This is a genomic window from Succinivibrio dextrinosolvens (assembly GCF_900116345.1).
In the GTDB taxonomy this organism is placed as follows: Bacteria; Pseudomonadota; Gammaproteobacteria; order Enterobacterales; family Succinivibrionaceae; genus Succinivibrio; species Succinivibrio dextrinosolvens_B.
In genome coordinates this window covers 57,672-108,720 of the sequence record NZ_FPAH01000005.1, presented here as the reverse complement: position 1 = coordinate 108,720, position 51,049 = coordinate 57,672, and the positions used below count along the sequence as shown (strand labels likewise).

Annotated in this window: 43 protein-coding genes and 3 tRNA genes (1 of these 46 running past the window's edge); 8 read left to right on the top strand and 38 right to left on the bottom strand. The window is 39.5% G+C overall.

All coding sequences use genetic code 11. From position 1 onward, the window contains the following. Nucleotides 1-278: 278 nt before the first annotated feature. From BM308_RS02915 to BM308_RS02905, 3 genes are read right to left on the bottom strand one after another with little or no spacing between them, the layout of a single operon-like run. Complete coding sequence (locus BM308_RS02915; RefSeq protein WP_074942793.1) at nucleotides 279-560, bottom strand: hypothetical protein; 282 nt, start codon at nucleotides 558-560, stop codon at nucleotides 279-281. A gap of 3 nt (nucleotides 561-563) precedes the next feature. Continuing rightward, a complete protein-coding gene (locus tag BM308_RS02910; RefSeq protein ID WP_074942792.1) occupies nucleotides 564-863 on the bottom strand; it encodes a hypothetical protein in 300 nt (99 codons plus the stop codon). A gap of 3 nt (nucleotides 864-866) precedes the next feature. Further along, nucleotides 867-1,127, bottom strand: coding sequence for a hypothetical protein (locus BM308_RS02905; RefSeq protein WP_074942791.1), 261 nt, complete (start codon nucleotides 1,125-1,127; stop codon nucleotides 867-869). A 425-nt stretch (nucleotides 1,128-1,552) separates the two neighbouring features. On the opposite strand from BM308_RS02905, the gene BM308_RS02900 reads away from it, so the two are divergent. Further along, nucleotides 1,553-3,193: an AAA family ATPase gene (locus BM308_RS02900; RefSeq protein WP_074942790.1), complete on the top strand. Its 1,641-nt coding sequence runs from the start codon at nucleotides 1,553-1,555 to the stop codon at nucleotides 3,191-3,193. Nucleotides 3,194-3,328: 135 nt separating this feature from the next. On the opposite strand, the gene BM308_RS02895 is transcribed toward BM308_RS02900, so the two are convergent. After that, nucleotides 3,329-5,557 (bottom strand): motility associated factor glycosyltransferase family protein, encoded by a 2,229-nt coding sequence (locus BM308_RS02895; protein WP_074942789.1) that lies wholly within the window; start codon nucleotides 5,555-5,557, stop codon nucleotides 3,329-3,331. Between the two features lie 215 nt (nucleotides 5,558-5,772). On the opposite strand from BM308_RS02895, the gene BM308_RS02890 reads away from it, so the two are divergent. After that, nucleotides 5,773-8,037 carry a motility associated factor glycosyltransferase family protein gene (locus BM308_RS02890; protein ID WP_074942788.1) on the top strand — a complete coding sequence of 755 codons (2,265 nt, stop codon included), beginning with the start codon at nucleotides 5,773-5,775 and terminating at the stop codon, nucleotides 8,035-8,037. Nucleotides 8,038-8,087: 50 nt separating this feature from the next. On the opposite strand, the gene clpB is transcribed toward BM308_RS02890, so the two are convergent. The 4 genes from clpB to iscB form a co-directional block, all read right to left on the bottom strand. Next, the gene (clpB, locus tag BM308_RS02885; protein ID WP_074942787.1) at nucleotides 8,088-10,682 is read right to left on the bottom strand and encodes an ATP-dependent chaperone ClpB; all 2,595 of its coding nucleotides are present in this window, start codon (nucleotides 10,680-10,682) and stop codon (nucleotides 8,088-8,090) included. Between the two features lie 96 nt (nucleotides 10,683-10,778). After that, nucleotides 10,779-11,558 carry a peptidoglycan editing factor PgeF gene (pgeF, locus tag BM308_RS02880; protein WP_074942786.1) on the bottom strand — a complete coding sequence of 260 codons (780 nt, stop codon included), beginning with the start codon at nucleotides 11,556-11,558 and terminating at the stop codon, nucleotides 10,779-10,781. Then, complete coding sequence (gene rluD, locus BM308_RS02875; protein ID WP_074942785.1) at nucleotides 11,542-12,516, bottom strand: 23S rRNA pseudouridine(1911/1915/1917) synthase RluD; 975 nt, start codon at nucleotides 12,514-12,516, stop codon at nucleotides 11,542-11,544. Before rluD ends, pgeF begins: the two co-directional genes overlap by 17 nt. A gap of 33 nt (nucleotides 12,517-12,549) precedes the next feature. Continuing rightward, the gene (iscB, locus tag BM308_RS02870; protein WP_074942784.1) at nucleotides 12,550-13,773 is read right to left on the bottom strand and encodes an RNA-guided endonuclease IscB; all 1,224 of its coding nucleotides are present in this window, start codon (nucleotides 13,771-13,773) and stop codon (nucleotides 12,550-12,552) included. Between the two features lie 398 nt (nucleotides 13,774-14,171). Between iscB and BM308_RS02865 the strand changes: the two genes are divergently transcribed. The 3 genes from BM308_RS02865 (at nucleotide 14,172) to BM308_RS02855 (ending at nucleotide 16,452) form a co-directional block, all read left to right on the top strand. Further along, nucleotides 14,172-14,921, top strand: a complete 750-nt coding sequence (locus BM308_RS02865) for an outer membrane protein assembly factor BamD (protein ID WP_177214404.1) — start codon at nucleotides 14,172-14,174, stop codon at nucleotides 14,919-14,921. A 54-nt stretch (nucleotides 14,922-14,975) separates the two neighbouring features. Next, nucleotides 14,976-15,674: a pseudouridine synthase gene (locus BM308_RS02860; RefSeq protein WP_306704935.1), complete on the top strand. Its 699-nt coding sequence runs from the start codon at nucleotides 14,976-14,978 to the stop codon at nucleotides 15,672-15,674. Between the two features lie 247 nt (nucleotides 15,675-15,921). Beyond that, complete coding sequence (locus BM308_RS02855) at nucleotides 15,922-16,452, top strand: deaminase (RefSeq protein ID WP_074942782.1); 531 nt, start codon at nucleotides 15,922-15,924, stop codon at nucleotides 16,450-16,452. A gap of 3 nt (nucleotides 16,453-16,455) precedes the next feature. On the opposite strand, the gene djlA is transcribed toward BM308_RS02855, so the two are convergent. The 8 genes from djlA to prfB all read right to left on the bottom strand — a co-directional run bounded on the left by djlA (nucleotide 16,456) and on the right by prfB (nucleotide 24,391). Next, complete coding sequence (gene djlA, locus BM308_RS02850; RefSeq protein ID WP_074942781.1) at nucleotides 16,456-17,370, bottom strand: co-chaperone DjlA; 915 nt, start codon at nucleotides 17,368-17,370, stop codon at nucleotides 16,456-16,458. Nucleotides 17,371-17,399: 29 nt separating this feature from the next. Further along, the gene (locus tag BM308_RS02845) at nucleotides 17,400-18,452 is read right to left on the bottom strand and encodes a DnaJ domain-containing protein (RefSeq protein ID WP_074942780.1); all 1,053 of its coding nucleotides are present in this window, start codon (nucleotides 18,450-18,452) and stop codon (nucleotides 17,400-17,402) included. Between the two features lie 13 nt (nucleotides 18,453-18,465). Beyond that, nucleotides 18,466-19,146 (bottom strand): N-acetylmuramate alpha-1-phosphate uridylyltransferase MurU, encoded by a 681-nt coding sequence (gene murU, locus BM308_RS02840; RefSeq protein WP_074942779.1) that lies wholly within the window; start codon nucleotides 19,144-19,146, stop codon nucleotides 18,466-18,468. Next, a complete protein-coding gene (locus BM308_RS02835; protein ID WP_177214403.1) occupies nucleotides 19,146-20,054 on the bottom strand; it encodes an aminoglycoside phosphotransferase family protein in 909 nt (302 codons plus the stop codon). Before BM308_RS02835 ends, murU begins: the two co-directional genes overlap by 1 nt. A gap of 58 nt (nucleotides 20,055-20,112) precedes the next feature. After that, entirely contained in the window at nucleotides 20,113-20,844 is a 732-nt protein-coding gene (gene trmB, locus BM308_RS02830) for a tRNA (guanosine(46)-N7)-methyltransferase TrmB (RefSeq protein WP_074942777.1), read from the bottom strand. After that, the gene (gene dapA, locus BM308_RS02825; RefSeq protein ID WP_074942776.1) at nucleotides 20,844-21,722 is read right to left on the bottom strand and encodes a 4-hydroxy-tetrahydrodipicolinate synthase; all 879 of its coding nucleotides are present in this window, start codon (nucleotides 21,720-21,722) and stop codon (nucleotides 20,844-20,846) included. Before dapA ends, trmB begins: the two co-directional genes overlap by 1 nt. Before the next feature lie 25 nt (nucleotides 21,723-21,747). Next, the gene (gene lysS, locus BM308_RS02820; protein WP_074942775.1) at nucleotides 21,748-23,268 is read right to left on the bottom strand and encodes a lysine--tRNA ligase; all 1,521 of its coding nucleotides are present in this window, start codon (nucleotides 23,266-23,268) and stop codon (nucleotides 21,748-21,750) included. Nucleotides 23,269-23,292: 24 nt separating this feature from the next. Beyond that, a protein-coding gene (gene prfB, locus BM308_RS02815; protein ID WP_143098551.1) for a peptide chain release factor 2 occupies nucleotides 23,293-24,391 on the bottom strand; the annotation gives its coding sequence in 2 pieces (ribosomal slippage) (nucleotides 23,293-24,315 and nucleotides 24,317-24,391; 1,098 coding nt in all). A 189-nt stretch (nucleotides 24,392-24,580) separates the two neighbouring features. Between prfB and nadC the strand changes: the two genes are divergently transcribed. Together nadC and BM308_RS02805 are read left to right on the top strand one after the other, a co-directional pair. Continuing rightward, nucleotides 24,581-25,429 (top strand): carboxylating nicotinate-nucleotide diphosphorylase, encoded by an 849-nt coding sequence (gene nadC, locus BM308_RS02810; protein ID WP_074942774.1) that lies wholly within the window; start codon nucleotides 24,581-24,583, stop codon nucleotides 25,427-25,429. A 174-nt stretch (nucleotides 25,430-25,603) separates the two neighbouring features. Then, nucleotides 25,604-27,754 carry a motility associated factor glycosyltransferase family protein gene (locus tag BM308_RS02805; RefSeq protein ID WP_074942773.1) on the top strand — a complete coding sequence of 717 codons (2,151 nt, stop codon included), beginning with the start codon at nucleotides 25,604-25,606 and terminating at the stop codon, nucleotides 27,752-27,754. 60 nt (nucleotides 27,755-27,814) lie between these two features. Here BM308_RS02805 and alr read toward each other — a convergent pair whose 3' ends face one another. The 9 genes from alr to recA form a co-directional block, all read right to left on the bottom strand. Next, a complete protein-coding gene (alr, locus tag BM308_RS02800; RefSeq protein WP_074942772.1) occupies nucleotides 27,815-28,897 on the bottom strand; it encodes an alanine racemase in 1,083 nt (360 codons plus the stop codon). Between the two features lie 21 nt (nucleotides 28,898-28,918). After that, the gene (gene dnaB / locus BM308_RS02795) at nucleotides 28,919-30,370 is read right to left on the bottom strand and encodes a replicative DNA helicase (RefSeq protein WP_074942771.1); all 1,452 of its coding nucleotides are present in this window, start codon (nucleotides 30,368-30,370) and stop codon (nucleotides 28,919-28,921) included. Nucleotides 30,371-30,486: 116 nt separating this feature from the next. After that, a tRNA-Arg gene (locus BM308_RS02790) sits at nucleotides 30,487-30,563 on the bottom strand. A 30-nt stretch (nucleotides 30,564-30,593) separates the two neighbouring features. Further along, nucleotides 30,594-30,670, bottom strand: a tRNA-Arg gene (locus tag BM308_RS02785). A 90-nt stretch (nucleotides 30,671-30,760) separates the two neighbouring features. Next, a tRNA-Ser gene (locus BM308_RS02780) sits at nucleotides 30,761-30,855 on the bottom strand. A gap of 91 nt (nucleotides 30,856-30,946) precedes the next feature. Beyond that, nucleotides 30,947-31,120: a carbon storage regulator gene (locus tag BM308_RS02775; RefSeq protein ID WP_074942770.1), complete on the bottom strand. Its 174-nt coding sequence runs from the start codon at nucleotides 31,118-31,120 to the stop codon at nucleotides 30,947-30,949. A gap of 6 nt (nucleotides 31,121-31,126) precedes the next feature. Further along, on the bottom strand, nucleotides 31,127-33,760 hold the full coding sequence (gene alaS, locus BM308_RS02770; RefSeq protein WP_074942769.1) for an alanine--tRNA ligase: 2,634 nt from the start codon (nucleotides 33,758-33,760) through the stop codon (nucleotides 31,127-31,129). Between the two features lie 130 nt (nucleotides 33,761-33,890). Continuing rightward, complete coding sequence (locus BM308_RS02765) at nucleotides 33,891-34,382, bottom strand: regulatory protein RecX (protein WP_074942768.1); 492 nt, start codon at nucleotides 34,380-34,382, stop codon at nucleotides 33,891-33,893. A 13-nt stretch (nucleotides 34,383-34,395) separates the two neighbouring features. After that, nucleotides 34,396-35,469: a recombinase RecA gene (gene recA / locus BM308_RS02760; protein WP_373604438.1), complete on the bottom strand. Its 1,074-nt coding sequence runs from the start codon at nucleotides 35,467-35,469 to the stop codon at nucleotides 34,396-34,398. 446 nt (nucleotides 35,470-35,915) lie between these two features. Here recA and mutS point away from each other — a divergent pair, with 446 nt between their 5' ends. Further along, the gene (gene mutS, locus BM308_RS02755; RefSeq protein ID WP_074942766.1) at nucleotides 35,916-38,498 is read left to right on the top strand and encodes a DNA mismatch repair protein MutS; all 2,583 of its coding nucleotides are present in this window, start codon (nucleotides 35,916-35,918) and stop codon (nucleotides 38,496-38,498) included. A gap of 45 nt (nucleotides 38,499-38,543) precedes the next feature. Here mutS and BM308_RS02750 read toward each other — a convergent pair whose 3' ends face one another. The 13 genes from BM308_RS02750 to lepB all read right to left on the bottom strand — a co-directional run. Next, nucleotides 38,544-39,512, bottom strand: coding sequence for a sigma-70 family RNA polymerase sigma factor (locus BM308_RS02750; RefSeq protein ID WP_074942765.1), 969 nt, complete (start codon nucleotides 39,510-39,512; stop codon nucleotides 38,544-38,546). Between the two features lie 149 nt (nucleotides 39,513-39,661). After that, on the bottom strand, nucleotides 39,662-40,825 hold the full coding sequence (locus tag BM308_RS02745; RefSeq protein ID WP_074942764.1) for a peptidoglycan DD-metalloendopeptidase family protein: 1,164 nt from the start codon (nucleotides 40,823-40,825) through the stop codon (nucleotides 39,662-39,664). A gap of 69 nt (nucleotides 40,826-40,894) precedes the next feature. Beyond that, nucleotides 40,895-41,515 (bottom strand): YqaA family protein, encoded by a 621-nt coding sequence (locus BM308_RS02740; RefSeq protein WP_074942763.1) that lies wholly within the window; start codon nucleotides 41,513-41,515, stop codon nucleotides 40,895-40,897. A gap of 51 nt (nucleotides 41,516-41,566) precedes the next feature. Beyond that, nucleotides 41,567-42,049: a 2-C-methyl-D-erythritol 2,4-cyclodiphosphate synthase gene (ispF, locus tag BM308_RS02735; RefSeq protein WP_074942762.1), complete on the bottom strand. Its 483-nt coding sequence runs from the start codon at nucleotides 42,047-42,049 to the stop codon at nucleotides 41,567-41,569. Then, the gene (gene ispD / locus BM308_RS02730) at nucleotides 42,042-42,728 is read right to left on the bottom strand and encodes a 2-C-methyl-D-erythritol 4-phosphate cytidylyltransferase (protein WP_074942761.1); all 687 of its coding nucleotides are present in this window, start codon (nucleotides 42,726-42,728) and stop codon (nucleotides 42,042-42,044) included. The genes ispF and ispD overlap by 8 nt, the downstream gene beginning before the upstream one ends. Before the next feature lie 11 nt (nucleotides 42,729-42,739). Continuing rightward, nucleotides 42,740-43,036 carry a septum formation initiator family protein gene (locus BM308_RS02725; RefSeq protein WP_074942760.1) on the bottom strand — a complete coding sequence of 99 codons (297 nt, stop codon included), beginning with the start codon at nucleotides 43,034-43,036 and terminating at the stop codon, nucleotides 42,740-42,742. An 11-nt stretch (nucleotides 43,037-43,047) separates the two neighbouring features. Beyond that, nucleotides 43,048-44,685 (bottom strand): CTP synthase, encoded by a 1,638-nt coding sequence (locus BM308_RS02720; RefSeq protein WP_074942759.1) that lies wholly within the window; start codon nucleotides 44,683-44,685, stop codon nucleotides 43,048-43,050. A gap of 145 nt (nucleotides 44,686-44,830) precedes the next feature. Further along, complete coding sequence (gene relA, locus BM308_RS02715) at nucleotides 44,831-47,095, bottom strand: GTP diphosphokinase (protein WP_074942758.1); 2,265 nt, start codon at nucleotides 47,093-47,095, stop codon at nucleotides 44,831-44,833. A gap of 12 nt (nucleotides 47,096-47,107) precedes the next feature. After that, nucleotides 47,108-48,457: a 23S rRNA (uracil(1939)-C(5))-methyltransferase RlmD gene (rlmD, locus tag BM308_RS02710; protein WP_074942757.1), complete on the bottom strand. Its 1,350-nt coding sequence runs from the start codon at nucleotides 48,455-48,457 to the stop codon at nucleotides 47,108-47,110. Further along, on the bottom strand, nucleotides 48,457-49,167 hold the full coding sequence (gene recO, locus BM308_RS02705) for a DNA repair protein RecO (protein WP_074942756.1): 711 nt from the start codon (nucleotides 49,165-49,167) through the stop codon (nucleotides 48,457-48,459). The genes rlmD and recO overlap by 1 nt, the downstream gene beginning before the upstream one ends. A gap of 2 nt (nucleotides 49,168-49,169) precedes the next feature. Further along, on the bottom strand, nucleotides 49,170-50,066 hold the full coding sequence (gene era / locus BM308_RS02700) for a GTPase Era (RefSeq protein WP_074942755.1): 897 nt from the start codon (nucleotides 50,064-50,066) through the stop codon (nucleotides 49,170-49,172). A gap of 18 nt (nucleotides 50,067-50,084) precedes the next feature. Further along, nucleotides 50,085-50,786: a ribonuclease III gene (gene rnc, locus BM308_RS02695; RefSeq protein ID WP_143098550.1), complete on the bottom strand. Its 702-nt coding sequence runs from the start codon at nucleotides 50,784-50,786 to the stop codon at nucleotides 50,085-50,087. Between the two features lie 5 nt (nucleotides 50,787-50,791). Then, nucleotides 50,792-51,049 carry the 3' portion of a signal peptidase I gene (gene lepB, locus BM308_RS02690; RefSeq protein WP_306704912.1) on the bottom strand. Its footprint extends 642 nt past the window's final position, so 258 of the gene's 900 nt are visible here — the last part of the coding sequence; the start codon falls outside the window, past its right edge — the gene reads right to left on this strand; it ends in the stop codon at nucleotides 50,792-50,794.

Sequence of the window (51,049 nt, the reverse complement as noted above, 5' to 3'; positions counted from 1 at the left end):
TCATTTGTTGTAGGTAATAGACCGAAAGTAAATGGTTCAAAATACAGGATGCGTTACCTTAAGAAGGAAAATTTATAGCAGAAAGATTGATCCTGCCTATAGGCAATTGATCCTAACCGAAGATATAATTGGATTAGCTTCCAATATATTTTTATTGTCTGGAAATGAATAAAAATCAGACAAACAATGCCTGAATAAACAATAAGTTATGATTAAAGTTCGGCAAGGGACAGCGCTAGTCAAAAAGTTTTACAAAATGCTTGACATCCGAGCTGTCACTATATAGGAATAAACAGGGATCCGACAAAAGAAATCACGCTGGTGACGTTTAACCGCAAGAGGACAATCTGTAAGGTCTTGAAATACGAGATCTCGTATTTCAAGACCTTAGCAATAGATCTTTTCCCGTTAAAAGTAATGATAGTTATTTCTGATTCACCGTCCCAATTATCCTTCAAAGAATTAGAGGCAAGCTTTGCCATCAGGCGTGGCATACCAAAACGACCTGAGACAGGCTCTTTTATAAGGACGATTTTTCCGGTTGATGATAATATTGACATGGGTTACTCCTGCATCAAGCTCATAATCTTGTTAACAGTCTCCCAGATTTGTGGCGGTTTGGGATTAAATGACAGCTGAACGCCATTCAACTGGATTCGGGCGTAATCAGAATCTGAGCTGACATTGTTCCTGTATCTATTGTGTCTGTAAAAGTTGTTGCGCCTCATTGACTCTCCATTTTCTATAAGAGGGAAAAGTGAGGTCTGCTCAGAAATCTCCTGATTGGACTCTGGATGCTCGACTGAGATAACCTGAACCTGCTCCTTACGATCAGTTTCATACCTGTTAACGATCTTAAACATCGTTTATTTGGAGATACCTAGATGCTCATACATCTTAGTTACAGAGAATCCCTGATTCTTTAGCACTTTGATTTGTTCAATCAGAGCTTCAAAAGCTAGTTTCTCTTTTTGGTTGTAGATAACTTCACCCAGATGAGAGAGACCAAGGCGGTCAATAGTATTCTTTGACAAATGATATTTATAGGCGATTTGGTACGAAGACAGTTGTGAGGTTATAATATCTTTTACAATATTTTTAACTACATCGGGATCTATGCTACTCATAGTGACTCCTTAGCAAACTAATAATTTGCTAAGATCGTACTATTTATGCGGGGATGGAACTAGGTACTAAATATTTAACAATTACCAATAAAGCTAAAAGAACAGAAAAAAAATCTTACATGAAGCCTAATTTCACCTGCCAAGTTCACGTACTTTTAAGTACATAAAAGTAAATCTGTCCCCATTGAGAAAAATCTCACATAATGTATATTTCATAGTAACATCAACATTTAAAATGTTATAAAACAGCTTGTTATAGATCCTGTCTGATACTATTTTTATCAAAGAATATCCTATTGTCGACACTTATTCTGCCGAAGAATTCGACCGAAGAAGTACAGCGTTACTCCGCAAGTTCACCTATTTAAAAATAAACAAGAAAACAAATCCTGTATAATGGATTTATACAGATCAGAGGTTTGACAATGAAAAGAATATCAGTATCAGAGAATATAGAAAATTTTGGAGATAGATATATCTACGTAGATAAAACAGAATATATATATAATCTGATAAATAATCATGAGAGAGTATTCTTTTCACGCCCTCGCCGTTTTGGAAAATCGCTTACACTTAACACCATAGGGACTCTCTTTGAAAAAGGAGTTGAACCTTTTTTTAAAGGTACCTGGATTTACGATAAATGGGATCAGGATATATACCATGTTCTTCATTTAAGTTTTCTTGAATACTCTGCTACAGATTTAGATGCATTTAAAAAAAGTTTATGTCAGCCACTTCGTGATTTCGCAAGACTCAACAAAATTACAGACTATACTGACGACAACGAGCCGGGTAATCTGATAAGAAATATTTTTACAGTCATGCCAGATCAGATGCAGATCGTTCTTCTTATTGACGAATATGATCGTCAGCTGACAGCCAATATTAATAATCCAGAATTGTACGAGGAGTTCAGGATCTGTATCAGAGATTTTTATGGAGCAATAAAGGGTAAAAAGGCGATTAGATTCCTTGCTGTAACAGGAGTAACCCGACTCAAGGATGTATCAATCTTCTCTGTTGGTTCTGATATTAAGGATTTAAGCTACAATAGTGCCTATTCTAAGCTGATAGGTTTCACTCGCGATGAGATAAAACACTTCTATTTAGATTATCTCAAACTTGGTGTAGCTTTTGAGAAAAACAAAGCACCAGAAAGCGTTACAGATTCTGAAATAGAAAATATTATCGATAGAATGGCTGATCATTATGACAGCTACTGCTTTGATGAATTCAATAATAATAAAGTATTCTCCACATATTCTGTTAATGGCTTTTTACAGGATATATATGAGAAAAGAACGGTCAGGTTTGGGGATTACTGGTACGACGTCGGAGGTCTACCATCTATTCTTATGAACTACATGAAATCTCATGATCTTAATATAGAGAAGCTTCTAACTTCAGAAATTTCAATTCCCTATAATGATTTTATGAACCCAACTTCCCTTATTGAGATCAATGAGAGTGTACTGATGTGTCAGACTGGATACCTGACTTTAAAATCAGAAATAGATCGAAATGAGGATGTTATCTTAGGTGCAGCGAACCGTGAGGTAAGATCGGCTTTATTTTCACTTTTAAGTCTAAGTGTCTTTGAAAAGAATGTTTCTCCATACGCCAATGGCAAAAGGTATGTTCTTGAACATGGCACTACTGAAGATATCATCACCCTATTCAACAGCGTATTAGCAGCTTTATCCTATGATAAATATCCTGTAAATGACGAATCTGTTCTAAGAGCTCTGCTACAAGTATACCTTTTAGGAAAAGATCATGATGTAAGAGTAGAACAGCATAACTCTAAGGGTAGAAGTGACATTCTTGTAAACTTCCCAAAACGCAGGGTGGTGATTGAACTGAAGTACACAACAGAAGAAAGTGAAGAGCAAAAGAAACTTGAAGAGGCAGAAAATCAGATCATAGAAAAGGGCTATGGCCTTGAGAATCTTGGAGATAGAGAACTTCTCCAGATAGCCTGCGTATTTAACGGAGCCAAGAGCAAACGACAGATTACTGCCTATAAGCCAGTGTTTTCGCAAAAAGGCTCTTACAGAAGCTGATTTCACCCACCGAGTTAAGCATCATTTGATGCCAGACTCTGATGCTGAGATTCGAAGTAGAGCATCTTTTGACGACAAAACCAGATGCTCAACCATCAAGTTAAGCATCTTTTTAGTTTTACTCCTCTAAACGCCTCATTCATATTTCTTAACAAATGTTTTCAGAGGATCGTCAAACTGCTTCGTGATAATCTCGATCTTTCCTGGAAATGGAGGAGCTTTTCCATAAGAAGTATCTTTGCCCACGACTCCATTTTCAAAATATTTTCTATGCTCCCACATGACATAATCCGGCAGATAGGAAAACAGTACCTGAGCTTCATTCAGAAAATCTTTTACCAGATTCATAATCCTGTTGGCTCCCTCTATGCATTTTGACTCGTCTGCGCAATGATAAAGAGCTCGTGAAACCAGAATAAACAGATTCTGAATACTTCCGTTTAAGACAGAACCATAGTAGAAAGTTTCTCTGTGGTTCATGAGATCATAGATATATTCTGAAAGCTTTACCATCTTCTTTATATAATCAACTCTATTATCAGGCAGATTATCAAGCATATTAATAGATTTCTGACAGATTTCATTAAACTTCACAGAATCAAAGAGCTTACTGAACGCATGTTCAGAGAAGTGCAGTTCTACAGTCTTCACCCCTATTACATATTCAGAGAACTTCTGTTTATCAATATCCGGCTTGGAGGAAAACTCTTTTACAAGATCTTCAGAATGAGTAGGTATAGTATTCTCCATAAAAATACCATCCGAGCAGTTATGACAGGTAAGCTTATCGTTATTAAGTTTCTCCATCTGCAGCAGGAAACCTATATTGTGTCCAGACATCGCAAAAAAGTGGCTGCTCTCGCACTGTCCGCCAAAATTACCCGGCAGAACTTTCTCTATCTGATAAGGTCCTGCATTATCTACAACTCCCCTGTTTGCATACAGAGTTGTAAAGGATGAGTGCATATTGTTAGTACCTATCTTTTTACCGTTATCAACTCCGAAAAGATAGATGTTCTCGAAACCAAAATAGATGGCAGAAGCCAGACCGGCATTACCCACCACAGGATTTGACAGCTTTATCTCCTGTATTTTTTCAAGCTCAGGATAATATGCGGTTAAATAAGGAAAAAAAGGTTCATCATTCTTGGCAAAAATAGCCGAGTTCTTAAAATATTTCAGAGTGTTCCTATGACAGGTATCTGAGGAAACAATTATTATGTCCTGAAGAAACTTCTGATCAGGAATAACGCCAAGTGTTGAATCTCCAATATTAAAGGTTCTTTCAAGATTTACATAAAAATCAGGTTTAATTCCTGCGTGATACAGTGAATCGATTGCAGTACCACAGGCGATAACAATCGACTTATCCTGATATTTTCTTATAAAAGGGATATCGTGATCTAGGGACGGACCAGCTCCGATAACAAATACAGGTAAATCCTTATATTCTTTCTTTAAAGGCTTATTTAAAACAAACTTATGTTTATTGTTGATAAGCTCAATGCCCTGACTTGTAGCAAAAAGGTGATCGTCAAAGTAACCAATAGCTTCGTGAATCTGATCAAAGTGTTTTTTGATCTCATCCCAAGTCTTCCTGGTTTCATCGTTAATGTAATGAATATAGGTAAACCATGAGCCGGATAAAAACAGACCAGATTTCTTATAGGAAGCCTCAATATCTAAAAACAGCTGATCAAGGGTAACGCCAATAATAAAATGTATGCGATGATCACTTTCATGAAGGTATTCAAGCAGATTACACCAGTCAAAGGCAAACATTGAGGCATAGAACAGATCTGGATCAGGTTCAACCAGTACCAGGTTCTCAATTTCCACCTGTTCATACAGTCTTGCCAGATGATAACCAAGACCACATCCAATCATTAGACAGTTTGGAAAAGATTTAACATCCTTGATTAATAGTTCCTTATTTCGAGGAAGAGAGTTCTCAATTTCTACAGCCTGATTACTGTATTTAAAGTGGATCTGACCATAAGGGTCAAATTCCAACTGATATTTAGTCTGCTGAACTTTTGCAGTAGCAAGGAAATTATCCATCTCCTCCTGACAGTAGGCTATCGGATCTTCAGTTTTATAGAAGAACTCATTCTCTTTAGTAAAAATAAGGTTAGGAATACCGTTCTGAGAACAGAAGAACTCAAAGCTTTTAACAGGAGTATATTTATCAAATCTTTTGGCTATATCAGGATAATACTTTTTAAAAGTCTCAAGATTATGGCAGAAGCGCTCTTCAAGGAACTGATACATCTGAGACTGGATTTCCTTTAGTTCTTCAAGATTCTGAGCGGATAATTCCTGATTATTTAAAGAACTGATTTCATCTTTTGTATTATTCTGCATAAATCCCAAGCCTTTCTATCTTCATTCAACTGCTGGTAATTCTCAAAGAGAGAGTATTCTTAATTATCTAGTTTACAAGAACCAAGTGATACAAACTCCAATGTAGATTTGATTTTTCTTATTCATTTTTGGACTAAGGTCTACAACGCTGAACCCGAATAAATGCTATGATACTAGAAGCGAATAACTATCTCAAATTTAAAGAAAAAATTTAAATGACAGAACAAAGCATCAATCCTTTTGTACATAAGGATACAGAATTAGAACAGCTAGAAAAGAAATATGCGGATATCTTCGTAGAGAGTCTGAAGGATCTTCATGAAATCACAGAACTTCAGCTTGTTATGAAACAGGATCTGGCATACCGCTTTCAAAGAAATATTGAGGCTTTCAAAAAATATATTCCTGAGGTTGCAAAGCAGTTTGAAAACTATAAACCTAAAACCAGGATGGATTTTTTCTGCCTGAAAAATGAGATTCCTAATCTGATTTTCACTGATAACAACGACATACTTTATAAAACAGACAATCCCTTTGAATTATCCAAAAATCAGATTGATAAAATCATCAACAATACACGAATTTCCCAGCTAAGATATCAAACTGAATACGATCCATACGGACAGCTGCATTTTAAATACAATAACCGTCTGATTGAAATAGAACAGTCAAAAATCAGAGACAATAGTGTAACTCCAAAGCAGATTGAGTCTCTTCCAAACTGTGTGATGCTTGGAATTGGTCTAGGCTATCCTTTAGCGGATCTCTATAATCAGGTGGAAATCGCCAATCTGATTATCGTTGAACCTAATCCCGATATCTTTTATGCCTCCCTTCAGGCTTTTGAATGGGCCCCTTTTCTGGATTACATCTTTGAAAACAAACTAGGCATTCACCTTATGATTGGACAGAATGCCGATCAATTCTTTCTTGATCTTGAACGTTTTTATGATCGTCATGGAAGATTTCTTTCAGGAACATGGCTTGGCTTTACTCATTATTCAAATAAAAAAGTAAAAGAATTCATTTCATTATTCGATAAACATTACCGCTCAATAAATGCAGCCATGGGCTTTACCGATGATCATCTTTTCGGAGCCTCGCATGGATGCTACGCAATTCTGAACCAGAAGAATTTTGTTCTGAATACCCCATTAAAAGAGGAATACAAAAGCAAACCAGTCTTTATTATCGGCTCAGGACCATCATTAGATCACGATATTCCTTTTATACGAAAGTATCAGGATAAGGCTATCATTATTGCCTGCGGAACCGCGATAGATGCACTGTACCATGCCGGAATAAAACCAGATTTTTACGCTAATACAGAAAGAACACCTCAGATTAAGCAGGCGCTGAGTACTATTCCGGATAAGCAGTTCTTTGATGACATTGTGCTTTTAACAGGAGATGTCTGCCACCCTAATACCTTAAACGAATTTAAGCATACTGCTATCTTCGGCAAACCTGATGAGCCTTTATATCCATATCTTGCCATGAATTTTCCTGAGTACAGAAAAGTTCAGTATCTGCAGCTTATGAATCCTCTTGTGGGAAATATGGGACTATCTGGTGCGATATTTCTTGGATTTGAAAATCTCTACCTCTTTGGTCTCGATAACGGTAAGAAATTAGGCAGTACCACCATGCACTCTGAATTTACCTCCCTCTATAAGGAACGAGGTGTTGGTGATACCGGAGGTAACTATGCCATCACCAAGACCGTTCAAGGTAATTTTGGAGGCAAATGTGAGACTGGGTACCTGTTTGACATGGCACGTCGAAATATGGATTTTGTGCTTCAGATGGAGAAACTCTGCAGAAAGAATCTTGTCTGTCATAACTGTTCTGATGGAGCCTTACAGGAACAGGCAACTCCGGTTCACAGTGAGGATTTATACGATATATTTGAAAGACTCCCAACTATAGATAAAAAAGCATTTTTCTCATATATCACAGAAGAAAAAACAGCAAAGATAAACATTTCTAAAGACCAGCTTATCAAGGCCTTTGATAAGGAAATATTTAAACAGACCTGTGACAGGTTAAAGGCAATTATTCAGAATAAACCAGACAACCGAGTTGAGTACATAAAGAACATGGAGACGGTATCAGAAGTTATGTACTATCTGAAAACTGCACCTTCAACCTATTTTTATGGAGCAGCCTTAGAAGGATCAATTCAGACTTTCTTCATGCAGATATCAAGAATGCTTTACCATAGCAAAGATGAAAAAGCCTGTATTGAGCTAGCCAATCAGGGAATGGATGTCATAAATGACTTCCTTGACGAAGTTCCTGACCTATTCAGTCACATGCCATTTATATATCTTGGAGAACATCAGCAAATCTACAAAGAAGGGAAAGTTGGAAGGGATATGCCTCACTGCAAGGCTCCAGACTTGCCTAAGATGCATATTCTAGTTAAGGATGATGACTATAAAGATCCTTTAGCCAAATTTGTTAAGAGGTATGAGTAAATAATATCCCGAAAACAGACAAACTAGTTTTCGGGATACCTTACAGGCTATTAAGCCTGTTTTACAGCCTTGCAGCTTAGCTTACCATCCTTATCGATCTCAAGATTCAATGCCTTGTTGGTAGGAATCTTGCCTGACAGCAATAGTTTAGACAGAGGATCAGCAATTTCATTCTGAATTGCTCTACGTAAAGGTCTTGCGCCAAATACAGGATCAAAACCAACAGTAGCAACTCTCTCGTAAATGCTGTCACCAAGAGACAACTCAAATCCAGCATTCTTAAGTCTGTTGGACAGAGTCTCAAGCTGAATCTTAGCAATACTCTTAATGTGTTCATGGGTAAGAGGGTGGAATACCACGGTCTCATCCACACGGTTAAGGAATTCTGGCTTAAAGTTCTGTTCAAGGATATTCAGCAGTTTTGCTTTTATAGCCTCATAATCACTCTTGCCACTCTCCTCCTGAATCATTGCTGAGCCAAGATTTGAGGTCATGATGATAACGGTATTTCTAAAATCAACGGTTCTGCCCTGACCGTCAGTCAGTCGGCCATCATCCAGCACCTGCAGAAGAATATTGAAGACATCAGGATGAGCCTTTTCAATTTCATCTAGCAGAATTACTGAATAAGGTCTGCGACGTACAGCCTCAGTCAGATAACCGCCCTGCTCGTAACCGACATATCCTGGAGGCGCACCAACCAGTCTAGAGACAGTGTGCTTTTCCATAAACTCAGACATATCAATTCGAACCATAGCCTTTTCTGTATCAAACAGGAACTCGGCTAAAGCCTTACAAAGCTCTGTCTTACCTACACCGGTTGGTCCTAGGAACATGAAGGAACCAATTGGTCGGTTAGGATCGGAGAGTCCTGCTCTACTACGTCTGATGGCATTGGCAATAGCCTCAACAGCCTCACTCTGTCCAATCACACGCTTATGCAGAGAGTCTTCCATTCTCAGAAGCTTTGAACGTTCGCCCTCTAGCATCTTTGATACGGGAATGCCGGTTGCCTTGGAAACCACCTCGGCAATCTCCGCATCTGTAACTTTGTTACGAACCAGCTGAGTATCAGAACCGGTGCCAGATGCCTCATTAATCTGAGCAATCTGCTTTTCAAGAGTAGGAATGATACCGTACTGCAGCTCACTCATACGGTTCAGATCGCTGTTTCTCTTGGCCACATCAAACTCGTGACGGGCAGCATCCAGCTTAACCTTTAGTTTCTGAGTACCATCTAAAATCAGCTTATCGTGATTCCACATATCGGTAAGCTTCTTGTACTCTTCATCCTTCTGAGCAATCTCCTCATCGATAGCAGCAAGACGTTTCTTACTTGCCTCATCAGTTTCCTTTGCAACAGTCTGACGTTCCATCTTCAGCTGAATCAGACGACGGTCCAGTTTATCCAGAGGCTCTGGCTTAGAGTCAATCTGCAGTCTGATACTTGCAGCAGCCTCATCAATAAGATCAATAGCCTTATCTGGAAGCTGTCTGTCTGAAATATATCTGTTGGACAGAGTTGCAGCAGCTACAATTGCAGGATCAGTAATCTGCACATGGTGATGAATCTCATAGCGCTCCTTTAGACCACGCAGAATAGCAATTGTGCTCTCAACAGAAGGTTCACCAACGAAGACCTTCTGGAAACGACGCTCTAAAGCAGCATCCTTTTCAACATACTGGCGATACTCATCAAGAGTAGTAGCGCCCATACAGTGAAGATCACCACGAGCAAGCGCTGGTTTTAACATATTTCCAGCATCCATTGAACCTTCGGATTTACCTGCGCCCACCATAGTATGCAGCTCATCAATGAAGAGAATAATCTTACCCTCTTCCTTGGCAAGATCATTTAGAACAGCCTTAAGACGCTCCTCAAACTCACCACGGTATTTGGCACCGGCAATCAGAGCACCAAGATCTAAGGATAAAACACGCTTATTCTTAAGACCTTCTGGAACTTCACCTTTTACAATACGCTGAGCCAAGCCTTCAACAATGGCGGTTTTACCAACACCAGGCTCTCCGATGAGAACAGGGTTATTCTTGGTTCTTCTCTGCAGCACCTGCATGGTACGGCGAATCTCGTCATCTCTACCGATCACAGGGTCAAGCTTGCCTTTCTCTGCGCGCTCGGTTAAGTCGATGCAATATTTCTTTAAAGCACCGCGGGTATTTTCTGCATTTTCATCATTAACTTTCTTTCCGCCTCGAATCTCCTTTAGAGCTGCATTAAGTTTTTCTGTTGTCAGGTTGCAGCGGGAGAAAATCTCCTTAAGCTCACTGTCGCCTTCTAGCGCAGCAAGGACAAAAAGTTCAGATGAAATGTAGGAGTCACCAGCTTTCTGAGCAAGCTTGTCACATAAATTCAGTAATCTTCCGGTCTGAGCTGATAACTGAATATCACCACCTACTCCGGATACTTTTGGAAGCTTTTCTAATGCCTTATCTACCAGTAATTTCAAAGCAGTAGGATCGGAACCGGCTAATGTCACTAAAGGTCTGATAGCACCATCTTCCTGAGCTAAAAGAGCAGACATTACATGAATTGGTTCGATAAACTGATTATCATGTCCTACAGCTAAAGATTGAGCATCAGCAAGCGCTTCTTGGAATTTTGCTGTAAATCTGTCTAAACGCATGATTGATACCTCATATTCATATATTTTCAGTTTACTTATCTTGTCTATATATGAATATGGGGGCTTATTGCAATTTTTAAAGAGGAGGGATAATTTTTAATTGATAGATATTATCGAAGCCATACGTCCCGTCACATTTGCTCTGCGATAGGAGTAAAACTTCTCGTTCGTGTAAGTATCCTCGTCACTGAAAACGATGTTATTAACACCGCATTGAGTTAAAGCCTGAGAACACAGAAGAGGCAATGAACATAGGAATTTGCCGTTATCCTTTGAAACAAAAGCTTCTTTTGCCTTAGGGAAAGTCTCTGAGAACTGCTCTAAAACCTCAGCTCCAACCTCAAAACTCTTTGGACCGATACATGGACCAATATAAGCGTGGATATTTGCCAGAGAGCATCTTCTCATTAAGGTTACAGCGCTCTTAACAATTCCTGACTTAAGTCCTTTCCAGCCACAGTGAACAGCTGCAATAACCTTTTTATCCTCACTTGCCATCAGTAAAGGAAGACAGTCTGCGGTAAGCACTGCCAGAGCAATATTTCTGTCATTAGTAACAATACCGTCAGCCTCAACACCTAAAGTTACAGCCTCTGTTCCTCTGAGCATCGCCTTGGCACTCTGTGCATTCCTATAGTCACAAAGCACAACTTTGTTGGAATGAGTCTGATTCATCCAGACTATGCTTTTGTGAACAGCTTTCTCTAAAAGCTGACGATTCTTAAGAACATTCTGCTCATCATCACCGACGTGCAGACCAAGGTTAAAGCCCTGATAAGGGACTTCACTTTTGCCACCATCTCTAACGGTATAACCCGCATAAATACCGTTTAAAAAATTCTCGACCTCAACAATAGAACTACAGTTTTTCGCCATTTACTCTCTCATCCTCACGCAGAAGTTCAATCAGTCTGTTAAAGTCATCCGGAATAGGAGCATCAAAGGACATTGGCTCACCTTTTATTGGGTGAATAAATTCAATATGAGCTGCGTGAAGAGCCTGATGACGATAGTTTCTTAAAGCCTCAGATAGTTCCTCTGAAGCACCTTTCATAAGGCGAAGTCTCTTGATTCCATATGTACCATCGCCTAACAGAGGGTGATCAATTGAAGCCATGTGAACACGGATCTGATGTGTTCTACCTGTTTCAAGACGAAGTCTTAAAAGGGTATGTTCACGGAACTGCTCCATAACTCTGTAATGAGTTACCGCCTCTCGTCCCATACCGTCACATACAGTAGCCATTCTGGTACGATTGTGAGGATCACGGCTGATATCCTTATCTATAGTTCCACCAGCTGTAATAAGTCCCTCACAGATAGCCTCATACTCACGAACCACATCATGTTTACTGATTGCTCGAACCAGCTTGATCTGTGCATACTTTGACAAAGCAATCACCATCAGACCGGAGGTGTCCTTATCCAGACGATGGACAATACCGGCTCTGGCAAGCTGAGCAGTCTGGGGGAAATGATAAAGCATGGCATTCATGACAGTTCCATCCTTTACACCTGCTCCAGGATGAACAACCAGACCGACAGGCTTGTTTATGACAATCAGATCCTCATCCTGATATATGATATCCAGAGGAATATCCTGAGGTACCGCATCAAGATTCTCAGGCTCAGGAAGATCAACCTCAATTTCCTGTCCGGTACTTACCTTTACGCTAGGCTTTTTGGTTATGGTTCCGTCTACACTGACAAGACCGTTCTTGATGAATTCGCCTAAGGTACTTCTTGAATTGGTATCATCAAATGAGGCTAAGGCGGCATCCAGTCTTTTGCCGTGAAGCTCGTCAGTTACTATGTATTTAATTTTTTCAGCCATAAGCGCACCGATCTGTTATAAGATTGTATTGATTTAACATCTTTCTATTAACCAACTTTTACGAGTTTCAATTAATTGCAGTTTTTTATAACTTATCGAACCATTGATACGTTCACCGTATACGGTTCGAACATCAAACGATCCAGATTGTCTTCTTCCATATATAAATCCAACTTGTTCACCAACTTTAACCTTATCGAAAAGTCTGAAACCTTTTACCGTATACGGAGCTTGGTTCAGTCTTCTTCGAGCACCTTTTAAAGTGGTACACTTATGAATCTGTCGATTATGACATCTTACTTTTTTAATCAGATAAACATTACTTGGTAAAGCTTGCGGTACACCGCAAATACACCGAGCATCAACATGATGATCTTTCTTTAAATGATATTTCTCTCTTAAGTGCTTGGTTATATAACCATAGGTACTCTTAACACATGGATATTTATTGCAAAATTCTTTGAAAAAGAAATTTCGCATCAATCCCATGAATGTTTCAGCTTTAAAAGATTTACCTCTTTTAATGTCATCTAAAGAGATCAAACCTTTGTGAAATTTCGTGTGACACGAATTGCACAAAGTCACGAGATTGTTAGGAGCATCACCACCTATTAATCTTGATTCAAGATGGTGAACTCGCAAAATTTTGTCTTTAGACCTACCTTTGCAACATCTACAAGTACATCCATCTCTAGCTAAGACATAAGCTTTTACATTCTTGAATCCTAATTGATCACCTTGCTGATACTCAGCACCTTTGATATCAGGATTCTTGTTTTTCTGAATATCAAAACTCGCAATTTCTACGACAATTTTACCTATAGGCAGAATTTCGTGAGCTTTTGCAACTAGTCCCAAATGAGATTCTACTTTTGCTCTGATAGATGGAGGAAGCCAACCTTTTTCAATACCTCGGTTTAGAAATCGAGCTTTGCGATATCTTGTCTTTTTATTTCTACGAGTACGTCTTGCCTCTTTTCTTGCAGACAAGAGCTTTACAATGTCAGTTCTGATTTTAGCTTTAGCTTCAAAGAGAACCTTTTTCTCAGTACATGCAGAAATACCAACATTTTCATATCCTGTGTCTACACCAAGTGTGATCGGTTGGGTAATGTTTGCACACTCATAACTAAGCTGAATGGTAAATGGACACCTTTTAACTACCTTTGCTTTATGTTCTTTGAGCAAACGTCTTACCATACCGTGCCGAGTAGTCGGCATGATTGGTACACCTTTGCAATTTAGAACATAAACCATATTTAATCCTTTAAAAAGTTGCAGTTTTTTGCTGTAAGCCAGATCCTGCAAAACTGTTAAATGCTACCTTCGTCAAAGTTATTGAAAGGTTTGTTGTCTACAACACTGTTTAAACGTGTAAACTGTTTAATCATAGACCTTAGAGGACAGAACTAGGTAGAACATCCTGACGTAACTATTTAGATTTTATCCATTCTTTCATAACGTAGCAAAGTTTACTTTTTAAAGTAGGCTGTGCTTAGACTAAGCTTTAGTTGAAGATTCATATCAATATCAATCTGCAACAGAGCTACGCTCACTATTAATAAATTGGATTAGATATTTACTAAGCAATAAGATAACATATACAATACTTAATTGTATCTAATTATTAAAAAGAAAACATGAGGCTGAATTTGATGTTTAAGAAGATTCTCATGCCATTTATGGTTGCAGCTGCTATTGCTGTTACAGGCTGTTCTTCAGACAAAGTTGAAAAAGATGCTGTTCCAGATTTATCTCAGGAAGCTCTACATGCAAAAGCCAGACAGATGGCAGCATCCGGTGATTATTCAAAGGCCAGAGATTATCTAGAGGCTCTTGATTCAAGATATCCTTTTGGAGAACTTACCGATCAGGTTCAGCTGGATCTAATCTACGTTAACTACAAATCACGTAAACCAGCAGAGACTACTGCTGCTATCGAAAGATTTCTGCGTTTAAACCCTAATTCACAGTACACCGACTACGTTCTGTACATGAAAGGCTTAAACGAGATGCAGAAGCATGGATCTTTAATTCAGGACTTCTTAGGATTTGACCGTTCTCAGAAAGATCCTCAGAGTTACTTTGACGGTTATAAGGCATTCAAGGATCTGATTGACAGATATCCAGATTCTCCATATGCCGCTGATGCCTATCATCGTCTTGTCTACATCAAGACTCAGCTTGCAAAAAGAGAGTGGGCTATTGCCAGCTACTATCAGGAAAGAGGAGCTCTGGTTTCCGCAATCCGGCACTGTCAGGCAATCATCTATACCTACTATGACACTGAGTACTGCGAAAAAGCCTATAAGCTAATGGCTGAAGACTTTAAGAAACTAGGACTGCAGCTTCCTGCAACCAATGCCGAGAAGGTTATTGCAGCATCAACCTTCGAGAAGAAATAAAATCCCTTTCATATATGCATGGGTGGACAGACACTCATGCATTCAGGATCTCCCTTGGACAGTTTTAAATACAATCCCCCTAAAGAACCGTTTCTTGATATTCTTTTCCATGACGAACATATTATGGTCGTCAACAAACCCTCTGGTCTACTAAGCGTACCAGGCCGCCTTGCTGAAAATCACGACAGTATTATTTCAAGAATACAGACAATGCATCCTGATGCCATGGCAGTACACAGACTTGATATGGATACCTCGGGTATTATGGTGGTTGGACTGACAAAGGATGCAATATCTAATCTTGGTAAACAGTTCAATCAGAAAACTGTAACCAAAAGATATGTTGCCCTGGTTGACGGAATCATTCCTGATGAAGGAGAAGTAAATCTGCCTTTACGCTGTGATATTGAAAACAGACCATTGCAGATCGTTGATTTTGAACAGGGAAAAGAATGCAGAACTCTATACAGAAGGTTAGACAACAGCTTTATAAGTAACGATTATAACAACCCAGATATTAGTGCAGTAAAGCTTATACCTATTACAGGAAGGTCACATCAACTAAGAGTACACATGGCACAGACAGGCCACGCGATTCTTGGAGACCGTTTCTATGCATCTGAGGCTGTTATGAATAAATGTGAAAGATTATGTCTGCATGCTTTTTATCTCAAATTCAGACATCCTTTGTCTGGAATTGAATATGACTTTTCGATTACTCCGGAATTTCTCAAGACGCTTTCTGAGATTTAACTGAAGTTCTCATCTGAAATTCCCTTTATCCTGACGGGATTCATACGCTTTAGAAACCTTTTAGGCATCAGGTGAACTACCAAGACTGACTTCATTTCAAAAAAGCTGTCCAAGGACCGTTTTTTTTCATTTAAACTTAATAAATTTGAGTTTTTTGTAATCCATTTTGTGAAATACTCTAAAAAAGAAAAATTCTAATTTATTTATGCTATAGAAGCAGACTGGCTTTATTAAAGGAATCTCTTCTATGCCTTGTATCTCCAATTATGAAATCTCAGATGAAGAAATAATAAAAGCTCAATCCATCCTCAGAAAAATCCACGATAAAACCAAACTCGGTATAGATAACGGAAAAGGACCTTTTTACGCAGAGCTTTACGATGAGCATTACAATTTTGTGGTTGGAGCCTCAAACAGTGTAATTGAAACGCAATGTGCTCTTAATCACGCTGAAATGAACACCCTGAAATTAGCCTTTGAAAAGTTTAAAAACTTTAATCTGGCCCAATACAAACTCACTCTTTTTGTAAACGCAGAGCCTTGTATTATGTGCCTTGGTGGCATAATGTGGTCAGGAGTCAATAAGATAGTATTCAGTGTACCTTCGTCAGAAGTTGAAAAAATCACCGGCTTTGACGAAGGATTCAAACCAGACTGGTTTGATGAGATGAAGAAACGCAACATAAAAGTATGCGGCGGTATTGATGAAGAATACGGTAAAACAGTTCTTCAGTATTATGTAGATATCGGAAAGACCATCTACAAACCAACACACTGATAACTACATTCCTCGCTCTTTTTTGATAAGATCAAAAGCTGCCTGAATATCCTTAGCTTTTTCAGTATAAAGCTTGATCATTTCAGGGGTTAGCCCCTGTGATGCAAGTCTGTCAGGATGATACTTAAGCATCAGACGCTTATGAGCCTTTTTAACATCCTCATCAGAGGCAGAAGCCTCAACTCCAAGAATCTTATAGGCAGCATCAAGTTTAGAGGAATCTGCACTGGAACTGCCTGAGTAGCTGTCATTATATTCATAGGAACGATCTGAGTTGGAGTAATCATATCCAGCCCCAGATTTTCCTCTTTCATAACGTGATCTATAGAAATCCTTAAACTGCTGCTCAAAGTGCATTTCATTATATCTAGAGCGAATATACTGCTCCATAGATTCACGAGAGGCACCAAGCTTTACAGCTATATCCATAAGGCGACGATATTCTTCGTCTTCTAAAACTCCATCTGATAAGGCAAGCTGAACCTGAATTTCCAGAATAAAGTTAACAAAGCTGAAGTTGTTTCCGATAAGAGACTTAATCTCCTGGATAGTATCATTCAGATTAAAGGCATCACTTTTTCCTGAATTAAAAGCCTCAATTGCTGTCTTGCGCATCTGAGGATTCAGTCCCATCACATTCATAATCTGAGACGCCTTTTCGATATGATTCTCGTTGACTCGGCCTGCTCCGCGGGCTACATATCCCATTAAGGCAAAGGTAACCTTAACCAGAGACTCGTTATAGTTTGCATTAGAGGTAAAGGCTCGAACCGCCTCATCATTCTGCTGCCTTTTAAGGTTTGCAGGCTTATCAAAGAATATATATCCTAGGATCATGAATAGAATCGCTCCAAGGAAATTTGCAAAGATAAAACCTAAAAGAAAACCTATGACTCGGCCTTTATAACTGTTATTCATAATTACTCGAAAATTTACTTTAAATTTAATCAGATAACTTCACTGTAGAGTTTTTTCAGATAATCAAAAGCAGCCTGTATAGCCTTAGCCTTATCTGTATAAATTGCAATCATATCTTCAGAAAGTCCCTGAGAAGCTAAACGGTCAGGATGATATTTAAGCATAAGCTTCTTGTATGCCTTTTTAATATCATCAAAGGTTGCGGAAACATCCAGCTGCAGAATATCCAGAGCCTCTGAAGTTTTCTCTGCTCCTGTATGATTATAGGAGGAACTTGAACTCTTTTTGGATTTTTTAGTGCCTGAAGAACTATTATCTGACTCAAATGAGGAAACTGAGGTACTTTCTGATAGATTCTCCTGAGACTGCTTCTCAAATTCTCTAGCAAATCTAGCTTCTGCACCGTTTGATTTGAATAATCTCTTAAGGGCGGCCATTGAAGAGCCCATTGCCTTACCAATGGCAACCAGACGCTCTTTGGCATCATAATGGATATTGTCATCAACCGTTGCAATGATAAGAGCATAGGTTAAGACGTAGTTTATATAATCGCGGTTCTTACCAATGTAGAGAAGATAATTTTCAACAAACTCATCAACATTAAACTCAGGATCAAGAGCATAATTAAAAGCCTCTACCGCAAGACGGCGTTCCTCTTTGGAAGCCTTGAAATAAGTAATAACATCCTCGGCATTCTGGATATATTCAGTCAAATCCTCCTGATTGGCTAGTATATATCCGGCTACGGTATAAATATTCTCGTAAAGTGAAGCTTTGTTTTCTCTATTCTTTTTCTGTACAGCCTTAATCTTCTTCTCTACCTTTTTCTCTTCCTTTAGGCGAGCTTCCTCTAAAGCCTTCTCCTCCTGTTCCTTCTGCAGAAGTCTTTGAGCCAGAATCTTTTCTACAGCTTCTTTGTATTTTGGTCGGTCATAAAGAAAAAAAGCAACCAGAGGAGTAATAATTGCAGGAAGAATATGAGAGCAGATTACAGCTAAGATAATTCCTAGGACAATACCGATAATACTGCCCTTGTAGCTAAATTTAATTCCAGCTTCTCTGCCTTTTTCACTTAATGACATGATTACTTTTGTATTAGATGATGTTTTGAGATGTTATATATGAGTTTACATTGTTTAGACGTTCGATAGTTCCGACGTCAAACCATCTTCCCTTAAGAAGTTCCCCTTTTAATTCCCCGTTTAGAGCCAGTTTTTCAAAGATTGGCAGCAGAGGTCTTTTTTCTACAGGGAAGCCCTCAAAAACAGAAGAAGAATAAACGGCAACCCCCGAGAAGGTAAACTGAGATCCTCTTGAGCAGTTTTTGCTTACAGGATCTAATGAGAAATCACCATGAGGATTATGTTCAGGATTATCAACAAGATATATTCTTGCGTGATCACCTTTTTCCAATGGATGAATAAACTGGGAATAATCTGCATCAATAAAGGTATCCCCGTTTACAACCAGAAAATTCTCTCCTTTAAAGAAAGGTAGAGCCTTGATAATACCACCCGCAGTTTCAAGACCGGTTTGACCTTCAACTGAATGAGTGATACTTACTCCAAAAGCAGAGCCATCTTTTAGGAAATCGACAATTTTATCTGAGAGATGGGCTGAATTAACGATGATCTCGGTGATACCAGCCTTTTTCAGCTTGAGGATGTGCCACAGAAGTAATTCCTTATCTCCAACCTTAACCATTGGCTTAGGAATAGTATCAGTAATCGGTCTTAATCTTTCACCGCGACCTGCAGCCAGAATCATAGCTCTCATCAGAAATTTCCTACCACATATTTTTTAATAATATTGGATAGTTTACTAAAATGAGGGTCTGTTTTGCACTCATCTAAAACGTAATTTATGACACGAGGTAAATCTTTTAGATAGCCGTTTTTACCATCTCGGATAGAGAGTCTGCAGAAAATACCTAATACCTTAATGTGTCGCTGAAGAGAAGTTATGTTCAAAAGACGTTCAAACTCATCTTTTGTCATCCCTTCTAAGAGTTTAAGTTCAACATATCTGCTGTAGGCTCTGGCTATGCACTTGTTTACAAGCTCTTTATCAAGCACCACGTAACAGTCATAAACAAGAGAGGCGAGATCATAGGTTATAGGACCTTTTACCATATCCTGAAAATCGATTACAGCAAGTTCCTTATCGCAGACCATTAGATTACGGCTATGATAATCTCTGTGCATTGCAACATAAGGAAGTTTCTTGAGGCTTTCACAGATATAATCATAAGATTCTTTTAGAACCTGTTTTTCATCATCTGAAAGCTGAACGCCGAGTCTTTTTTCAAGCATCCAGGTCTCAAATAAGGAAAGCTCAAAGTTTATGAATTCATCATCAAATAATGGCAGCTCAACTTTGGAGATAACCTTCGCAACAGGAGCTAAAAGATCAATTGCCTGCAGGTAGTAAGACTCAGCATAGGTTCCTATGGCAACCTGGGCAAAAGTTGTATTGCCAAGATCCTCTAAGAGCATAAAACCATTTTCCAGATCATATGACAGGATCTTTGGAACTTTGACCTTTTCAGAGGCCAATGCCTCATCTATAGCAATGAATTCTTTATTTTTCTGAGTCTGAGGAGGAGCATCAACAGCAATTAGATTTTTACCTGATACTCTGAAATATCTTCTGAAACTTGCATCGCCATTTAAAGGCAAAAGCATTATTTCATCTTCTAAAATAATGCTTTTAACAAATGCAGTTAATTGATCTTGTCTTGAATCAGTCACGAACAAATACCAAATCCCATACTCCATGACCTAGTCTCTGACCACGTTGTTCAAACTTGGTTAAAGGACGCCATGAAGGACGAGGAATATATGTACCATCCGCTGAAGTATTGGTGAAGCCTTCTGCTCTGCTTAGAACATCCAGCATCTGAACTGCGTAATCTTCCCAGTCTGTTGCCATACGGAACTGACCGCCTGATTTAAACAGAGGAGCAACCAGTTTTACAAAATCGTCATTGATAAGTCTGCGCTTAACATGACGTTTCTTTGGCCAAGGATCAGGGAAAAAGATCTGAAGAATATCCACGCTCTGAGGTTTCAGACACTTTTTCAGAACCTCAAAGGCGTCGAACTTAATCACCTTAACATTGGTTAGCTTTTCCTGTTCGATCAGCCTAAGAGCAGAACCAACCCCAGGAGGATGAACTTCTATTCCCAGAAAATTATACTGAGGAGCATCCTTTGCCATTTGAACAAAAGAAACCCCCATACCAAAACCAATTTCTACAACTAAAGGAGCACTGCGACCAAAAATACCATCGATATCCAGAGGCTGTAAATCCTCAACATCGACCATATATTTTGGACCAAGTTCCTCAATTGCACGAATCTGACCTTCTGTCATTCTACCAGCACGAACAACAAAAGACTTGATTCTAAAATCTTTTTTCTTTTCAGAAGCCTCTGGTGAAAGAGACTCCTGAACTTCTTTATTATCTGTCATTAAATCAGCTCTAACTTCTGCATCTGAGTCTTGATTTCTTCTCTCAGACTCTGACTAATTGGAAGAATTGGCAGACGAGATTCTTCAGAACATAGACCTAACAGTGAAGCACCGTATTTAGCAGGAGCTGGGCTAGGCTCTTTAAACATCAGCTTATGCAGAGTCATAAGCTTCAGATGCTCATCGGCAGCCTCTTCCCACTTCTTCTCAAGGGTTAGGTTCTGAACCTTTGCAACCAGTGCAGGAGCAACGTTTGCAGTTACAGAAATAACACCAACACCGCCGGCAACATTGAAGTTAACAGCAGTTGAATCCTCACCTGACAGCCAGATAAAAGGCTTATCAATCAGATTTCTTTCAATCCAAGGTCTCTCAAGATTGCCGGTAGCATCCTTGATACCGATAATACGCTCAAGCTTAGAGAGTTTAGCAACAAGCTCTGATGAGATATTTACAACTGTACGGCCTGGTACGTTGTAAAGGAAGATTGGAAGATCAGTGTTATCATGAACCATCTTGAAGTGTGCATACAGACCTTCCTGATTAGGACGGTTGTAATAGCCTGCATTATGCAAAAGACAATCAGCTCCGGCATCTTTAGCTGCATTAGACAGGGCAATTGCTTCTACAGGGTTGTTAGAACCTGCACCAGCCATAACCTGAATACGTCCTTTTGCATAGTTAACTACAGCCTTAATAGCATCAACATGTTCATCAAATGATAATGTTGGGCATTCACCTGTAGTACCTGTTACAACGATGCAGGTGGTTCCATTTTTTACATGAAACTCAACCAGACGTTCTAATGCCTCAAAATCAACCTTTCCATTCTTGAATGGAGTAATTAAAGCTACCATTGAGCCCTGATACTTTTGCATGGTCTTCACCTTCCGAAGAAAAATCCTAATTGCGTCTTAATGTTGGGAATAGGATTACATCACGAATGGTGTGGCAGTTGGTGAACAGCATAACAGTTCTGTCAATACCAATACCCTCACCTGCAGTTGGAGCTAAACCATACTGCATTGCGGTAATGTAATCGTCGTCGTAATACATAGCCTCATCGTCACCGGCATTCTTTGCTTCAGCCTGCTGACGGAAACGTCCTGCCTGATCATCTGGATCGTTCAGCTCAGAGAAGCCGTTACCGATTTCACGGCCACCGATAAAGAACTCGAAACGATCAGTGAACTCCTCATCACCATCAGTTCTACGTGCTAAAGGAGATACTACAGCAGGATAGCTGGTAATAAAGGTTGGCTGCTGCAGATTTGCTTCAACCAGCTCATCAAACAGAGCAGTAATAAAGTGACCTAAAGTCCAGCCCTTCATAATCTCAATATGATGCTTCTTACAAAGCTCACGTGCCTTGTCTTCATCCTCAAGATCTGCCATGGTGATACCATTGCCGTACTTAACGATAGACTCTTTCATGGTCAGACGGTCAAATGACTTTGAGAAATCAATATCCAAACCAGGCTCACCTTCCTTGCCATAATGAATCTTGGTGGTACCTAGAACCTCTAATGACATCTTCTTGTAAAGATCCTCTGTAAAATCAATCAGATCTTTATAATCATGATATGCCATATAGAATTCCATCATGGTGAATTCTGGATTGTGGCGAACGTCGATACCCTCATTTCTGAAGTTACGGTTAATCTCGTATACGCGCTCAAAACCGCCAACAACAAGTCTCTTCAGATATAGTTCTGGAGCAATACGCAGATACATATCCATATCTAGAGCATTGTGATGGGTAATGAATGGCTTAGCGTTTGCACCGCCTGGAATTACGTGCATCATTGGAGTTTCAACTTCCATGAACATATGCTCGTTCATGTATTTACGTATGAAGGAAACAACCTTTGTACGAATCTCAAAGGTACGGCGTGATTCTGGATTTGCAATCAGATCAACATAACGCTGACGGCAACGTGCTTCCTGATCGGTAAGACCATGGAACTTCTCTGGAAGAGGACGCAGTGCCTTAACCAGTAAACGCAGTGCACTAACATGTAATGACAGCTCACCGGTCTTGGTCTTGAAGGCAAAACCGGTAACACCGATAATATCGCCTAAATCAAGCTTCTTGAATACATCCTGGTAAACACCCTCTGGAAGATTGTCTCTTGCAACATAAATCTGAATTCTTCCGCCCATATCCTGAATGGTGGCAAAACCTGCTTTACCCATGATGCGGCGGGTCATTACTCTACCGGCAATGGTATAAGTATTCTGTTCTTTCTCCAGAACTTCATTGTCTTTATCTGCACATGCTTTAATGATATCTGATGAGAATGCATCTCTACGGAAATCATTTGGGTATGCCTGACCTTTTTCACGAAGAGCATTCAGCTTATCTCTACGATCCTGCATTACATTGTTTAAAGACTCTGCAGAGCCAATGTTTTCTTGTGCCATTTTCACTTTCCTAAATTTCTAAGTCTAAAGTCCTGACTTTAAACTTGCTTCAATAAACTGATCCAGATCGCCATTCAACACTTTTGTTGTATCGCGACACTCTACTCCTGTACGTAAATCCTTGATACGGGCATCATCAAGAACATAGGAGCGAATCTGAGAGCCCCAGCCGATATCTGACTTGCTGTCTTCAATTTCCTTCTGAACACTCATTCTCTTTTCAAGCTCAAGGGTATACAGTCTTGCTCTTAACTGTTTCATTGCCTGATCACGGTTCTGAAACTGAGAACGTTCATTCTGACAGGAAACAACAATTCCGGTTGGAATATGTGTTATACGTACTGCAGATTCTGTCTTGTTAATGTGCTGTCCGCCAGCACCTGATGCTCTGTAAACATCTGTTCTTAAGTCAGCAGGATTGATTTCAATTTCAATATTGTCATCAACCTCAGGATAAACATAAGCAGAACAGAATGAAGTATGTCTGCGATTATTTGAATCAAAAGGAGATTTTCTGACTAAACGGTGTACTCCGGTTTCGGTTCTGAACCAGCCGTAGGCATGATCTCCCTCAAAGCGTAAAGTCGCTGATTTTATTCCGGCAACTTCACCTTCAGACAATTCTGTAACAGTAACAGTAAAGCCATGCTTTTCACCGAACTTAACGTACATGCGCATGACCATTTCAGCCCAGTCCTGAGCTTCGGTACCACCTGAACCAGACTGAATATCCATATAACAAGGATCATTATCGTTTGGACCTGAAAACATTCTTTCAATTTCCAGTCTTTCCAAAGCAGCTTCCAATCTTTGAGCTTCAGCATTAGCTTCTTCAGCGAGTTCAGCAGAATTCTCCTCTTTTGCCATTTCATCCAAGGTCAAAAGATCATCGAATCCCTGATACAGATTGTCAAAATTTTTTACAACAGTTTCTAATGACTGTCTTTCTTTTCCAAGTTCCTGTGCCTTCTGAGGGTCATCCCATAACTTGGGATCTTCTAGCAGTCCATTAACTTCTTCAAGACGTTCTCTCTTAGTCTGAAGGTCAAAGGTACCCCCTTAATGCATCAGCTCTCTGTTTAAGAGCTTCAACCTGATCTTCAATAGAGATTGTTTCTAACACGTTTTTATCTCTCACAATTAAAGTAAATTAAGTTTCGATTATATCAAAAACAAAGCGCATGTGCAGTCTTTGTCACATTTTCGTGTATTTTTTTGGCGCAAAAAATACCATAGAACAAAGGGCAGAAATTACCCTAAACAAAGAATGTGCTATTATTACTAGAAAAAAATTTACTACTAGGAATTAAATATGCTTCAAGATGATATTGTAGCCACCGTTAAAATGGCTCTAACAGAGGATTTAGGAGGAGTTCTTGATCCTTCTTTGGATGTTACTTCACAGCTTATTGACGAAAACGAGACTGATGAAGCTACAGTTATTACACGTGAGGCCGGTATCTTCTGTGGAAAAGAATGGGTCGAGGAAGTTTACAGACAGCTTGGCAACAAAGTTGAAATTCAGTGGTTTGTTAAAGACGGAGATACCATTGAACCAGGTGAACAGCTTTTCCATTTAAAGGGCAACTCAAGAGCAATGCTTACTGCAGAGCGTACCGCACTGAATTTTGTACAGACTCTATCCGGTGTAGCAACTCAGGTTTCTAAATTCGTTAAACAGATGGAAGGCACAAACTGCAGTCTTCTGGACACCAGAAAGACACTGCCTTGTCTGAGAACCGCTCTAAAATATGCAGTAACCTGCGGCGGCGGCAAGAATCATCGCATTGGTCTTTTTGACATGTATCTTATCAAAGAGAACCACATTATGGCCTCAGGTGGTATTGCCAAGGCAATCGAGAGAGCTCGTGCAGCACATCCAGAGCTTAAAGTTGAGGTTGAAGTTGAGAATCTTGACGAACTACAACAGGCTCTTGATGCAAAAGCTGACATCATCATGCTGGATAATTTTGAATATGATTCAATGATTCAGGCAGTAAAACAGACAAATCATCAGGCACTGCTTGAGATTTCAGGAAACGTAAACATTGATACCATCGGCAGATTTGCCTCAACCGGTGTTGACTACATCTCCGTAGGAGCTCTAACCAAGAATGTAAGAGCTTTAGATCTATCAATGAGATTTGTTAAGAAAAATTAAGATTCAAACAATAGAGTCTCTGTCATCAGGGACTCTGTTTTTTTTATTCAAACTATAATTCAAACTAAATCTTGACCCTCCCCTCACATCTTAAAAGTCTTTTTTTACTCTAAAATCTCGATATGCTAAACATAGCATTAGACGTGTATCAATTGAACTCAGGATAATCTTCAAATGAATATGGATACAAACAATAATATTCAAAACGACAACATCTCAGATTTTCTTTTGACAAGATTCTCTGAAAATATTCAAACATTTGAGAAATACTTTCCTGATATTGCAGCAAAATTCAAGTCATACAAACCAACCAAGAATATCAGTTTTTTTTATTCTGAGGCAGGAACGCCTAACGTATCCTTTGGAGATTCAAACAAACCATTTTATCCAGAAGATCCTATAGAGTACTGCAAAAAACAGATTATTAGTGAATTAGAGAAAGTTAATATACAGTCTGATAAATACCCTCCTCAATATGATCCTTTTGGGCAGTTTTCCTTCAGATACCTAAACAGATTGGTTGAAATTGATTCTCAGAATGCTTTTGTCAATGAAATCTCTCCTCTTAAAACAGGCTCTGTTGCAAGTTGCATGATTATCGGAGTTGGCCTTGGATATCACTTAGCAGATTTATTCGAGAGACTGGAGATCTGCAACACAATCCTGATTGAACCTGATCAAGACGTTTTCTTTGCCTCTTTACATACATTTGACTGGGCCAATCTGCTTGAATATATCTTTCAGAATGATTTTTCCTTTAACCTAATATTAGGTCAGACTGACAACCTTCTAAGTCAAATTGAAGAAATAGGCATAAAAAACGGAGAATTTCTGCTTAATAGCAGACTAATGATTATTCACTCCTACAACGAAGGAAGTCTAAGTATTTTGAATAATCTTTTGGACTATAAGACCATTCTTTTTCGTTCCGGTTTTTTTGATGATACTTTCTTTGGCTGTTGCCACTCAATTAAAGCAATACAGGCCCATAGGAAATTTGTAAAAAAACACGTAGAACTAGGTGAGTACAAGAATCTGCCAGTATTCATCATAGGTTCAGGACCATCTTTAGATAACGATCTTGCTTTTATCAGAAAAAATCAGGATAAAGCTATAATTATTGCATGCGGAACCGCACTTGACACACTCTATCATTCTGGAATAAAGCCTGATTTATACGCCTGTACAGAGAGAACCCCCGTGATTGCTCAGGCACTTCAGGCTATACCAGACAAAGAGTTTTTAAATAATCTAATCATAATATCTACTAACGTATGCCATCCATATACTTTTGATTATTTTAAGGACTCTGCTTTATTTGTTAAAGAAAACGAACCATTGATTCCATACATTAAACAAAATACCGGTGAGTTAGACTGGCTTCAAGGCTGCTCCTTATCAAATCCATTTGTGTCAAATTGCGGAGTATCAGGAGCTGTTTATCTTGGCTTTAATAACCTGTATCTTTTTGGAATTGACTGCGGAAAAGTCAGCGAGCAACAGGAAAACCATGCAGGAAATACCACTCTATATAATGAACATGGAGTCCCTGATAAGGGTGGTGCCTACTGTATCAACTCAAAAGCCAGAGGAAACTTCAGAGAAGAAACTCTAACAAATATGCTCTTCTATAGATCAGGAAAAAATATTGGAACCTTGTTAGCCCAAAATCCATCAGTTTCCTGTTGCAACTGTTCAGATGGTATTTTTATTGAAAACACTAAGCCAACTCATTCAGAAAGTCTGTTCGAATTATTCAATTCGCTAACAGAAATTGATAAAGTAAAATTCCATGAATTTATAAAACACGAAAAAACGGCTGAAATAGATATTACAGAAGAAAAAATACAAAAACTTATTTCAAAACCTAGATTTGCAGAAATATGCAATGACATTCTTCTTATGCTTAAAAAGCTGAAGTATGAAAATAGAAAAGATCTAGTCGTACAACTGATGAAGATATCTCGCTTTATCCAGAATAAAAGACATAGCGATGATCTATTTTATGCATGTTTAATAGAAGGAAGCTTGCAATCTTTCTTCATAATGCTTGTACACGCTATTTATGGCTCTGAAGATGAAAAGAAATGTCTTATTGCCGTATCTGAAATGGTCGAAGTAATACAGGGTTTCCTGGTAGAAGCACAGGATGTATTTAATAAGTTCCCTGATTATATTATGGGAGAACACCGTAAGTATTATTCGAACAATCTTGTAGGAAAAGACATGCCAAACTGCAAAGCTACAGCTTTTCCTCCAGATATGAATCTGATGGCCCGAAAATACGATGACCCATTAAAGAAGTTCGTAAAAAAAACTCAGTAAGATTATCTATTGTTGCAAAGAATTGGAATATACCGCGAGCTCTTCCTCGCGGTATTGCATCTAGCCAAATACAAATTCCACTCTAGGCATTACGTGACAGATCAGCTCATAAGGAATCGTATTGCACAGTGCTGAAATTTTCTCCACAGGTAATCCCTTTCCCCATAGGATAACCTCATCTCCAACCTTATCAGTACAGTTCTCGCCTAAATCCACAAACAGCATATCCATGCAGACATGACCTGCAGTCTTTACATAACGGCCATTGATAAGAACAGGAGTTCCGTTAGGTGCAGTACGAGGATAGCCATCGCCGTAGCCACAGGAAACAATACCGATTGTAGTATCCTTATCTGCCACATAATAGGCGCCATAACCAATCTTATCTCCCTTCTTAACCTTATTTATTGCAATAAGATTACTCTTTAAGGTCATAACAGGCTTTAATCCGAGATCCTCTCCGGTTCTGTCTTCAAATGGAGAGATACCATACATGACAATACCAGGACGAATCCACTGGGTATGTGAATTCTGCCAGTCAAAGATTCCGGCAGAGTTTGTAAGACACAGATCTCCCTGAATGTCCTTTGCAAAATCAAAGAAATTAGAAATCTGAGTCTTGTTGTATTCAAACTCAGCAGGGGTATCTGCAACAGATAGGTGAGATAAAAGCCCCAGAGGTTTTATAACCTTGTCGCACTTTTCAAGACGAGATTTTATCTTGGCAATCGTAGCCTTATCATTTGAGCCTAAACGATGCATTCCGATATCAACCTGAATCCATACATGTATTGGCTTTGAAAAAGAAACTCTCTCAATTGCCTCAACCTGCTCCATTGTATTTACAGCAGTGTATAAATCATATTTAGAGATAAAAGGAAGATCATCGTCGTTATAAAAGCCTTCCAGAAGAAAAATTGGATTTTTTATTCCATCACGACGTAAATCCATTGCTTCGCCGATTCTTGCAACAGCAAAACCTTCAACTTTATCCTTTAAGGCATTTGCTACAGCGATAGCGCCATGACCATAGGCATTCGCCTTGATAACAGCAATTACTTTTGAATCTTTAGCTTTATCCTTGATTACTTTTATATTGTGTATCAATGCCTGCTTGTCAATTAAAGCAGTTACGCTTTCCATGTTTGTTATTCCTTATTGACATTACTGTCTCTGATAGTAATCATCCTCAGGAAGAGGTACGTCATCATCAGTTGCAATATAGTTGGCCTTATCATAGAAGGTTGTATAGGCGCCCTGGAACTGCAGCTCAATATCCGCAGTAGCACCGCTTCTGTTTTTACCGATAATCAGAGTGGCTTTTGAGTCATCACTGTTTTCACCACGATTTACGTCTCTGTCAATAAACATAATCATATCGGCATCCTGCTCAAGAGAGCCTGATTCACGTAAATCAGAGTTCATTGGACGGTGATCCTTTCTAGCCTCAACATCACGGTTTAGCTGAGCCAAAGCAAAAATCGGAACCTCAAGCTCCTTTGACAGCTGTTTTAATGATCTTGAAATCTCACCAACTTCCTGTGAACGGTTGTCATGTTTTGACTGACCTCTCATAAGCTGAATATAGTCAATCATAATACAGGATAAACCGCCATTCTCAGCCGCAATCTTTCTTGCTCTTGAGCGTAATTCCAGAGGAGTTAGATCTGAACCGTCATCAATATACAGTTTTACGCGATCATTACCGTTTCCATCTGATTCTGTAAGTAATTTTACCTTACGGATAATATCACGCCACTGTTCCGCGCTTACCCTACCTGCAGCAAGATCTTTTCCAGGAACTCTTCCAAAAGATGAAATCAGACGCATAGCAATTTCATTTGCAGGCATTTCCAGAGAAAACACCAGAGCAGGTCTGTGTTCATCGACATTCATTGCAATGTTTGAAACGATATTCATTGCAAAAGAGGTTTTTCCCACACCAGGACGTGCTGCAATAATATTAAAGGTTCCTGGTCTGAAGCCCTGCGTAATCTCATCAAGCTCTGTAAAGCCTGAGGCAACACCATTCATCTTTTTGCCCAAATCAACGTCATCATGAATCTTCTTGATAAGATTGAGGGCAACTGTTGTCATAGGTACAGGACCTTCATCAACAGATGTATTTGACTCAGCTAGTTTGAATATCAGGCCCTGAGCTTCATCGTAAATTTCATCTACAGTAAGACCATTAGGACTGTAGCAGATTTTCTCAATATGTTCTGAAACCTTAATCAGACGACGACGTCTAGATGTGTCACGAATGATCTTTGCGTATTCACTGACAGCTGCACTCGGACCGGTAAGCTCAGTAAGACCAGCAATATAGACCATACCACCGGCATCAGCTAATCTGCCCTTTCGCTCAAGTTCCGCACAGAGGACAGTAACATTAAAATCATCTGAAGTGGCAGCTCTTGAAAGAATTTCCTCGTAAACGACCTGATTTTTAGAACTGGAGAATTCAGAAACATCTAGCATACCAACTGTTTCACGAACTTTTTCCAGTAAAGAGCCATCAAGAATGATTGAGCCAAGAAAATTGTGCTCTGCCTCTAAATTTTTAGGAGGTTCCTTGTATACGGAAAGTTCATCCTGAGAGTTATTCTTTGCCATTACAAATCCAGTTTAAATTGAAATATTAGTAATAGATTGTTTTTCTACTGCTCGAATATTTTAAGGCAAAATTTAAAACAGTTGGAAAATTAATTTGGAAATTGAGAAAGAAGGAGTGGCGCACTTGAAGGGATTCGAACCCCTGACCGATCGGTTCGTAGCCGATTACTCTATCCAGCTGAGCTACAAGTGCGTGCTTGGAAAAATAAGTTAACTTTTGGAGTGGCGCACTTGAAGGGATTCGAACCCCTGACCGATCGGTTCGTAGCCGATTACTCTATCCAGCTGAGCTACAAGTGCAACCAAAAGTGTTACTTACGTCGCAAAATTATATCACCAGATTTCGATTTTGCAAGAAAAATTAATTTCTTTTTTTCAATCTAATCTGAGTGGCGGATAGAGAGGGATTCGAACCCTCGATACAACCTTTATAGTCGTATGCTCCCTTAGCAGGGGAGTACCTTCAGCCTCTCGGTCATCTATCCGCTGAAATTAAGCGAGACATAGTATCTGATTTTTGACTATCAATGTCAAGAGTTTTTTTGAACCTCAAGGCATTGATAGTAGTTAAGTGGCTTATTTATGGCTTTTGTCTGAAGTATTTTCTTTTTGTGAAACTCGTCTGATTTCAACTTCCTTAGGAGCATCAATTCCCAGACGAACCTTTCCAGATTTTACTTCAAGAATGCTTATAGTAATACCACTACTCAGTACGAGCTTGTCCCCTTCCTTTTGTGATATTACTAACATATATGCCTAGATTCTCTCTGAAACAATTTTTTCAACTGATGCTAAAGCCTTATCCAAGCCTTCTGGATTAGTACCACCAGCCTGAGCCATATCAGGACGGCCACCGCCCTTACCGCCAACGTATGCAGCAACTTCCTTAATCAGGTCACCTGCTTTAAGCTTTGAAACAAGATCTTTAGAAACAGCTGCAATCAGACTTACCTTACCATCCTCAGCTACAGAACCTAAAACTATAATGTAGGACTGAAGTCTGCACTTAAGATTGTCAATGGCAACTCTTAATTCCTTAGCACCATAGTTTTCAATCTTTGAACAGATTACAGGTACGCCCTTAACGTCATGAGCCTTCTCAACTAAAGATGCGCTCTCTAGAGCAACAATCTTCTCCTTGAGGATTTCATTCTCTTTTTCTAGAGATTTAGCGTGCTCAAGCATCTGCTCTGCCTTATCGGCAATATTTGAGCTGCCGCCAACCTTCAGTAAAGCTCTGGCAGCGCCTACCTCCGCAAATACCTCATCCAGGTATTCAACAGCGGACTTGCCTACAAGAGCCTCAATACGACGGATACCTGATGCAATAGATTCATCTGACAGAAGAACAAAGGCACCAAGATCACCAGTCATTGCAGTGTGAGTACCACCGCACAGCTCTTTTGAGAAATCTCCCATTGAAACAACACGAACATTCTCTTCGTATTTTTCATCAAACAGAGCAATAGCTCCGGACTTCTTAGCAGAATCCAGATCCATACACTCGGTCTTTACAGGAAGATTTGCCTGAATCTGCTCGTTTACAAGATCAGCTACAGCCTTGCGTTCTGCTAAGGTCAGAGGCTTTGAGTGTGAGTAGTCGAAACGCAGACGATCGTTTGCAACATATGAACCTTTCTGAGCAACACTCTCTCCAACAACAATTCTTAAAGCAGAATCCAGAAGATGAGTTGCTGAATGATGACGGGCAATATCAGCACGATTATTTGCATCAACCTGAGCATGAACAGATGCATCCTTGTCAAACTGACCGATATCAACACGGCCAATATGAATAGTTGCCTTAGCAACATGCTTGGTGTCTTCAACAATGAAACGAGCGTTTTCTCCAATGGTAATAATACCCTTATCACCAACCTGGCCACCCATTTCTCCGTAGAATGGAGTCTTATCCAGAACAATTACCGCATTCTCATCAGTAGAAATCGAATCAACTTCGGTTCCATCCTTGAAGATATGGGTAATCTTAGAATCAGATTCCAGTCCGTCATAACCTGTGAACACTGTATTCTCAGTGATCTTCAGCTCTTTATTGTAATCAATACCGAAGGTTGATGCTGACTTAGCTCTGGCCTTCTGCTCTGCCATACACTTGTCAAAGCCTTCCATATCAACTGTATAGCCACGATCTCTTACCACGTCATTTGTCAGGTCGGCTGGGAAGCCATAGGTATCGTACAGCTTGAAGGCAACATCACCAGGAACAGTCTTGCTATCACCAAGCTTGGTAAGCTCATTCTCTAAAAGAGCCAGACCGCGATCAAGAGTATTTAAGAACTGCTCTTCTTCCTTCTTTAAAGTACGCTCAATTAAAGCCTGCTGAGATACCAGTTCAGGATATGCCTTACCCATTAACTCAACCAGCTTTGAAACAATCTTGTAGAAGAATACTTCCTTAGCACCTAGCAGACGGCCATGACGAACAGCTCTGCGGATAATACGACGAAGAACGTAGCCACGACCTTCATTTGAAGGTAGTACACCATCTGCAATCAGGAATGAACATGAACGGATATGATCTGCAATTACTCTTAGTGACTTATCGTTTAAATCCTTAACACCTAAGATAGAAGCAGCAGTTTTCTCAAGCTCTACAAATAAATCAATTTCATAGTTTGAGTGAACGCCCTGCAGCACAGCAGCAATACGCTCAAGTCCCAGACCGTTATCGATCATTGGCTTTGCAAGTTTTTCAAAGGTACCGTCAATCTTACGGTTGTACTGCATGAACACGATGTTCCAGATCTCGATAAATCTATCGCCATCCTCATCAGGTGATCCTGGAGGGCCGCCCTGAACATCTTCACCGTGATCATAGAAAATTTCTGAACAAGGACCACATGGACCGGTATCACCCATCTGCCAGAAGTTGTCTGACTCATATAGTCCGCCCTTGTTATCGCCAATACGAACAATCTTATTCTCTGGAATACCTACAATATCCTTCCAGATGTTATATGCTTCGTCATCCTTGTCATATACAGTTACCATTAATGATTCTTTTGGCAGCTTGTATACTTCGGTTAACAAAGTCCATGCAAAGGTAATAGCTTCTTTCTTAAAGTAATCGCCAAAACTGAAGTTACCTAGCATTTCGAAAAAGGTGTGGTGACGGGCGGTATAGCCAACATTGTCTAAATCATTCTGCTTGCCGCCAGCACGAACGCATTTCTGAGCGGTAGTAGCACGTACGTAATCGCGCTTTTCTTTACCCAGATAAATATCCTTGAACTGATTCATACCTGCGTTGGTGAATAGCAAGGTAGGATCATTGTATGGAACAAGTGAACTAGAACGAACAATAGTATGTCCGTGCTCTTCAAAGAATTTCAAATACGCATCACGTATCTGATCAGTTGTCATGTACATTTATATTGGATCCTAAAATTATGAATTTAAACAGTGATGAATTATACATGGTTTTGATGCACAGATCGCATTACTTTGAAGATTCGGGAAGAAAAAATCACAAGAAAAAGGAGTTTCTGACAAATTTTTCTTAAAGATCAAAAGAAGATCCAAGATACTCTTCCATAGCACTGATACAGGTGGAATTTGAAAAACCTCTTCTTGCCAGTGCTGCAAGATATTTCTGCTTCTCCTCAAAGGAAAGATTTTCGATATCAGATAGTTTTTTTGAAAGAAAGGCAACAGCTACCGCTGTCCAGTCGGTATCTCTTAAGAGATCCTCGTATTCAGAAGCACTAATCCCCTTCTTTTTTGCTTCCATAATAAATCTTAAAGGGCCATAACACTGACTGATGATATGTCTGTGAAGCATTTCTATATAACGCTTCTCCGAAAGCCAGTCATTTTCCACACACTTTTTTACAGCGGCTTTTGCGGCCTCAGACGTATATCGGAGACAGAGCTTCTGATAAAGCTCAAGTTTGGAATATTCCCTTCTGGATAAAAAACGCAACGCTGCATTTGTTGCCAATGCAGCGTCTGATTCTTTAACCTTCTTTTTTGAATAAAAAGTGTTATTCAAAATTTAATTCTTCCTATAAATCTTCTGGAATTGGAGTAATTAAATCCTCTTCTGAAACTTCATCTCCCAGATCTCCCAGGGAATCGGTCTGCTCTGCCTCTGAAGAACCAATTGAGGCTGTATCGCCATAATCATTGTTGTTCTTGTAGAACTCTCTGATCTTAGCCTCAATTTCATCTGCTACCTGAGGATTTTCGTCAAGGTATTTCATGCAGTTTACCTTACCCTGACCTATCTTGGCTCCGTTGTATGAGAACCAGGCGCCAGTCTTGTTTATAATCTTGGCGTTAACACCAAGGTCAATCAATTCACCATTCTTGGCAATACCGTAGTTAAACAGGATCTGGAATACTGCAGTCTTGAATGGAGGAGCAACCTTGTTCTTTACAACTTTTACCTTGGTCTCATTACCAATAGCCTCTTCCTTATCCTTAAGAACATTGGACTTTCTGATATCAAGACGTACAGAGGCGTAGTACTTTAAGGCATTACCACCGGTTGTGGTTTCAGGGTTGCCGAACATTACACCAATCTTCATTCTCAGCTGGTTAATGAAAACAACCATACAGTTGGCCTGTTTAACAATACCGGTTAGTTTTCTTAAGGCCTGAGACATCAGACGTGCCTGAAGACCAACATGGTTATCGCCCATTTCGCCTTCAATTTCAGCCTTTGGAACAAGGGCAGCAACAGAGTCAATGACAACAACATCAACACCGCCGGAACGAACCAGAGTCTCACAGATTTCAAGAGCCTGCTCACCAGTATCAGGCTGAGAGATGAATACGTCCTCAACTTTTACACCAAGTCTTTTTGCGTAAATTGGATCAAGAGCATGCTCTGCATCGATAAAGGCACATACTTTACCTTTTTTCTGAGCCTGAGCAATCAGTTCTAGGGTAAGAGTGGTCTTACCAGAGGACTCAGGACCGTAAATTTCAATAATACGTCCCATTGGCAGACCGCCGATTCCAAGAGCAATATCCAAAGACAGAGAGCCGGTTGAAATAGCTTCAGTATCAACCAGTTCATTCTGTCCCAGGCGCATAATCGCACCTTTACCGAACTGACGTTCAATCTGCTCCATTGCAGCTTCTAAAGCTTTCTGTTTCTTTGGATCTTTTGTAATGTTGGCTACTAATTTTGATGATGAGCCAGTGCTAGATGATTTTGCAGCTGCCATAATTATGTTCCTCGTTTTTAAATTCTATAACTATAATAATTAGGTTAGTTATGAATGTCAATATATAAACAATATATTTTTTATTAGTTACTACAGGTCACAGAATTCATCTCCGTCAGAGATTATTTTTCTTCATTGAGAGATACATAAAGCATAATAATTCCTGTTATTACAGAATGTTTAAAAAGCTTAAATGCGACAAAGATACAAAGATGATAGAATACGTTGCTACAAAAAAAACATTACAAAACTATCTTAATATTCAGCCTAATTAAGGTATAACGTTAGATTGAACAATTTGTAATATCTTGGCTGAAACAGATTAAAACATTCACAGAATCGGAACTCAAATGGAAGAAAATAATAAGAATGTAACCCCAATGATGCGTCAGTATCTGGAAATAAAGGCTAATTATCCTGATACGCTGGTTTTATACAGATTGGGAGATTTTTATGAACTCTTCTATGATGATGCCAAGAAAATTTCCAAACTGCTGGATCTGACTCTTACCCGCAGGGGAACCAATAATGGTGAGCCTATTCCAATGGCGGGTGTACCATTTCATGCAGTAGATAATTACATTGCCAGACTTATAAAACTTGGAGAATCCTGCGTTATCTGTGAACAGGTTGGCACTCCTGGAAATCAGAAGACCATGGTTCGCAAGGTTTCAAAGATTATTACTCCTGGAACCGTTACAGATGAGGGAATCGCACCTGATGGTACAGACAATCTTATTGCCTGTATTTTCAAAGGAAAAAGATATTACGGATTTTCATATCTGTCATTAAGTTCAGGCACATTCAAAACTTCAGTCTGTGCCAATGAAAAAGAACTGATGCTATACATTGATAAAGTGTCCCCTATTGAAATCGTTTACCCTGAGAATTTCAAGGATATGACTCTATTCCAGGATATCAGTTCAAAAAAGGCACTGGCTCCTTGGAATTTTGATCTTCAGAACTGTTACAAGCTTTTATGCAAACAGTTTGAAACCAACAGTCTGTTCGGTTTTGATATTGAAAACCTTGAGGAAGGTATCTGTGCAGCAGGAGCTTTACTTAATTATGTAAAGCAGACACAGAATGTTTCCATCGAACATATCAAGCAGATCAGTAGAGATGACAACAGTGCCTTTGTGATTCTGGACAAATGCGCACAGAGAAATCTTGAGCTTTTGAGCAATCTGAAAGGTGAGAATTACGGCTCACTGCTGTCTATTCTGGATAATACCTCTACCCCTATGGGACAGAGACTTATCAGAAAAATGATCATTGAGCCATTACGTAATAATAACGAAATCAATCAGAGACTTGATCTGGTATCCGCACTGATGAATTCTGATAAGGATGGACTTAAAGCAATTCTGGACAATATCGGTGATATTGAAAGAATCATAGCCCGTATCGGACTATCCTCATCAAGACCTAAAGATATGGCTGTATTACGAGACTCCTTGAAGATGATTCCGTCCTTGAAACAGGGATTGATTCAGTCTAATCAGGAAATACTTTTAGATTTCAACGAACAGCTCGATCCATTAAGAGATGTTGCAGATTTACTTACACAGTCAATTCTAGACAATCCATCTACATTTCTTCGTGACGGAGATGTGATTGCAAACGGCTATAATCAGGAGCTCGATGAACTTCGCGAGCTGATGAGCGGTTCTGAAATGCTGCTTTCAAAAATAGAGGAAGAAGAAAAGCTAAAGACAGGAATCTCTACCCTAAAGGTCAACTTCAACTCTGTTCACGGTTTCTATATTGAAGTATCAAAGGCACAGGCCGACAAGGTTCCTGCAACCTACATCAGAAGACAGACTCTTAAGAATAATGAAAGATATATAACTCCTGAGTTAAAAGCTCTAGAGGAAAAAGCCTTAAGCGCCAAAGAAAGAGCCTTAGTTCTGGAAACAGAAATCTTCAATGAAATCATCCGAAAACTACAGCAGGAACTTCCTCGTTTAATCAGCCTCTCTTCAAAGCTTTCAATCTTTGATGTTCTTATTGGTTTTGCCGATCTGGCAGAACGAAGAAACTACGTCAGACCGTTTTTAAGTGACCAGCACATAATAAAAATCGACAACGGCAGACATCCGGTTATCGAAACGCTTACCGATTCTCCTTTCGTCTCAAATTCCATCTGTCTGGATAAAAAACAGATGATGGTTATTACCGGCCCAAATATGGGAGGCAAATCCACCTTCATGAGACAGACGGCTCTGATATCGATTATGGCAAGAATTGGCTCCTATGTTCCAGCAACCTATGCTCAGATAGGAAATATAGATCGAATTTTCACCAGAATCGGAGCTTCAGACGATCTTAGCTCCGGACGTTCTACCTTCATGGTCGAAATGGAAGAGGCTTCATCCATTATCAATAACGCCACAGCTAACAGTCTGGTTTTGATGGATGAGATAGGTCGTGGAACCTCAACCTATGAGGGAAGTGCACTGGCACTATCTATTGCCGAATACATGTGTGCAAATGTTAAGAGCTTTACTCTGTTTTCAACTCATTATCCAGAAATAGCATCTCTTGCAGACACTTACGACAATATTGAAAACATATGTTTTAAGGCTAAAGAGTTCGAAGGAAAAATTGTCTTTATGTATCAGGCAAATAAAGGCTCTCAGAACTACTCATATGCAATTGAAGTGGGTAATCTTGCAGGTTTGCCTGCTGGAGTTATAACCAAGGCAAAATCCTATATAAACACCATGAAAAAGCATTCCCCAATCAAAGAGGATGTATCTCTTTCAGGGAATAAGCCAGAAAATACACAACAGGCTGATGCTGTAGAAAAGATTATTTACAAAGAGAAAGAGAGTGAAGTTGAAAACAGGATAAAAGAGATAGACTTAAATTCTATAACACCTATTGAAGCTCTTAATATCCTGAATGAATTAAAAGGAAAGCTTCAATAGAGCAGCACTCAAAAATATTCCGCCATCAGGCGGAATATCTGTTTTTTAGTTTAGATTCTGCATTCCTAGGGAATTCTTGTCGATTCCGTAGTTTTCAAAAGTCTTGCGTAAGGATTTTAAAACCTCACTCTGAATCTGACGCACGCGCTCTCGGGTCAGACCAATCTTCTTGCCGACCTCCTCAAGAGTAAGAACATCTTCATCATTCAAGCCAAAACGGTAAAGAACAACCATCTGCTGTTTCTCAGGAAGTTCATTAAACCAGGCTCTTACAATCTCAACCACCTCTTTCTGATCAACATGTTCAAATGGAGAAACAAGTTTAGTATCTGGAACAACATCCAGAAGAGATACTTCCTTGTCATCATCCGATCCGCGAACACTCACATCTAGAGGGCTTGTACCTTCTAGTAGAGATAAAAGGTTTCTGACAGTCTCAGGATCTTTACCGGTTTCCTCTGCAATCTGCTGAATGGAAACTGGCTTCTGAATATCTTCTTCCTGAAGCTGACGTTTAACCTTGAGAATAATATTGATTTCTTTGATAACATGAACAGGCAGTCGCACAAGTCTTGACTGACACATAATAGCCTGTTCTATGCTCTGGCGGATCCACCAGGTAGCATAGGTTGAGAATCTGAAACCTCTGTCAGGATCAAATTTCTGAACAGCATGAATAAGCCCCAGATTACCTTCCTCTATCAGATCAAGCAGAGGCACACCTCTTGCTCGGTAGTTTTTGGCAATCTTAACCACCAGACGAAGATTTGACGTTATCATCAGATCAATAGATCTTCTGTCGCCATCTCTTGCCTTGCGTCCAATTTCTGACTCTTCCTCTGACGATAACAGAGGATAGCGTCGAATAGAGCTGAAGTAGTTTGATAACAGATCTACACTTTCACGCGAAGATGAAATCTTGCCTCCCTTATATGGAGATACCTCTTTTTCCAAAGTATCAGGAATATCGTGGAATTCGGAGCTTAGCTCCTCGGATTCATTTATATTGTTCATGAGATACCCTTAACATTTGTTGCTTGTTGTTATAATTTTATTAAGCAAAATTCATGCAAATTTTGCAACTATAAAAAGGTATAATTTCGCAGTTCTTCAAACTCCGCATTGCAAAAATGCGAATAGTATCTTGTTTTTTTATGTAGTTTTTATTTTGGTAAATAGTTTCGAGGGTTTACAGAATTCCCCTTGTAACGTATCTCAAAATGAAGCATCACACGTGAGGCATCGGTTGAGCCCATCTTGGCAATAACCTGTCCTCGCTTCACATTCTGACCTTCTTTAACCAGAAGCATATCATTGTGCGCATAAGCAGACAGGAACTCGTTATTATGATTAATAATCACAAGATTTCCGTAACCTCTAAGCGCATTTCCTGAATATACAACCTGTCCAGCTGCAGCAGCGTTGATGTTCTGCCCTCTAGAACCAGCAATATCAATACCCTTGTTAGAGGAAGAGAAGTTTCTGATTACGGTTCCTTTAGCAGGCCACATCCATGACACTCCCGATACAGATGCCGTCTTTCCAGATACTATCCTTACAGGAGCAGATTCATTTATCGCAGCAGGAGCCTTGTTTTCAGACTGAACCTGAGCTACTGAGGTAGAAGTCTTATCTTCAGAACCCGCTACAGGTACAAGTTTTGGATTGGTCTGAGCAGATGCAATTGATTTTGAAGTATCTAAATTAAGCTTCTGACCAACCTCAAGTGAATATGGCTTTTTTAGCTGATTAGCTTTAACCAGCTGAGAGAGAGTCAAACCATGCTTTTGGGCAACAGATACAGCTGTATCTCCATTTTTAACAATGTAAATTTTCTGATCATTTGCCGAAGGCGCCACGGTCATTGGTTTAGAATTCAGGTGAATAATCTGTCCCACACTGATATTGTATGGAACATCAATATTATTTTTCTGAGCAACTTCCCTATAATCCTTTCCATAGCGGAAAGCAATCGAGTAAAGCGTATCTCCTGGCTTAACCTGATAGGTCTCATCATTCAGATTTACCGCCCTGTTACTTGAGGTGACTGCATCAGGGATGTAGGGCTTAGCCTGTTTAACATTTCCAGAATTTGTTACAATCTGCCCATTTTGGGAAACGACTACCTCTGAGTAAGGTCTTACTACTCCTACCTGAGTTTTTGAAGAAGAGGCAGAATAAACCTGCTGATTTTTGACTTTCGAGCTGACGTGAACCGGTTGAGCGTACTCAACTTCGGGTATCTTCTTTGGCTTGCTTTGATGATTAGTGCAGGCCGTAGCCAGCACTGCACTTAAAAGAAAAAGAGTTATTTTGTTATTCTTCATATCTTTACATGCAATCTGTGTATTTATAATTATTCTTACACAAATTCACGCAAAAATATAAAATTTTTTTTAAATTAGGATCTTATACGCAACAAAAATCACAATTAAGAACACACAGAACCAGCCGATTCTATCGATATATTTGCGGATTAGGTGCTCCATCTTATCACCGCCGATAAGGATAATTATGGCCTCAAGGAAAAATCTTAAACCACGGCCAACGAATGAAACAAGAACGAAGGATAATATACCTAATGCACCGGCTGAACCTTCATCCGCATAGCGTTGAGCGGCACATAAACCTGCAGTTATAGCAATAACCTTGTAAGGAATCGGAGTAAAGGCACCGACAAAAACGAAAAGAATTCCGTAGGTTGTAAGGTATTCAGCAGCCTTAGCAGCACTCTTCTGATAGTGCATAATTCTTATGAAATCACTGATATAAGGATCATATAAGTAATATCCAAGATAATAACCGACCACCGCACCAAGAACAGAGAACAGCACAGTCAGAAATGCATAGTACAGAGATTTTCTACGTTGATAAACACACATAGGAACCAGCATAACATCAGCAGGTACCGGCCAGAATATTGACTCAAAAAAAGAATTTGCACACATAATAGGTGTTGCAAATCTGTGATAGGAAAGCTTTTCAAATATGTTAAAAAGAGATGTAAAAATTTTCATAAGCAAATAAAATTCTCAAGAAATATTTGAGAAACTGATTCTTCGTTTAATTTAAGGATTTTTTTTAACAAGTAAAACTACAGATTCAACAGCTATACCTTCTTTTCTTCCGGTAAAGCCGAGCTTTTCAGTAGTTGTAGCTTTGATACTTACTCGAGAGATGTCGATGTTTAAATCAGCAGCCACATTCTCTCTCATTGCAGGTTCATAGGCAGCCATCTTAGGAGCCTGGGCAAGAATGGTGGTATCAACATTGTTAACGACATATCCTAACTCATGAACCTTAGCAACAACTTGTCTTAAAAGAATTCTACTGTCTATATTCAGATACTTATCGTCATTATCAGGAAAGAAATGACCGATATCCCCAAGAGCCAAAGCGCCTAGCAAGGCATCAGAGATTGCATGGAGAACCACATCTCCATCTGAATGAGCAAGAAGTCCCTGCTCATATGGGACCTTAACTCCGCCTAGGATACAAGGCCCCTGACCACCAAATTTATGAACATCAAAACCATGTCCGATTCTAAACATTATCCTTTCCTTCAATAAGTCTTCTAGCCATTGCAAGATCCTCAGGAGTTGTAAGTTTGATATTGTCGGCTCTGCCTTCAACAATATCAACCGGATACCCCAGAAGCTCTACTGCACTGGCATCATCAGTGATTGAAATATTAGACTCAACTGCATGATTCAAGGCTTTTTTTAATAATTCTGTTTTAAAAAGCTGAGGTGTATACGCTCTAAAGATGGATTCTCGAGGAACCGTTTTTATAATTCTGCCATTAACGACCTGTTTTAAGGTATCAGAAGATCTGCAGGCTAAAATAGCGCCATATTCTGATGAATAAACCTTGCTGCATAAGGCATCAAGATCATCAATATGAACAAAAGGTCTTGCTGCATCATGAACCATAACCCAGGAAGTCTGTACATGCTCTAGGCATAGATGCACGGTATCAGAACGTTCCTTACCGCCATCTGCCTTAATAATTCTTGGGTTACCAGCTAGTGGTAACTCATTAAAGTACTCATCCTCTCCGCTTATTCCAATAATAATATTGTTAACAGAAGCACATCTGAAAATAGCCTCAACCGTAAGCTCAAGTACTGTCTTTTTGCCGATCAGAGCATACTGTTTTGGGATATTCAAATGCATTCTTTTCCCAACGCCTGCAGCTGGGAGCACAACGTCGATTTTAGTGCTTTCCATAAAAAAGCATCCTATTTGGAAGGAGAAGTCTTATCTTCTTTTTCGATAACACGGTAAAAAGTTTCTTCCTGTTTTACCATGCCTAATTCGGAGCGGGCAAGCTCTTCAACGACTCTATTTCCTTGTTTTAAATCAGAAATTTCGTCCTCTAGAGCCTGATTTCGTCTCTGAAGGCGTTCAGTTTGGGAGGAAGCCGCCTTCAGTTTCTGTTCAGTTTCACGATATTGCAGTATTCCATTTCGGCCACTGTAAGTCTCCCATCCTAGGAAGGCAATAATAGCTAAAAGAATAACTGCAAATATCTTCATAAAACTAAACTCTATTGCTTATCCTGGTATTCTTTAGCAGCCTTAATGAAGCCAGAGAATAGAGGATGACCTTTTCTTGGGTTTGAAGTGAATTCAGGATGGAACTGAACACCAATAAACCAAGGATGCTCTGGGTTTTCGATGATCTCAACCAGTTTATTGTCAGTTGAAAGACCTGCAACCTTTAAGCCTGCATCAGTGATCTTCTTGATTAATGTATTGTTAACTTCGTATCTGTGACGATGACGCTCAACAATATCATCAGAACCGTATAAATCACGAACCTTTGAACCTGCCTGAAGATGGCATAGCTGACCACCAAGTCTCATGGTACCGCCAAGATCAGATTTATCAGTACGCTTCTCAATCTTTCCTGACTCATCCTTCCACTCAGTAATCAGAGCAACTACAGGATATTTGGTGTCAGGGTCAAATTCTGTTGAATTTGCATTCTTAAGACCAGCAACATTTCTTGCGTACTCAATTAGAGCAACCTGCATACCCAGACAGATACCTAAATAAGGAATATTGTTCTCACGAGCATACTTTGCTGCCAGAATCTTGCCCTCAACACCACGCTTACCAAAGCCACCAGGAACAAGAATAGCATCCAGACCTTCTAAAACAGAAATGCCCTTTACCTCAACATCCTCTGAATCGATATAACGGATGTTTACGTGCAGACGATTCTTAAGTCCGCCGTGCTTTAATGCCTCATTTACAGACTTGTAAGCGTCATGTAATTCTACATATTTACCAACCATACCGATGGTAACTTCACCGGTGGTGTTAGCCTGCTGATACAGAACCTGTTCCCAGTCTGAAAGATCAGCTTCCTTAGCATCTAAACGGAAACGATCAACAACAAGCTGATCAAGGCCCTGGCTCTTTAATAAGGCAGGAATCTTATAGATGGAATCAACGTCCTTCATATTGATTACAGCGTTCTCCTTTACGTTACAGAACATTGCAATCTTGTGACGCTCGTTAGCAGGAATGCCATTCTCAGAACGGCATACCAGAACATCCGGCTGAATACCGATTGATAATAATTCTTTAACAGAATGCTGGGTTGGCTTGGTCTTAACTTCGCCTGAAGTTGGCAGATAAGGAACAAGAGTTAAATGCATGAATAAGGCATTTTCTCTGCCAATGTCAACGGCCAGCTGACGGATTGCCTCTAAGAAAGGAAGTGATTCGATATCACCAACGGTTCCGCCGATTTCAACAAGAGTAATGTCATTACCCTCACAGCCAGCAAGGATCTTCTCCTTAATTGCATTTGTAATGTGAGGAATAACCTGAATAGTTGCGCCTAAATAATCACCGCGACGCTCTTTTCTGATAACATCTGAATAAATGCGACCGGTTGTAAAATTATTCTTTTTTGACATTCTTGCGTTGATAAAACGCTCGTAATGTCCAAGATCAAGATCGGTTTCTGCACCGTCCTCAGTAACAAACACCTCACCGTGCTGAATTGGGCTCATAGTACCAGGATCAACATTGATATATGGATCCAGTTTCATGATGGTAACTTTTAATCCGCGAGCTTCGAGAACAGCTGCAAGAGATGCACCGGCAATGCCCTTACCTAATGAAGAAACAACACCGCCAGTAACGAAAATAATCTTAGGAGAAGAAGACATAAAAACTCCGATTTAGTTTAACTTCAAACAGGAGATTATACCACACCAATCACACTCTTGACGAATGTGATCAGCGTTGCAAAAGTATCTTTTTTTATCCTATTGATTTTCTTTAGGATTAATAAAGTATTTACTTTTCAGTATGTTAGAGTCTCTGTGCAGAAATAACTCTGGACAGATCATTTAGTTTTGCCAGAGTCCTGTTGAGAACAGGGATACTTACCACAAGAAGATCTACATCAACCAGACAGACGTTCTTTGCTGAGTCAACATGTGATTTTATTCCCAGAACATTCATCTTTTCATTGGCAATAACAGTTGTAATATCACGCAGGAAACCTGAATAATCCTCGCTTACGATTCTTACGGTAACTGTGTAGCCACTGCCTATCTGAACATTGGCACCCCAGGTTGCATCCACGACTCGTTCAGGGAACAGCTCCTGCATTCTTCTGAATTTTTCACAGTCACATCTGTGAATAGAAATACCTCTGCCCTGAGTAACAAAGCCAACGATTTCATCTCCAGGTATCGGCTGACAGCACTTGGCCATATGGGTCATGATATCACCAACACCCTCAACAATAATGCCGCTTCTGGTCTTATTTTTCTTGAGGATCTCATCATTCTGGCGTTTGTTGATCAGATCTTCAATAAGTTCATTTGAATCAACAACATCTTCTTTATCCTTTTCAAGATTCGCAGAAATAATACCAATGATGATATTAACTCCAATATCACCTGCACCGACATTTGCAAAGATATCATCTACCGATTTTAGATTAAATCTTGAAAGCTTGAGCTTAAGAATAGAATTAATCTGTTCCTTGCTTATCTCAATTCCCTGTTTATCCAGTTCCTTCTCGATTAGAGCAGCTCCTAGTTCTTTATTTCTGTCAAAATCAAGTTTTCTGAAATAAGACTGAACCTTGTTTCTGGCTTTGGCGGTTTTCAGGAAGCCATTTTCTGAATTAATCCAGTCTCTTGAAGGATTAGGATTTTTTGACGTAATGATTTCAACCTGCTCACCGGTTTTAAGCTTATAGGTATAAGGGACAATCCTGCCGTCTACCTTGGCACCGATACAGCAATGGCCGACCATAGTGTGGACGTGGTAAGCAAAATCCAGAGGAGTGGCTCCTGTAGGAAGATCAATGACCTCGCCATTAGGAGTGAATATATAGACACGATCCTCAAAAACCTGATTCTTAAACTCTTCTTCTAAAGCTCCAGATTTAATCAGATCATCTCTCCATGAAAGAAGTTTTCTCAGCCAGTTGATACGATCTTCAACTCCCTGGCTCTGACCATTTCCTTCCTTATACTTCCAGTGAGCAGCCACACCAAGTTCAGCAGAATTATGCATATTCTGTGTTCTGATCTGGATTTCAACAACCTTGTGACCTTCACCATATACAACAGTATGAATTGACTGATAGCCATTAGGTTTTGGGTTGGCAATGTAATCATCAAACTCTTTTGCTATATGCTCAAAGTTAGAATGAATAACGCCTAGAGCAGCGTAGCATTCTTCTATGGTTGTGACCAGAACTCTAACCGCTCTGACATCATAAAGCTCGGAGAATTTAAGATGCTTGTTCTGCATCTTTTTCCAGATACTGTAAATGTGCTTTGGTCTACCGTAAACAGAAGCATCAATTCCTTCTTTTTTCAGCAGAGAAGACAAAGATGAAACAAAGTTTTCAATGTACTTTTCTCTATCAACTCTTCTCTCACCTAAATCTGAAGCAATTTCCTTGTAAGTGTCAGGATGAAGGAATCTGAATGCCAGATCCTCAAGTTCCCACTTTAACTGACCAATACCCAGTCGATTGGCTAGAGGCGCATATACATTCGAGACCTCTTTGGCAATCAGATATCTTGATTCTGGAGTCTCCTCCTTGGCAGCACGAATAACGGCAATACGTTCTGCAAGCTTGATTACAACCGCTCTAACATCCTTAACCATTGCAAGCAGCATGCGGCGGACTCTGTCTACCTGTTCTTCGGTAGCATTAGAGCTGGTTAGAGTCTGTAGAGAACGAATGGCCTCCATGTCCTTTACAGCAAGTAACAGAGCTGTGATTTTTGAGCCAAACTCTTCTCTGATATCATCAAGCTTTATGAAACCACTTTCATATGCAGGATAAAGAATAGAAACCTCAAGGGAAGGAAGATCCATGTTGAGGGTCATCAGAATACCAACAATCTCTGATGAAATGTGATTAAACCTGGCAACTAGATCGTCAGGATTTACGAAGTCCTCTTCAACTTCTGTCTTTCTTATACAGCGCAGAACAAACTCATTAGTTTTTGAAATTGCATCTTTGTATTCGGATGTAAGCTCCAAAGCCTCCACCCATTTAGCGAAATCAAAACTTGCATTATGAGTCTGTCTGATTGCAACCATATAAAAACCTTACTATAGAGTAAATTCGAGAACCATCTCAACATGAGTAGTACGTGGGAACATGTCGCAGACACCCCACTGTTTAATTTTATATCCGGACTTTATCAGTTCAATAGTATCACGTGATGCAGCCAGAGGGTTACATGAAATGTAAACAATTTTTTTCACCTTTTTCTTTGCCAGAAATAAAGTAGCTCTCTTAGCGCCTTCTCTGCCCGGATCAAGAACCACAGCATCATAATCGGCTTTAGCCCACTTCTGGTTTTCAAACAATTCCTCAAGATCGGCTACTTCAAACTTAACATTCTCAAGATTCTGCTCTTTAGCGTTTGCTCTGGCATCCTCAATCATTTTTGCAACGATATCTACGCCAACCACATTGGCGCCTTCTTTTGCAAGAGGCATTGCAAAGTTTCCAAGACCACAGAATAAATCCATTACAGAGGTATTCTTATTAGGTTCAATCATCCTCACAACGGTATCTAACAGCTTATCGTTAATCTTTTTGTTGATCTGCACAAAAGAAGAGGGATTACACTTAATCTTCACACCATGGGAGATGATGTATAGATCATCAATGCTGCCGCAGATAAATCTTTCTCTTAGAGACTCTTTCTTTTTAATCTCAAGAGGATTTCTGTATGGTTCAACAATAGAAATCACAGCATTTAAAGCTTTTCCTGTGCGCTCCAGTACAGAAACATCGTGATCATCCACAGTTGCAGAGAAACGAACTAGAACACCTAAAGCTCCATCTGAATCCAACAGTTCAACATGACCTAATTTATTTTTTAGATTCAAAGAATTAATTGCTTTATTCAGAGGTTCTATAGCATTATTCATTCGGTCAGATAAAGTTCTGCAGGTCTTAATCTTGACCAGATCATGAGATTTCTCCTCACGAAAGCCTAAATAAAGCTTTCCGTGATCGCCTCGAATAGCAAATCTGCAGGCACGTCTGTAGCCAAGCTCTTCCGCACTGTGAACAAAAGATGCCTCACCGATATCGAAATTCAATGCCTTTTTGAATAGTTTTCTTATACCAGCAATTTTCGCCTCAATAAGCTGCTCCACAGGAACATGCTGCATCTGACATCCACCGCACTGACCAATTAAGGGACAGTCCTTTTCTCTTCTGTTTTCAGAAGGCTTAATGATTTTAGTAATCTTTCCCTGATGGATTTTTCCTTTTGAGTTTTCGGAGAGAACGTTTGCTGTATCTCCAGGCATTAAACCAGGTACAAAATATACATTATCGCCATCTCTGGCAACTCCGCGTCCCTGAAGATCAAGGTCGGAGCATTCCACCTTAACAGCTTTCTTTACAGTTTCTTTTTTTACAGGTTTATAAAATGTAACCATTATTTCACCATCAGAAATTGAGAATACAGAGCTCTGCTTTTTAGTTTCCTTCCATTTAAAAGGGAATCCACTATAACCTTGAATAAGTTTTTTAGAGCAATTCTAGTATTGCGTTCAGAAAAATCTCTATTCTTTATACAAATTAGATCTTTTCCTGAAAATAACAAATTTTCTACATCACTACTTTCAATGAAGCCGTTTTTTGGAAGATAGATGTAAAAGGAATCAGATTTGAAATTATCTCCGCTTATGGTTTCATAATTAGGAGCATAACCAAGACTTTCAATAAGAATTTCTTCAAAATATCTCAGTATCATAAACTCATCCTCGTCTTTCTCCAGACGCTCTAGGGCATCCAGATAAGCAGCAAATAGATGAGGTTCAGGATCCTGAGGAATTGTCAGATAATATAAAAGTTCATTCAGATAGATTGCACTGAATATCTTTGGGGGAGCTATATTAAAGCTCTGACGCTGAATAATGGCTTCAGTCAGCTGCCACAAAGAGCTTCTACCCTGTCTTAAATATAATTTCAAAGGAATAAAGGGTTGATAGACTCCCAAAGAACGGGTTGCACTTGCCTTTGACACTCTTGCAACTGCACTGATTCTTCCGTAGTTTAGTGTATAAAGTTCAAGTAGCAGACTCTTCTCTTTAAAAGGTCTGCTGTGAATTATAAAACCAGCTTCAGAATCAGCGACTACAGGCATAATTATGCCTCGAAATCGTCGTATCCCAGACTCTTTAAAGCACGAGCATCATCTGACCAGCCGGCTTTTACCTTAACGAACAGTTTCAGGAAAACCTTGCTGTCAAACAGTTTTTCCATGTCCTTTCTTGCCTCAGTGCCAATCTTTTTGATTCTGTCACCGCCTGCACCTACAACCATTTTCTTCTGGCCGTTGCGCTCAACAAGGATTGCGGCACTGATCCGTAAAAGCCCATTGTCTTCTTTGAATTCTTCGACCTCTACAGTTGAACTGTAAGGAAGTTCATCACCCATCTGACGCATCAGTTTTTCACGGACAATTTCTGCTGCAAGGAAACGTGAAGAACGATCGGTAATTGAATCATCTGGGAACAGATGATCACCCTCAGGAAGGGAATCTTTAATGATCTGTTTTAAAATATGCAGATTTGTTCCGCGCAGAGCAGAAACCGGAATAATATCCTTAAAGGAAATAATCTTTGAAAGCTTGTCGATTAAAGGAAGCAGATTTTCTTTATCGGCAACTGTATCAACCTTGTTAATTGCAAGAACCACTGGCACATCAGCATTTTTAACTCGATGAAGGGCCATTTCATCGTCATCAGTCCAGTGATTAGGATCGACAACCATAATGATAAGCTCAACATCACCCAGAGCACTTTCAGCAGCTCTGTTCATAAGGTGATTGATTGCTCTTTTCTCTTCTCGGTGAAGACCAGGAGTATCAACATAAACAACCTGATAATCGCCCTCAGTTTCAATACCTACAATTCTGTTTCGTGTAGTTTGAGGTTTACGGGAGGTGATGGATATTTTCTGGCCGATCAGATGGTTCATCAGAGTTGATTTACCAACGTTTGGACGTCCAATAATTGCAACAAAGCCAAAATGAGCTGTCATTAAAATTCCTTCAAGAAATTATTTCTTGTTTTTTTCAAGTATTTCCAAAACCAGACCGGCAGCCTGCTGTTCTGCTCTTCTACGAGATGAGCCTTTTCCAATCTGAGGAGGGACTCCGTCAACAGTAGCAGAAACAACAAAAATCTGATCATTGTCTGTACCTAAAATTTCGTCAACCTTATAAACTGGTAATGACTTGTGCTGAGACTGAAGTAATTCCTGTAAAGTGGATTTATGATCTTTCTGGTTTACATCAGGTTTAATATTTTCAAGACGGCTCTTAAACCAGGATAAAACTACCTGTCTTACTCTAGGGAAATTCTCATTGTCGTCAATGAACATGGCACCGATGATTGATTCAACGGCGTCAGCTATTAAAGAATCACGTCTGAAACCTCCGGTTTTAAGCTCACCGGGACCTAATCTTAAACAGTTTCCAATTCCAAATTCACGGGCAAGTTCAGCCAAAGTGGTTTCTCTGACTAGAGTTGATCTCATTCTGGTTAAATCACCCTCAGGACACTTCGGAAACTTATCATACAGAGCCTTGGCAATAACCATTCCAAGAATGGAGTCTCCAAGATACTCAAGTCTCTCGTTATGCACAGCACCGTAACTTCTGTGGGTTAAAGCCTGATCCAGAAGTTTAATATTTTGAAAAGAATATCCTAACTTTAATTCTAGGTTCTGTAATTCAATAATATTCAGTTTGTCTGCCATTTTCTTTATTTCAAACCACCAATTCTGTCAAAACGAACTGCAGAAGGGATCCATTCAGGTATTGAGCTTGATGAATCACGTTTAAAATCAAAGGATAACCAGATACCTAAGGTTTTACCCTTTATATTCTCCATTGGAACAAATCCCCAGAAACGGCTGTCCTTACTGTTATCACGGTTGTCACCCATAACAAAATAGCAGTTTTCAGGAACTCTCCACATACCTACAGGGGTATTGTCCTGCTTATAGAAATACTGAGACAT

Coding starts and splice junctions, on each gene's coding strand:
- BM308_RS02915 (WP_074942793.1), bottom strand. CDS start 560: ATGTCAATATTATCATCAACCGGAAAAATCGTCCTTATAAAAGAGCCT.
- BM308_RS02910 (WP_074942792.1), bottom strand. CDS start 863: ATGTTTAAGATCGTTAACAGGTATGAAACTGATCGTAAGGAGCAGGTT.
- BM308_RS02905 (WP_074942791.1), bottom strand. CDS start 1,127: ATGAGTAGCATAGATCCCGATGTAGTTAAAAATATTGTAAAAGATATT.
- BM308_RS02900 (WP_074942790.1), top strand. CDS start 1,553: ATGAAAAGAATATCAGTATCAGAGAATATAGAAAATTTTGGAGATAGA.
- BM308_RS02895 (WP_074942789.1), bottom strand. CDS start 5,557: ATGCAGAATAATACAAAAGATGAAATCAGTTCTTTAAATAATCAGGAA.
- BM308_RS02890 (WP_074942788.1), top strand. CDS start 5,773: ATGACAGAACAAAGCATCAATCCTTTTGTACATAAGGATACAGAATTA.
- clpB (WP_074942787.1), bottom strand. CDS start 10,682: ATGCGTTTAGACAGATTTACAGCAAAATTCCAAGAAGCGCTTGCTGAT.
- pgeF (WP_074942786.1), bottom strand. CDS start 11,558: ATGGCGAAAAACTGTAGTTCTATTGTTGAGGTCGAGAATTTTTTAAAC.
- rluD (WP_074942785.1), bottom strand. CDS start 12,516: ATGGCTGAAAAAATTAAATACATAGTAACTGACGAGCTTCACGGCAAA.
- iscB (WP_074942784.1), bottom strand. CDS start 13,773: ATGGTTTATGTTCTAAATTGCAAAGGTGTACCAATCATGCCGACTACT.
- BM308_RS02865 (WP_177214404.1), top strand. CDS start 14,172: ATGTTTAAGAAGATTCTCATGCCATTTATGGTTGCAGCTGCTATTGCT.
- BM308_RS02855 (WP_074942782.1), top strand. CDS start 15,922: ATGCCTTGTATCTCCAATTATGAAATCTCAGATGAAGAAATAATAAAA.
- djlA (WP_074942781.1), bottom strand. CDS start 17,370: ATGAATAACAGTTATAAAGGCCGAGTCATAGGTTTTCTTTTAGGTTTT.
- BM308_RS02845 (WP_074942780.1), bottom strand. CDS start 18,452: ATGTCATTAAGTGAAAAAGGCAGAGAAGCTGGAATTAAATTTAGCTAC.
- murU (WP_074942779.1), bottom strand. CDS start 19,146: ATGAGAGCTATGATTCTGGCTGCAGGTCGCGGTGAAAGATTAAGACCG.
- BM308_RS02835 (WP_177214403.1), bottom strand. CDS start 20,054: ATGCTTTTGCCTTTAAATGGCGATGCAAGTTTCAGAAGATATTTCAGA.
- trmB (WP_074942777.1), bottom strand. CDS start 20,844: ATGACAGATAATAAAGAAGTTCAGGAGTCTCTTTCACCAGAGGCTTCT.
- dapA (WP_074942776.1), bottom strand. CDS start 21,722: ATGCAAAAGTATCAGGGCTCAATGGTAGCTTTAATTACTCCATTCAAG.
- lysS (WP_074942775.1), bottom strand. CDS start 23,268: ATGGCACAAGAAAACATTGGCTCTGCAGAGTCTTTAAACAATGTAATG.
- nadC (WP_074942774.1), top strand. CDS start 24,581: ATGCTTCAAGATGATATTGTAGCCACCGTTAAAATGGCTCTAACAGAG.
- BM308_RS02805 (WP_074942773.1), top strand. CDS start 25,604: ATGAATATGGATACAAACAATAATATTCAAAACGACAACATCTCAGAT.
- alr (WP_074942772.1), bottom strand. CDS start 28,897: ATGGAAAGCGTAACTGCTTTAATTGACAAGCAGGCATTGATACACAAT.
- dnaB (WP_074942771.1), bottom strand. CDS start 30,370: ATGGCAAAGAATAACTCTCAGGATGAACTTTCCGTATACAAGGAACCT.
- BM308_RS02775 (WP_074942770.1), bottom strand. CDS start 31,120: ATGTTAGTAATATCACAAAAGGAAGGGGACAAGCTCGTACTGAGTAGT.
- alaS (WP_074942769.1), bottom strand. CDS start 33,760: ATGTACATGACAACTGATCAGATACGTGATGCGTATTTGAAATTCTTT.
- recA (WP_373604438.1), bottom strand. CDS start 35,469: ATGGAGCAGATTGAACGTCAGTTCGGTAAAGGTGCGATTATGCGCCTG.
- mutS (WP_074942766.1), top strand. CDS start 35,916: ATGGAAGAAAATAATAAGAATGTAACCCCAATGATGCGTCAGTATCTG.
- BM308_RS02750 (WP_074942765.1), bottom strand. CDS start 39,512: ATGAACAATATAAATGAATCCGAGGAGCTAAGCTCCGAATTCCACGAT.
- BM308_RS02745 (WP_074942764.1), bottom strand. CDS start 40,825: ATGAAGAATAACAAAATAACTCTTTTTCTTTTAAGTGCAGTGCTGGCT.
- BM308_RS02740 (WP_074942763.1), bottom strand. CDS start 41,515: ATGAAAATTTTTACATCTCTTTTTAACATATTTGAAAAGCTTTCCTAT.
- ispF (WP_074942762.1), bottom strand. CDS start 42,049: ATGTTTAGAATCGGACATGGTTTTGATGTTCATAAATTTGGTGGTCAG.
- ispD (WP_074942761.1), bottom strand. CDS start 42,728: ATGGAAAGCACTAAAATCGACGTTGTGCTCCCAGCTGCAGGCGTTGGG.
- BM308_RS02725 (WP_074942760.1), bottom strand. CDS start 43,036: ATGAAGATATTTGCAGTTATTCTTTTAGCTATTATTGCCTTCCTAGGA.
- BM308_RS02720 (WP_074942759.1), bottom strand. CDS start 44,685: ATGTCTTCTTCTCCTAAGATTATTTTCGTTACTGGCGGTGTTGTTTCT.
- relA (WP_074942758.1), bottom strand. CDS start 47,095: ATGGTTGCAATCAGACAGACTCATAATGCAAGTTTTGATTTCGCTAAA.
- rlmD (WP_074942757.1), bottom strand. CDS start 48,457: ATGGTTACATTTTATAAACCTGTAAAAAAAGAAACTGTAAAGAAAGCT.
- recO (WP_074942756.1), bottom strand. CDS start 49,167: ATGCCTGTAGTCGCTGATTCTGAAGCTGGTTTTATAATTCACAGCAGA.
- era (WP_074942755.1), bottom strand. CDS start 50,066: ATGACAGCTCATTTTGGCTTTGTTGCAATTATTGGACGTCCAAACGTT.
- rnc (WP_143098550.1), bottom strand. CDS start 50,786: ATGGCAGACAAACTGAATATTATTGAATTACAGAACCTAGAATTAAAG.